This is a genomic window from Nonomuraea sp. C10, from assembly GCF_008017515.1.
Lineage (GTDB): Bacteria > Actinomycetota > Actinomycetes > Streptosporangiales > Streptosporangiaceae > Nonomuraea > Nonomuraea ferruginea.
Genome location: NZ_VPFF01000003.1, coordinates 517,056 through 572,422, shown reverse-complemented (window position 1 = coordinate 572,422; position 55,367 = coordinate 517,056). Strand labels below are relative to the sequence as shown.

Sequence of the window (55,367 nt, the reverse complement as noted above, 5' to 3'; positions counted from 1 at the left end):
TCTTCGGCATCGTGGCGTCACGGGTGATGCCGGCGTTGTTGACCATGACGTCCAGCGACCCGAAGGCGTTCTTGCACGCGTCGGCCAGCGCCTCGACGGCCGCCTCGTCGGTCACGTCGCACGGCACCGCGACCGCCTTCAGGCCCTGGGCCTCCAGGTCGGCGGCCGCCTGCTTGGCACCCTCCGCGTTGACGTCGCTGACCACCACGGACGCGCCGTTGCGGGCCAGGACCGTCGCGATCGCCAGGCCGATGCCCTGCGCCGAGCCGGTGACCACGGCCGCGCGGCCTTCGAGCAGGTTCATCTCCATACCCATCCTCTTCTCTCTTTCAGCCCAGCGGGTCGATCGTGCTCGTGCTTCACTCAGCCCAGCGGGGTTCGCGCTTCTCGACGAAGGCGAGGGGGCCCTCGCTCTGGTCATGATGCCCCCACATGCCCACGAGGTGCTGGGTGCCCACCTTGCAGGCGTCCGTCAGCCCCAGCTCCAGCGCCGCCCACAGGGCCTTCTTGGTGGCGGCCATCGCGGCGGGGGAGTTGCGTGCGACCTTCTCGGCCAGCTCCTGCGCGGCCTCGCGCAGTTGCTCCGGCGGGTCCACGACCTGGCTGACCAGGCCCAGTTCGAGGGCGCGCTGGGCGGACATCCGCTCGTGCGACCCGACCAGCGCCATCCGCATCACCGCCTCGAACGGGATCTTCTTGGCCAGCCCGATCATCTCGATGGCGGTCACCTGGCCGACGCTCACGTGCGGGTCGAAGAACGTGGCGTCGGACGCGGCGATCACGATGTCGGCGTCGGCCACGAAGTGCAGCCCGCCGCCGGCGCAGATGCCGTTCACGGCGGCGATGACCGGCTTGGAGACGTTCTGGTGCCAGGAGGTGAAGTGCAGGTCGAAGTTCATCAGGCTGTCCTGGTAGCGCTGCATGCCCACACCGTCACCGGCTATCTCCGCGAGGTCCGCCCCCGTCTGGAAGGCGCGGCCCTCGCCGGTGTGCACGATCACCCGGACCGACGGGTCCCGGTCCAGCTCCAGCCAGGCCTCGGCCAGCTCGTCGCGCATCGCGTTGTTCATCGCGTTCAGCACGCCGGGGCGGGCGTTGATGAGCCAGCCGACGCGGCCGTGCCGTTCCACCTTGATGGTCTCGTACGTCATGCTCGTGTCCCTCTCGTGTCAGACGACCTCGCGCTCGAGCATCCCGGCGAGCGCGGTCACGTGCTCGCCGGCCTCCCCGAGCAGGTGAGCGCTCGTACGCGCCCGCTTGAAGTAGAGGTGGGCGTCATGCTCCCAGGTGAAGCCGACGCCGCCGTGCAGCTGGATCGTCTGGGCGGTGACCCAGGACGCGGCCTTGCCCGCCATGAGCGCGGCCACCCGCGAGTCCCTTGCGAGCGCCGGGCCCTCCGAGCGGGTCGCCGTGTAGACGGCGGAGCGCGCGGACTCGACCTTGATCAGCGCGTCGGCGAGCCGCTCCTTGATGACCTGGAACGAGCCGATCGGGCGGGCGAACTGGATGCGCGTCTTCGCGTACTCGACCGTCATGTCCAGGCACCGCTGCGCGACCCCGGTCTGCTCGGCCGCGAGCAACGCCCGCGACACGTCGGCGGCCCCGGCCAGCTCGCTTGCGCACCCGACCGGTCCGACGAGCACGGCCGGCGTGCCGTCGAACTTCACCCGCGCCATCTTCCTGGTCAGATCCAGCGTGACCAGCGACTCCACGCCCACCCCCGGATGCGCGTCGCGCCCGTCCGGGCCCCCCGCTGGAGCCGTGGCGCGCTCGACCGCGAACACGGCTGGTCCGTCGGGTGTGTTCGCGACGACCAGCAGCAGGTCCGCCGTGGCGCCGTCGACGACGTGGGTCTTGGCGCCGTCGAGCCGCCAGCCGTCGCCGTCGCGGCGGGCGGTGGTGCGGATCGCCTCGACGTCCCAGCGGGCGCCGGCCTCGGCCAGCGCGACGGTGGCGGTCAGGTCGCCGCTCGCGATGCGCGGCCCGTACGCGTCGAGCGCGGCGTCGTCGCCGAGCGCGAGCAGCAGCGGCACGGCCAGCACCGACGTGCCGAACAGCGGCGAGCAGGCCAGCCAGGCGCCGCACTCCTCGGCGGCCACGGCGAACTCCGCCGCACCGAGCCCGCTGCCGCCACACCGCTCAGGCAGCATCAGACCGGGCAGGTCGAGCTGCACCAGGGCACGCCAGGTGGCCTCGTCGTGCCCGCTACCGGTCAGCATCGCCGCCCTGACCTGGGCCGAGGTGCTGACCTGCGACAGCGCGCCCCGCACGCTCTCGCGGAACTCCTCAAGGTCCTCTTCGGAGGTAACGGTCACGGCCTCTCCTCACTCGTCCGGACGGCGCCCTCGGCGCGCAGCTTCGCGATGGCCGCCGCGTCGTACCCCAGCTCCCGCAGCACCGCCTCGGTGTGCTCGCCCAGACCCGGGACCGGGCCGGCGGGGGGTTGCCAGGCCGCGGTCACCGGAGGGGGGAGCGGGGCGGAGACCGGGCCGGCGGGGGCGGGCACGGTCAGCCAGCGGTCGCGGGCCACGAGCTGGGGGTGGTCGACGACGGCGGCCAGGTCGTTGACGAGCCCGCAGCCGATCCCGGCCGCGTGCAGGGCGGCCACGGCGCGGTCGGCGTCCATGGCCCCGATGGCGTCCGCCACCAGCCCGTCGATGACGTCGCGGTGCGCGACGCGCGCCTGGTTGGTCGCGTACCGGGGGTCGTCTGCCAGCTCCGGCCGCCCCAGCACCGACGCGGCCAGCTTGGCCCACTCGCGGTCGTTCTGCACGCTCACCGTGACCAGCCGCCCGTCGGCCGCCCGGTAGGCGTCGTACGGCGCGATGGCCGGATGGCTCATCCCCGGGGCGAGGGCGGGTTGGGTGCCGTGCCTGCGCACCACCAGCGGGTACCCCATCCAGTCGGCCATCGCGTCCAGCATGGACACCTCCAGCACGCACCCCTCGCCGGTGGCGGAACGCCGCAGCAGCGCCGCCAGCACGCTGGAGAAGGCGAACATGCCCGCCGCGATGTCGGCCACCGAGATGCCCGGCTTGACCGGCTCCTCCGGGCTGCCGGTGATCGCCGTCAGCCCGGACTCCGCCTGTACCAGCAGGTCGTACGCCTTGCGCCCGTCATAGGGCCCGCCGGTGCCGTACCCGGAGATCTCACACACCACCAGCCGCGGGTGGACGGCGCGCAGCGACGCGCCGTCCAGCCCCAGCCGGGCGGCCGCCCCCGGCACCAGGTTGTGCGTGAACACGTCGGCCCTGGCCAGCAGCTCACCGACGACCCGCCGGCCCCCGGGCGTCTTGACGTCCAGGGCCAGCGACTCCTTGTTCCTGTTGGCCCAGGCGAAGTGCGCCCCGGTGCCGTTGGCGTGGGTGTCGAAGGCGCGGGCGAAGTCGCCGCCGTCGGGCCGCTCCACCTTGATCACCCGCGCGCCCAGGTCGGCGAGCTGGCGGGTGGCGTACGGGGCGGACACGGCCTGCTCCATCGAGACGACCAGCACGCCGTCGAGCGGCCTGGTCATGTCCGGGAGAAGTGCCGGATCGCGGCCTGCAGGGTGCCGTCGAGCGTGGTCGCGCCGCCCATCGGCTCGGGCAGGGCGACGGGGCCGTGCTCGCGGCTCGGCAGCAGGATGGTGGCGGTGGCCGGCGCGGTGACCTCGCCGCGCTGGTTGGTGGCGGCCAGCTCCAGGTCCACGGCCGGGTGGACGCCGTTGCCGTCCTCCATGAGGTGCTTGCGCACCACCTTGCCGGTGATCCACTGGGCGTCGCCGACGTAGTTGAACTTGCGGAACTCCACCCGGATCCGCCACAGCCAGGCGTCGTCGCCCATCCAGTCGGTGCAGGCGTGGATCATCCACGTCTCGCGCATCCGCCCGTAGTCGAAGGTGGTCGGGTTGCCGGAGCGCCGGGCGAACTCGGGGTCCCAGTGGACCCGCTGCATCGCGTCCCACACGCCCAGGTCGTCGCGGTGGTAGAAGCGCGGGATGCGCTGCCGGTTGCGGTGGCCCAGCCGCAGCGGCGCGACCCCGTACACGCCCATCCCCATGCCGGTGTGCCAGCAGACCATGTCCGTCACCGTCAGCGGGCCCTTGACCAGCGGGGCGATCTCCTCGCCCTCCTCGACGTCCTCGAACCAGCGCGGCTGCGCGCCGCGCGCCCGCTCGGCGGCGTACTGGGCGTCGATCTCGGCGATCTTCTCCTCGGTCCACGGCTCGATCGCGACGTCGTCGTACTTCTTGCGCTTGCGCGCCTCGTCACGCTCGGTACGGATCATCAGCCGGTACTGGCCGGCCAGCGGGGTGCCGTCGGCGGTGGCGAAGACGTTGGCGTTCCACTCGTGCACGGCGCGGCCGCTGAACTCGCTGGGCTTGTCGAGCACCCCCACGAGCGCGTTGCGCCGGTGCACGGCCCGGCCTTCGTAGAGCGGGTTCCACCACTCGCGCTCGCAGGCCGAGTAGAAGGCGTGCACGCCGCGCAGCGGGTCGCCCCTGACCTCGTCCTGCCGGGCCAGGTCGGCCTCGGTGAGCACGTCCTCGCCGATCAGGCTGTCGCCGCCGACCAGCGGGAACGGGGCGATGGGCTGCCCCCAGCGGGAGCGGGCGGCGTGGTCGGGGTCGCACCACAGCGGGTTGTCGTCGCCGTACGCGCGGGCCACGATCCGGAACGCGTCGGTGCCCGGACGCAGGTAGTGGGGCGGGACGGGGTTGGGCTGGGGGATGCCGATGCGTGCCCGCAGCGCCTCCACCCCCTCGTCCGTGATCCGGGGGCGGGTCTTCTCTTCCGTCGGAGCCATGTAACCTGTCCGCCTTCTCTCGCCTTTTCTTTGCTATCTTATATATAACTATGGCAGAGGGAACAGGGGGTCGGATGGCGTACGAGACGCTGGCGGTCGAGCGCCGCGGCCCGGTCGGCTGGCTGGAGTTCGACCGGCCGCGGGCGGGCAACGCCATGGACGCCGTGATGATGGCCGAGCTGCCGCTCGCCTGGCGCGAGCTGGACGCCGACGACGACGTACGCTGCATCGTCGTCACCGGCCGCGGCCGTGCCTTCCAGACGGGGCTCGACATGGCCGCGCTCGCCCGCGATCCCGCCAGCCTGCGCGAGTCGAGCCGCCGCACCCGTGCCGGGGAGCTGGAGCTGACCGGCTGGCATCTCGGCGTCCGCACCCCTGTGGTGGCCGCGGTCAACGGCGTCTGCGCGGGCGGCGGGCTGCACTTCGTGGTCGACGCCGACATCGTCCTGGCCTCCGCTTCCGCCACCTTCCTCGACCCGCACGTCAGCGTCGGCCAGGTCAGCGCCTGGGAGGCGATCGGCCTGGTGCGCCGGATCTCCGCCACGGCCGCCGCCCGGCTCGCGCTGATCGGCGTCCACGAGCGGCTCGACGCGGCGCGCGCGTACCAGCTCGGCCTGGTCGGCGAGGTCGTCGAGCCCGACGCCCTGCGCGACGCGGCCCAGCGGGTCGCCGAGACCGTGGCCGCCGCCGACCCCGCGCACGCCCGCGCGCTCAAGCAGGCCCTCTGGCGCGCCCAGGAACTCGGCCGCACCGCCGCCCGCACGGAGGCCCACGTGGAGGCCGCCCGCGCGGAGGCCCACGTGGAGGCCGCCCGCACGCAGGCTCGCCCGGAGGCCGCCCGCGCGGAGGCAGGGCCTTCTGACGCCATTCGCTCTCAGGGCGCGAGCCCTCACGCTGACGGGGAGATCCACCCATGACCGCACTGCCCACCGGCCCGGACGTCACCCCAGGCGAGGCCGTGGAGGCCGCCCGTGCCTGGATCGCGGCCCACCTGCCCACCGCCTGGCGCGAGGCCGGCGAGCAGGGCGGCCCGCGCGCCGTGCGCACTGTCCGGACGCGCGAGGAGTACCGCGCGTGGTACCCCGAGCTCGGCGCGTCCGGACTGGTCGCGGCCACCTGGGAGGTCGACTACGGCGGTCTCGGCTGGTCGCGCAGGGCCGCCGTGGCCGCCGACGAGGCGCTGCGCCCCTACCACCTGCCCCGGCTCAACCCGCTCGGCCTCAACCTGGCGGCCCCCGCCCTGTTCGCCCACGGCACGGAGGAACAAAGGCGGCGCTTCCTCAAGCCGATCACCAGGGCCGAGGAGATCTGGTGCCAGCTCTTCAGCGAGCCAGGCTCCGGCAGTGACCTCGCCTCCCTCTCCACCAGGGCCGAGCTCGACGGCGACACCTGGGTCGTGCACGGCCAGAAGGTGTGGACCACCTGGGCCGACCAGGCCGACTACGCGGTGCTGCTCGCCCGTACCGACCCCGACGCCCCCAAGCACCAGGGCATCACCTACTTCCTCCTGGCCATGCGCCAGCCCGGCGTCGAGGTGCGGCCGCTGCCGCACATCGGCGGCGAGGCCGAGTTCTTCGAGGTGTTCTTCGACGGCGCCCGCGTCCCCGACGCGCACCGGCTCGGCGACCCCGGCAACGGCTGGCGGGTCGCCCAGGCCACGCTCGCCGGCGAGCGCCAGATGGTGTCGGGCGGCGGCTCCGTCGGCGTCGACCGCATCGGCGGCGTCAGCGCCTCGCACCTCGTCCGCCTGGCCCGCCGCCGCACCGAGTCCGGTCTCCCGGGCGGCTGGGACGACCCGCTGGTCCGCGCCCGCATCGTCGAGCTGTGGTGCGAGGAACAGGTCCGCACCTGGACCAACCGCCGCGTCCGCGCCCGTCAGGCCGGCAACCTGCCCCCCGGCCCGGAGAGCTCGATCGGCAAGGTCCACGGCACCGACCTCAACCAGCGCATCCAGGAGACGGCCGCCACCCTGTCCGGCGAGGACGCCATCGCCTGGCCCGGCACGGCGTCGTCCCCCGCCGAGTACTGGGCCTCGATGCCCGCCGAGACCCGGGGGATGCTCCGCAGCCGCGCCAACACCATCGAGGGCGGCACCACCGAGGTCAACAAGAACGTCATCGCCGAACGCGTGCTCGGCCTCCCCAAGGACTTCGACCCGTACCGCGGCAAGCCCTGGCGCGACCTGCCCCGCAGCTGACCCGCGCCGCCCAGCCGACGGGAGTGGACATCCTGCCGCCCGGCAGGCTGAATGGTGGTCAGGGCAACGCATACGTGGCGAAAGGTGCGGGATGCGGCGCGAACAGGGAGCGGCGGCAACCGTCGAGCCGGTGCGGGCGCTGACCGCGCTGCTGGCCAAGGAGTTCCACTTCACCCAGGCCGACCTGGAGGAGAACCAGCTCGGCCGCCTGTCACGCCGGCAGCGCCGCCGCCTGGTCCGCCGGATCGTCTACCACGCCCTGGTGTGGACCGCCGGCGGACTGATCGCCCTGACCGTGTTCGCGCTGCCGACGGTGCTCTTCTTCGTCCGCCTGGTGCGTGGCGAGCTCGAGACGTCCACCATGGAGACGGAGGGAGGTCTGTTCCCTGGCGTGGTGTTCGCGGTGATCGTCCTCTTCATCCTGGCCGTGGGCCCGTTCGACAGCCGGATGGCGGAGTTCGTCCACGTGCTGCGCGACCCGGCCCCGGTGAAGCACGCGATCGGCGAGATGTCCCGTGAGGGCGAGAACACCCATGTCGTCAGCTTCTCGGCCGTGAACGACCGAGCTTGCAGTTCCTCGCCGTCGATGGCTTCGACGGTCCGGTCCGCGTCAGGCAGCGTGACTCACTGCCCAGCCCGTCTCACCGCGTGAGGCGATGTTCCGGGCTGCGTTGACGTCGGCATGCTCAGCGAAGCCGCACGACGTACATGAGAAGGTTTCCTGGTCGCGCCGGTTGTTCTTGTCCACGTGCCCGCAGGCCGAGCACTGCCGGCTGGTGTAGGACGGGTCGACGTGGATGACGGCGACCCCGGCCCGGGCCGCCTTGTAGGAGATGAAGCTCCCGAGTTGGTGGAAGCTCCACGCATGCAGCGTGACCCGCTGGGGCTTGCGAAGCCGTACCCGCTCGCGGATGCCCTGGAGGTCTTCCAGGGCGATCCCTTGTCCGGTGCGTTCTGCCTCGGTCACGATCTGCTTGGCGATGACATGATTGGTGTTGGCCGCGAACCGCGCCTCGGCCCGGCGCCGCTTTTTCAGCAGCCGCTTGGCCGATTTGGTGCCCTTGGCCTGCAACCGGCGTCGCAGCTCGCGCCGCCGGTGGCGGACCGCGTTCAGTCTCTTGCCGCAATGCCGGGTGCCGGTGCTGGTAGTGGCGATGTTGGCGATGCCCAGGTCCACCCCCAGAAAGCCGTCCGGCAGACTCACCGGCCGGTCGGGAAGGTCGCAGGTCGCGATCAGGAACCACACGCCGTCCCTGCAGACCAGGTCGGACTCGCCCTTCCGGTAGGCCGACAGGGTCTTGAGCTGCTCGGCGGAGGCAGTGAACGTCAGGTCTTTCAGCCTCCCGACAACCGTCCAGATCGACACCGTCCGCGCGTCGATCTGCCAGGACAAACATCGGTCATCGAAGGGCTGAGCGGCGTCGGGCCGGAAGGCGATCGGCTTGGATTCGGCTTTGAGGCGTCGCGCTGAGCCCGGCTTGCCCAGGTTCCCGGCCCGCAGGTTGGCGTGCAGGACGGCGTAGGCGTCGGCGACCTTTTTGATGACGTGCTGAGCGGCCTGGGCGGCCAGCCCGTAGTGGTCTTTGATGCTCGTGTAGGCGTGCTTGCGCAGGTCGTAGTTGCGGAAGACCCGCTGATCGTAGGCCAGCGTAGAGACCTGGCAGGCGGCTGCGTTGACCGCGCGCAGGGTCGCCTCCAGCGCCGCCGCCTGCTCGGGCGTCGGCAGGAGTCGCACCTGCACCACCAGCTTCATATCGAACACACTAACATTTGGTCTATGTCACCGCGATGGGAACCCAATCCCGATATCCGGCGTGGGCGCACAGTCGTCTACGCCCTGCATGCCCATTTGGTCTTCACACCCAAATATCGGCGTGGAGTGTTCACCGACGAACTTCTGCGCCGCTGTGAAGAAATCATGATCGAGGTATGCGACAGCTTCGGCGCCGAACTGGTCGAGTTCAACGGCGAGCATGACCATGTCCACTTGCTGGTTCACTACCCGCCCAAGGTCGCGCTCTCCACCTTGGTCAACTCTCTCAAAGGCGTCTCGGCCCGGCTGCTGCGGAAGGAGTACAGCGCTCATGTCCGCCGCTATCTCTGGGGCGGCCACTTCTGGTCGCCCAGCTACTTCGCCGCCTCCTGCGGAGGCGCACCCCTGTCGATCATCAAGGAGTACATCGAGAATCAGAAGCGACCGGGCTGAGCCGCTCACGCGAAGCCGGCCGTCACGGCACCGCTCGGGCCTGAGGGCCCTCCCGCGCTGTCGTTTCCTCCCAGGCGTAAACGCCCGGGGTTCCACGCCAGATCCTGCTGAATGGCTCAGGCGCAGCCGTCCACGATGACCCGCACCAGGTCGCGTACCAGATCTCTGTTGACGTTCTCGGGCGGTGCGGTGACGAGGGTGAACAGGGCGCCCCCGTAAAGGGCGATCATCGCGGGGATCTTCTCGCGCGGGATGGTGAGGCCGAGCCGGTCGTGCTGCCCGGCGGTGATCTGTGAGGCCGTGTCGTGAAGGCCGGTGAGCGCCTGGGCCAGGGCCGGTCGCCGGGCGGCCTCCAGCTGGAGCTCGAAGATCGCCAGGTAGCGGGTGCGCAGGGTGGTCGCCGCGGCGAACAGCGATTCGGTCAGGAGGTCGACCAGGGGAGCGGGCCGCCCGACGGCCCGGCCGGTGTCGGCGTGATGCAGCTCGGCGACGCGTTCGGCCGCGGCCACCAGCAGCGCCTCCCGGCTGCGGAAGTAGTTGGAGGCCGTGCCCGGCGGGAGATCCGCCGCCTTCTCCACCGCGCGATGGGTCAGCCCGTGCACCCCCGACGACGCGAGCAACTCGATGGCGGCATCGGTCAGGGCCCGGCGACGGGCCGGATTGGCGGGCGGCATGCGGCCATGTTACCAATAGTCGTACTAGTACGATCGTAGTGAATGGAGGGCGCGTGAGGATCGCGGTGGTCGGCGCGGGGCTGGGCGGGGTGGCGGTCGCGGTGGGGCTGCACCGTGCGGGACACGAGGTGACACTCCTCGAACGGGGCGCCGCACTGCGCGAGAAGGGCACCGGGATCGCGATCATGCCCAACGGGCTGCGCGCACTCGACGCGCTGGGGCTGGCCGAGGACGTCCGCGGGCGGCACACGGAAGCCTTCGCCGGAGGGCTGCGTGACTGGCGCGGCCGGCCGCTGCTCGTCACCGACGTGATCCAGGCACAGCAGGAGGTCGGCGCGGTCGTCATCGTCGAGCGGGCGGAGCTCCACCAGGCGCTGCGCGCCCCGCTGCCCGCCGACCTGGTGCGCACCGCGACCCCGGTCGACCGTCTGGAGATCGGCGACTCCGAGGTGGCCGTGATCAGCGGGGGCCGCGCCGTCGCCGAAGCGGACGTCGTGGTCGCGGCCGACGGCATCGCCGGCGAGCTGCGCGCCCAGCTGTTCCCCCGCCACCCCGGTCTGCGCCGCACCGGCCGGCTGGACCTGCGCGGCATGCTGCCCCGCCCCGGCGACCTCACGCCGGACCTGCTCGCCTGCCAGCTGGTCGACCGCCGCAGCGGGGCGATGTTCGGCCTGTTCCCCGTCGGCGAGGACCGGCTCTACTGGTTCACCGACACCGCTCTGCGCGGCGCGCCGCCCGGCCCTGAGGAGGCGCGCGGGCAGATGCTGTCCCTGATGGCCGACTGGCACCCGCTGGTCACCAGGCTGATCGAGGACACGCCGCCCTCGGACATCCACGTCGATCCGATCGCCGGCCTGGCCGAACCTCTGCCCTCGTACGTGTCCGGCAGGGTAGCGCTGCTCGGCGACGCCGCGCACGGCATGCCACCCGATCTCGGCCAGGGCGCAAGCCAGGCGTTCCAGGACGCCGCCGCGCTCACCCGCCACCTCACCGGCGCCGAGCCGGCGGACGCCGCCGAGCGGCTGCTGCGCTACGACGCCGAGCGCCGGCCCAGCGCCAACCGCGTCATGCGGGGCGCGTTCCGGCAGTCACGGCTGACCTCGCGGACGGGCGTCACCGCGTGGCTCCGCGACGCGCTCCTGCGCGCGATACCGTCCCGCCTGGCCACCCGGCAGCTCGCGGCCCTCTGGCACGCCGAGTGAGCGCTGATCCGCCCGCATCGCGGACGAGTCTGCTTAAATCCTGACTCGGACGGGATGCCGTTGTTCGAAGTCCTATCAACGGTCGGGCGGACGAGGGGATGACCATGCCGTTATGGCGCGCGGGCCGTAGGACCACGATCACGGCGAGCGCGCTGGCGGTCGTCGCGCTGCTGGCCGGGTGCGCCGCGCAGCCGCCTGCCAGCGCACCTGAGCCGTCGGCGCCGGCCGCGTCCCCGACCGCCCCCGAAGGGCCAGCCGCGCTGGCGACGCTGCGGGTCGGCGGCGAGGGGGACGGATCCGGTACGGGCCGGATCGACGTGGTCTCGCTGGAACGGACGACCCCCGACACGGTCACCGCACGGCTGCGGATCAGCGCCGAGCGCGGCGAGGTCGATCTGGGCCAGTTCGGTCCCCCGGCGATCGCCGGCACCGTGGCCTACAACTACACCGCGTCCTCGGCGGGATTCTTCCTCCTCGACGAGCCACGGTTGTCGGTGTATCTGGCGATGAAGCGCGACAAGGAGGAGATGGGCGCGGCCTGCCTCTGCACCCAGCTGTCGGGGAAGGTGACGGTGACCTCCGAGCCCGCCCAGGCCTGGATCGTCTACCGGGTGCCCGCGGAGACCACCAGCGTCGCGGTGGGCCTGCTCGCCGCCGGTGTCACGGCCCCGTTGCCGATCGGCCCGCGCGGACAGGCCGCCGCGCCGGACGAGCCCGGCCCCGCCGCCATCGCCGCGGCCTTCCCCAACACCCGAGGTCTGGCCACCCACCTCAGCGGCGCCGCCGAGAAGGTCTCCGAGACCTCCGACAGAGTGGAGATCGCCCTCGACACCGACGTGCTGTTCGCCTTCGACAAGGCGAGCCTGACCTCCGAGGCGCGGGCCACGCTGCGCGGCACCGCCGAACGGATCCGCAGCCAGGCCGCCGGGACCGTGCGGATCGTCGGGCACACCGACGACGTCGGCGACGACACGTACAACCTGGGGCTTTCGCGCCGCCGCGCCGAAGCGGTGGAGCGGGCGCTCCGCGCCTCGGGAGCCGACGGCGACCTGACCTTCGAGGTCGAGGGCAAGGGCGAGCGCGAGCCGAAGGAGCAGGGCGGCTCGGAGGCGGCACGCGCCGCCAACCGCCGGGTCGAGGTGAGCTATCCGCGATCGGCCCCCACCGCGCAGGCCACCCCGTCCGTCCCGAAGCCGGAGGAGGGCCCGTCCGTGCCGGCCACCACCGGGGCGACGGCCGCCGGGCTGCGGGGCATGGAGGGCGTCACCGCGGACCTGGTGGAGCTGCGCCGGCTGAGCCCCACCACTCTGATCGCCACGTTCGACTTCCGCAACGAGAGCTCGCGCGAGATCACGATGCAGGACGCCGCCATGGACGAGGACACCCGGAGGTCCACCGGCACCACCAACATCGCGGCCTTCGAGTTCTTCTGGCTCTCGCTCGCCGACACCGACGACAACCGCTATCACGTGCTGCGCACGTCCGGTCCGCCCGCTCACCACTGCCTGTGCAGCCAGCTCGGCAAGCTGCCGCAGGGCGGGCGGGTCAGGACGTTCGCCCTGATGACCTCGCCACCGCCGGACGTGCGGACGGTGGACATCGAGCTGTTCGCCTTCGAGCCGATGCGCGACGTCCCCATCACCTGAGGAGCCGCTGTCGGCGGGCACGTGGCTGGATCGCCGTGGGCGTTCTCCGTCAGCCGCCGTGGTACTGATACGCGGTCCTCGGCAGCCGCCGGACGAACTCGGCCGGGTCCTCGAAGTCCCACGCCTCGCCCTCGGGTTCCTCCTCGTAGCCGCAGAAGGGGAACCTCGGCTCGACCCCGCGATCCCGGAACCCTTCCATGTAGCTGTTGTCGGAGCCGCCGGCCTCGTCGTACGCCTGATGCGCCACGTACCCCAGAAGCTCGAACTCCGGCCACTCCTCGTCCGGCCATTTCTGCAGCCTCGTGCACGTCTGCCGGTCCAGCCGGAACCCTCCGTCCCGCGACCAGCTCGTCCGCTCGTGACTGTACGTCCGCGTCAACCACCGGAGCCGCTGGACGTGCGGCAACTCGACGATCTTGTCAGGACACTCGACGAGTTCCTCGTACGCGTCCCGCCCGAAACTGATCAGCCACTGGACGAAGTACTCGAACCCGTTGTACGACCCGAACCCGGTGATGGACGAGCACACCACGTACACGTCCCAGGTGCAGGCGCGGTTCTCCGCCCGGGTGTGCCAGGCGTCGTAGTCGAGGATCTCCTCCACCGATAACTCCGAGAGCCGCTCGACGAGCCACCCTGCCCGATCCTCCTTGGTACGGGTCTCGCGCCCCGAACGCTCGACCAGCCCCCAGTATTCGTCGACATCCATCACCGGATCATGGCAGACACGGCTGGGGCTTCCATGTCCTGTCCAGTCAATGTCCTCCCGCCGTCCTCGAACGGGATCCATGGCTCGGCGATGCTGTGCGAACGCGATCAGGACCGCCGGTCCCCTGGGCGTCACATGGTGGAGGTGAGTCCTTGCGCGATCTTCCTCAACTCGGTGTTGACGGCCTCGGCGCCGGAGAACTCCTCGGCGTACACGGGGCTGAAGTTGATCTCGGCCCACTGCCGGTCGCCCATCTTGAGGAAGAGGGTCGGGGTGCCCGCCATGCCGTCCTCGCCGACGTGCTGCACGACCAGATAGCCGCTCCGGTCGCCGATCATCACGCCCTCGCCGTCCTTCTCGTCGCGATAGCGCTGGATCCGTTCGGTGACCTCCCGGACGGCCTCCTCCTCGTACACGAGGAGTTGAACCTGATAGAAACCCTCGGCATCGCCCTTGTAGTTGTACGAGGTGGAGTACACGTCGCCGTAGTCGATCGACCGTGTGGACCAGCGCAGCCCTTCGGGCAGGTAACCGAGCTTGACGTGCCCGAACTCCAAACCGTCGCCCAGGTCCCCGAGGGTCTTCGGCTCGGTCCGCGCGGCTGGGGTGTCGTCGATGGCGGGCTCTTCCAGCGTCGCGGAGGTCGTGGCCTGCGTGCCGGGCGTGGCCCGCTGGGCGGCGGTGGCCAGGTAGACGGCGGGAGCGGCGACGACGGCCACGGACGCGAGCACGGACGCGGTCACCACCGCGGTCTTGACCCTGGCCCGCCGTGCCCGGCGCAGGCGCATCACCCGGTCGAGCAGGTCGGGAGCGGCCTGCAACCGCGCGGTCTCGCCTTCCATGAGCCGGCGGATCTCGTCCTCAAGCCTGGGCATTGTCGCACGCTCCTTCCATGATGTCCCGGCCGAGCGCCGTACGGAGCTTGGCCAGGGCCTTCGACGCCTGACTCTTGACCGTGCCGACGGCGCATCCGAGCACCTCGGCGGTCTGAGTCTCGGTGAGGTCCTCCCAGTAACGCAGGACGATCACCGCGCGCTGCCGGGGAGGCAGGGCACGCAGCGCGTTCATGAGCACGTGGACGAGGTCGGAGTCCTCCTCGCGGGCCGACGTCTCCGGCGGGCTGTGCATGGGGATGATGTTGAGGATCGCCCGGCGGCGGGCGCGGCTGATGGCCGCGTTGATGATGACGCGGCGCACGTAGGGCTCGGGACTGTCGTGGCGGACCCGGTGCCAGTTCCTGTAGGTACGCTCCAGCGCCGTCTGCAACAGGTCCTCGGCCTCCGTCTGGTCGCCGCAGGCGAGATAGGCGACCCGTAAGAGGCTGGTGGCGCGAGCGGCCACGAAGGAGCCGAAGTCATGCTCTGCTCCGTTCACGTCTGTCCGTTCGATTTCACGCCTTCTAATACGCCCCGGTCCCGGGAACCGTTGCCCGCCGGGCTCGTACGATCTCGCGGGCAACCGTTCGGGCGGCTCAGGCGTATGGATGGTCATGACCGCGTTTCCCCGCAGCAGATCGATGACCTTCACCGCCGCCCTGGCCTTGACCGCCACCGTCCTGAGCGCGCCCGCGGCCGTCGCGGCCGCTCCTCCCGAGGGCGCCTACTGGCACACCAGGTCGGTGACGACCTCCACCCACCCCTGGCGGTTCGGCACCAAGTCGCACCCCTATGCGCTCCTTGAGACAAGCGTCTCAGAGGAGTGGGCGACTCCCGCCGGCAAGGCCTGGAACGGATACCGGGAACTGGCGACGCGGCCGGAAAGCCCAGCAGACAAGAAGGCGTGGCGGCGTGACGGCTCCCCCACACAATGGGGCAAGACGATCGACGGCAAAATCGTGAAGCTGTCCGGCAAGCACTCCAAGGGCCATGTGGGTCTCCTCCTGCCGGATCGCGGCCAGTTCTGGGTCGCGGGGCAGTGGCTGACGTACGAGGAGGTCCAGCGCCTGCCCGCCGACCCGGAACGGTTGACGGACTGGCTCACGAGGGCGGCCCGCGTCGGCGGGCTCACTGAGTCCGTCGCGAACTGGCTCACCTCGGTCCTGCCGCAGCTCCTGCACCAGTTTCCCGCTCCGAGGGAGGTCCGCGCCGCGGCCTGGGAGGCTCTGCTGAAGTCTCCGAACGTCCGCATGGAAGGCACCGCGAAGGACAGCCTGGGCAGGTCCGGCACCGTCGTCGTGATCAACACAACGTATGGGACGGGCGAGAAGAGGAACGTGGTCGAGCGGAGGCTGATCGTCGACACCGGCAGGATGGTGCTGTTGTCGGACAGCCAGAAGTCCACACTCGGCGGCAAGCCGCTCCTTGAAGGGTCGTACGACAAGACGCTGATCGAGGTGGGCTGGACCGACTCCCCGCCCACCGTGCCCGCCTTGCCTTGAGCGCCGGGTTCAGCCCCGGGGGAGCCCCAGGACGCGCTGGGCGACGATCTGGCGCTGGATCTGCTGGGTGCCGCCGTAGATCGACTGGGCGCGGGACCACAGGTAGTCGCCGTACGGGGCGGGGTCGCCGAGGACGAACGACGTGCCCGCGAGGTCGCCGACCACGTGGTGCAGGTTCTGTTCGATCCGGGTGGTCAGCAGTTTGTCCACCGATCCCGCCGACCCGCCGGGGTCGCGGTCGGCCAGGGAGCGGGCCACGTGCCACTGCAGCACCCGCAGGTCCACCGACGCGGCGGCGAGGCGGCGGCGCAGCGGCTCGTCGGCGGGGAGGCGGCCCGAGCGGACGTCGTCGCGGGCGGCGGCCAGCACCCGGCCGAGCCGTCCGACCCAGCCCATGTCGGCCGGGCCTCGCTCGTACGAGAGCATGTGCATGGCGATCCGCCAGCCCTGGCCGCGCTCGCCGACCAGGTTGGCCGCGGGCACCTCGACGCCGTCGAAGAACACCTCGGCGAACTCGCGGCTGCCGCTGGCCAGGACGATCTCGCGCCGGTCGACGCCGGGCGACTCCATGTCCACGACCAGCATGGACAGGCCGCGGTGGCGGGGCTCGTCGCGTTCGGTACGGGCGAGCAGCAGGCACCAGCGTGACCACATGGCGCCGCTGGTCCAGATCTTCTGGCCGTCGACCACGAACCGGTCGCCGTCGGGGGCGGCGGTGGTGGTCAGCGAGGCCAGGTCGGATCCGGCGCCCGGCTCGCTGAAGCCCTGGCACCAGACCTCGGTGCAGCCGAGCAGGCCGGGCAGGACCCGGGTCTTGAGGTCCTCGCCGGCGAAGTCGGCGACGGCGTGCGCGATGTGGCCGATCGGCGGAGGCGGGGGCGCGCCGGCCGTGGCCAGCTCGTCGTTGAGCACCGCCTCGTACAGGTCGGGCAGCCCGTGCCCGCCGTAGGCGGCGGGGAGCGACAGGCCCACGTAGCCGGCGACGGCCAGGGCGCGATGCCAGCGCAGGGTCCGCTCGACGGATTCGGCCGACTCGTAGCCGGTGGCGTCGCGGTGCTCGTCGAGGTGGTCGCGGAGCCAGGCGCGCAGGCCGGCGCGGAACTCGGCCACCTCGGGGTCGTCGGAGTAGTCCACGGTCAGCTCCCGGAGAACTCGGTGGCGGCGATGACGGCTTCGTGGTGGTGCTCGTCGCCGAACGCGGCGCGGGCGGCGTGGGCGCGGCGCAGCCAGATGTGCGCGGGGGCCTCCCAGGTCATGCCGATGCCGCCGAAGACCTGGATCACGTTCTCGCACACCTCCACGGCCGAGCGGGAGGCGTACGCCTTGGCCACCCGGGCGGCGCGCAGCGCCTCCTCACCGGGGAGCGCGTCGACGGCCCAGGCCGCGTACCAGCAGGCGCTCCGCGACGCCTCGGTGAGCACGTGGCTGTCGGCGAGGAGCTGCTGCACGGCCTGGAACGCGCCGACGGGGCTGCCGAACTGCACGCGGGTCCTCGCGTGGTCGAGCGCCGCGTCGAGCGCGGCCTGCATGGTGCCGAGCAGGTCGGCCACCAGCAGGCTGAGCGCGAACGCGGAGGTCCGCGCGGCCGTCTCGCCGTCCGGCGCCGTCAGCTCGGGCAAGGTCCGCACGGGCTCACCCAGCGGCCGTACGGCGCGCGTCTGATCAGCGAACGGTACGGGCTCCCCGAGCGCATACGCGGTCCCCGTTGCCGGAACCACCGCGAACTCGGCCCCGGCGGCGTCCCACGCCAGCGACCCCGTGGCGTCGGCGAAGCCGGTCAGGTCAGGGGTGAGGGCGGGGGCGAGGCGGCGGGTGCCTTCGGCGATCTCCTCCAGGAGCCCGGACGCCGCGCCCCAGGACTGGATCTGCTCGGCCGCGATCACCGTGCCCAGGACGGGTGCGGCGACCGCGTGGTGGCCGAGCTGTTCGGCCAGGATCATCATGTCGACGGCGCCGGCCTCCGCCCCGCCGTTCTCCTCGCGCAGCCGCATGGCGAGCCAGCCGGCCTCGGCGACGCGCGACCAGGACGCCTCGTCGGGCGCGGACGGGCCGACGTCGTGGGGTCCGCGCCCGCGGTGCCAGCGGGACGCCAGGTGGGCGGCCAGCTTGCCGCAGGACTCGCGGAAGGCCCGCTGCTCGGCGGTGAGCTCGATCTCCATGCCACTCCGAGAACTATCTTTTTTATCATTAAGAGAATAGGGCCATTATAGAACCCACGCCGCCCGCGCGGCAACGAACCAGAGGAGGAAGCGATGGCGGACGACAGGACGGCCGTGCTCGTCGAGGTGGAGGACCACGTCGCGTGGATCACCCTGGACGACGTCCGGCGGCGCAACAGCCTGAACCCGGTGCTGGTGGGGCAGCTCGCCGAGGCGTGCGCCGGGCTCGGCAGGGACGTGCGGGCCGTGGTGCTGCGGGCCAACGGACCGGTCTTCTCCTCGGGCGGCGACATGGACGCGCTCGGCGCGCCCGCGGACGACCCGACGGCCGTCTACCAGGGCTTCGACGCCCTGGCCGCGCTGCCGGTCCCGGTGCTGGCCGCGGTGCACGCGCCGATGATCGGGGCCGGGGTGAGCTTCGCGCTGGCGTGCGACGTGGTGGTGGCCGCCAGGAGCGCCACGTTCGACCCGCGCTTCCTCGACCTCGCCATCCACCCAGGCGGCGGCCACCTGTGGCGGATGGAGCAGCGCGTCGGCCGGCAGGGCACGGCGGCGATGGTGCTCTTCGGCGACCGGCTGACCGCCGAGGAGGCGGAGCGGCGCGGCCTGATCTGGCGCTGCGTGGAGGACGGCGAGCTGATGGACACGGCACGCCGCATGGCGGCCCGGGTGGCGGGCCGCTCCCCGGACGCGGTGCGCCGCGCCAAGGCCACCATGCGGCTCAGCCGTTCCCTGACGGACCCCCGGATGGCCGCGGGCGTCGAGCAGATCGCCCAGGACTGGTCGATGCGCCAGCCCGCGTTCACCGACGCGGTCGCCGCCCTCCGCGAACGCGTCCGCCGCCGCTGAGAGCGGGCCCCGGACGAGGGTGGACAGCCATTGTCCCGTTCCAAAAACCGTGGCCGATCGCATTGACGCGGGTCGGCCCGGCATCGAGCATCGGGTGGGGGCCCACCGTCATCTGTCCGTCCCAGCGCATGGGACAAGGGGAGGAAGCATGTCGGTAATGTCGAACGATCCTGTGCTGCCCGCGGGTTGGCAGGAGTTCGTCGCCAAGCCCGACCCGACCACGGCCAAGGCGGTGGCGAGGGCGCTGACGCAGCTGGGCTCGCCCGCCGCGCTCGAATCCGTGAAGCTCATCGCCGAGACGCTGGCCGAGCGCTCGGCGGCCGAACGCAGCGAGAAGTCCCGGCTCATCGCGGCCCAGCTGAGGGGCGAGGTCGCCCACGCCTTCATGAAGGCGACCGCGGCGACCCGCCTGGCCCACCCCACGGTGCGGACGCCCGTGGAGAAGCCGGCGCCGCAGCACCAGGACGTGGCGCACTACCTCGACGTCCTGCCACCGAAGCAGCCCGGCGAGCGCCCCGAGACGACCCCGGGCGGCCACGACCCGCTGACGCTGGAGGCGCTCGACCTCGCCACGGCCGACCTGGCCGCGCTCGCTGACCGTGTCGCCGACGAGCGCGACGCCTCGTCCATGGGCCATCTCCGGAAGGCGGCGGAGCTCGTCGACTCCATCAACGCCAAGCCGACGACGTACTCACAGGAGCGCCGCGCCGAGCTCGCGGCGGCGGTGAAGGGCACGACGCAGGAGCACATCGTCGAGCAGATCGGCTTCCGGGCGGCGAAGACCCAGCGCGACAAGGAGCGGGGCCTGTCGGCCGAGAACGAGCTCGCGGCCAGTTACTGGCGCACCAACTACGTCGACACCCTCAAGGAGTTCCTGGCCAAGCTCGGCACCGTGCTGACGGCCCCGGAGGACATCCTCGTCAACAGCCCGCGCGTGCTGGAGAAGCTGGCGATGATGGTGGACCCGAAGGTGGTGGCCGGGCTCAGGATCAAACCGGTCGAAGGGCGGACGGGCATCAGCGTGCTGAGCGGCACCGCCGCCTTCAAGGACCAGAACATCGCCTGGAAGTCGATCCTTCAGGAGCTCGGCGCGACGCCGTCGGCCTACCAGCTCTACGAGCTCATGGACACGGGGAAGCCGGAGCCCCCGGCCGACTCCACCGTCAACACCTGGGCCGACCTCGTGGCGCTCATCACCGGCAGCCCGTTCGCCCGCCTGCAGGAGATCGCGCGGCAGAAGACCGAGCTGGCGCCGGTGTGCGCCATGGTCGAGCACCTCGTGCTGGGCCTCACCGACGAGGCCGGCCCGAAGCGCACCGACGCGCTGACCGCCAACGCGCTGCGCTCGCTGGGCCGGCTCCTCGACATCGTCGTGGCGAACCAGCACAACCCGACAGTGGCGCTGCGCGCGGTCGACCTCATGATGGACGAGATCGGCATCGTGGTCGCCGTGGCCGCGAACTACACGGGGGACGACTACCGGCGGGCCGTGCGGCGGGTCATGCTGGAACGCGCGCCGAGCATCGCGCCGCTGGTCGAGGGCGAGCAGGTCCACATGTACAGCTACCTCACGACCAGCGGCATGGAAGCGCTCGGGACGGCGCTGTGGATCGCGCTGTCCTGGCGGGGGCACGAGCAGGTCTCGCGCTCCACCGAGCCGATCGACTACTTCGAGACCGGCGAGCTGCTCAGAAGGCTCAGAGAGGGCGACACGTTGACGCCGCACCAGGACGTCCTGGTCGCGACGCTGAACCCGAGCGCGCCCTACTCCAAGCCGTCGCCGGAAGAGCTCGTGGTCTCGGTGCGCGAGGCCCTGGCGGCGCAGAAGAAGGGTGCGGCGCCGTGCGTGCTGATCATCGACACCACCATCCAGCTCGCGCCCGGGTCGACCGGCGGCAGGGGCCGGCTCGACGTCATCCTCGGCAGCCTGAAGGAGGACATCGCCGCCGGCAGGCTGGAGGTCTTCCTGTGCAAGAGCTACCAGAAGTACGCCTCGTTCGGCACCGGCAAGGTGGCCGCCGGCGATCTCACCCTGCTGTCCCAGAAGGGCAACCTCGAATCCGTGTTCGCGCGGGCCGAGGTGCTGCTGCAGGACATCCAGCTCGACCTCGCCCGGCACGACGAGGGACAGCTCGTGATCCACATGCTCCGGCACGGGCACCGTGACGAGCTGGCGCTGATCGACAGCGCCGCCCGGAACGCGAAGTTCGTGGACGAGTTCTGCTGGCCGATCGACCCGAAGAGCAAGCGCCAGGGCACCACCTACGTGGACGGGATCCCCCTGCTCCTGCGCGCGACGTCCACCGGCAAGATCGACACCCTCTTCGGCAAGCTCGTCCTGATCGACTGGCGCGACAGCTTCTCGTTCCTGCGGACGTCGTACGTCGGCAGGATCCCGGGGCCGTGGGGGGCGTCGCCGGCGGAGCAGAAGGAGGAGTGGTACGTCCGGATCAACCCCGGCCACGAGTCCAAGGAGACGATGGTCGAGTGCTTCTACGCCTTCGGCCACCTGGCGACCAGCACGCCTCCCGGCGCGGGGCAGCCGGGCCAGAAGCAGGTCGATCTCGGCCAGCTGCCGCTGGAGGCGGTGCTGGAGCACCTGAAAGCTCTGGACGAGGTCAAGGGTGACGCCGGCGTCGAACGGTACCGCAACAACATCGCGGCCTCGTACTGCGTGTTCGCCGTCCAGAACGTGGGTTTCGGCAAGGACGCCCTGGTGCCGCTGCTCGCCGGGTTCTTCGCGAAGCGGACGGGCGGCGTCACGATCGAGACCCAGCGCTATCTCGCCGGTGAGCTGTTCTCGCTGCTCAAGGAGAAGACCGTCGACGTGGTCCACGACACGGGCCCGGCCAAGCTGCCTCCGCCGCCGGCGTCGGGCAAGAAGAAGGTCCTCAGCGTGGACCTCACCACGGTCGCGGGGCTGTGCCGCGCGGCGGCGGTCCTTCCCGCCTGGCGGTTCACGGCGCTGGCCAAGGAGTTCGAGCTGGGCCAGATCGGCGTTTCCGCCGAGGAGAAGCGGCTGAGCGCCCTGGTCGCCAAGGCCGTCAAGGGCTAGGCGGCGGTCAGTCCGGCCGGCGGAGCAGGTCCACGGCGAGCTCCTGGAGGCGCGGTTTGGCGATCTTGCCGACCGCGCCGCGCGGGAGCTCGTCGAGGATCCAGACGCGCCGGGGCACCTTGAAGTTCGCCAGCCGCTCGCGGCACCAGGCGAGGAGTTCGCTCTCGTCCAGCTCTCCGGAGACGACCACGAAGGCCGCCGTCACCTCGCCTAGGCGGTCGTCGGGCACGCCGACGACCGCCGCGTCCGTCACCGACGGATGGTCGGCGAGAACGTGCTCGACCTCCGCCGGGTAGACGTTGAACCCGCCCACGATGACCATGTCCCTGGTCCGCCCGGCGATGCGCACGTAGCCGTCCTCGCCGATCCAGCCCAGATCGCCCGTACGGAGCCAGCCGTCGCGCATCACCTCGGCCGTGGCGGCGGGGTCGTCGAGATAGCCGGCCATGACGTTGGAGCCGGTCACCTCGATCTCGCCCACCACGGGGCTGCCCGTCGCGTCCGGCGCCCAGACGCGCGCCCGGACGCCGTCGATGGGCCGGCCGATCGTGTCGCACACCAGGTCGAGCGGGTCGCCGGGGCGCGTCATGGTGCACACCCCGGTCGCCTCGGTCAGCCCGTAGCCGATGACCACGTCGCCGACCCCCAGCTCCTGCTTGAGGTCCCGTACGAGAGCGGGCGGCACGATCGCGGACCCGATGACCGCCACGCGGATGGCCGGCTCGCCGGGGATGTCGCCGTTCCGGCGGGCCGCGACCACGTACCGCTGCGCGGCGGGCGGCGCGTTGAGCACCGCGACCGGCAGCGTGCGGACGACCTCGGCGATCGACTCCGCCGACACCACGGGGATCAGCACCGCGGTCGCCCGCACCTGGAACGGCGAGATGAGACCGGTCTTGAACCCGCCGATGTGCGCGAGCGGATAGGTCACCGGGTAGACGTCGCCCCGGCCGAGCCCGACGACCTCGGCCCAGGTGCGGGCGGTGGTGAGGAACGGCTCCTGCCGGAGCACCGCGCCCTTGGGCCGCCCGGTGGTGCCCGACGTGAACTGGATCGCGATGATCTCGCCCGGCTCGACCCGTGCCGCCGCACCCGCGCCGGCGCGGAACTCGTCCCATCCCACCGCGCCCTCGGGCACGTCGGGGCCGAGGGCGATCACGTGGGCGCCGCCCGCGATAGGGAGCGCCTCGGCCGCCAGCCGCCGCCCCGCGAGCAGGCCGGGCGCGACCAGGAAGGGGGCGGAGACCCGGGGCAGGATCGCGGCCACCTCGGCGCTCGTGTAGCGCGGGTTGAGCGGGACGAGCACGCCCCCGGCCACGATGGCCGAGAGCATGGCGACGGTGCAGTCGATCGTGTTCGCGGCCCAGCAGGCCATCCGGTCGCCGGGGCGCAGGCCGTGCGCGATCCAGGCGGCGGCGCCCTCGCGCACGCGCGCGTGCAGCTCGGCGTACGTCACCGACTCTCCCTCGCACATCAGCGCGGGGACGTCCGCGGCGTCTCCGGCCGCGGCTGCCAGCAGCGTCTCGATCGTCGTCGTCATGGTGAGTGGCCCTCCCGAGTAGAGGACATCATTGCCGAATCACGCACGAAAGGTCATCCCGCCCGGCTCGTCCGGCTGCTGATGCGCCAGCCCTCCGGCGTACGGACGAGCTCGTCGGTGTAGACCCCGAAGACCCGCACCGCGGGGGTGCCGGTGGTGTCGCCGAAGAACAGGAAGTACGAGACCGCGGTGGCTGTGTCGCCCGTCACGGTCACGTGCAACGGGACCACCAGGTGGCGGGTGTTCGTGCCGGGCCCGCTGACGCCTTCGGTGCGGCGCTGCCGGGTGGCGGCGACGATCTCGTCCGCCCCGTGCTGGGTGCTGCCGCCGAAGCTCCAGGTGGCGTCGGAGGTGTAGAGCGCGCGGTAGTCGTCCGGCTCGCCCTCGTCGGCGAGGTGGGCGGCGAGCCCGATGAGGGAGCGGATGAGGACCTCGTCCTCAGCGTGGCTGGTGTCGACCATTGCCGCAATCTATCATTTTAATGATGTAAATCATAAGAGGAGAGTGCTCATGATCACGGTGTCCGAGCCCCGGCCGCGCGTCCGTCTCGTCACACTCGACCGTCCCGCCCGCCGCAACGCGCTGGACCTGGCGGGCTTCCGCGACCTGGCCGCCGCCTGGCGGGAGGTGGCGGCCTCCGGCGCGGGGGCCGTCGTGGTGACGGGCGGGAGCGACTTCTCCTCCGGCGCCGACCTCGCGACGTTCTCCGCCGACGTCGCCGCGGCGATCCGCGGTGGCGAGCCCGCCGCGGCGGTGTGGGCCGACGTGCATCACGCGCTCCTGCGTGACGTGGTGCTGGAGCTTCCGGTCGTGGCCGCGATCGAGGGCATCTGCTTCGGCGCCGGGATGGAGCTGGCGGGCGCGACCGACATCCGGATCGCCGGGGAGTCGGCGCTGTTCTCGCTGCCGGAGGTGCGGCACGGGTTCATCGCGAGCGGCGGGTCGGTGGCCCGGCTGCCCCGGCAGATCGGCTACCCGGCGGCGATGCAGGTGATGCTCACGGGTGAGCGCTTCGGCGCGGAGCGGATGCGCGCGTGGGGGTTCGTCGGCGAGGTGGTGCCGGACGGCGCCGCGCTCGGTCGCGCCCTCGACCTGGCCGAGCTGATCGCCGGCCACCCGGCCGCCGCCGTGCGCGGGATCAAGCGCGCCGTGGGCGAGGGCGTGCGCGGCACGCTCGCGGACGCGTACGCCGTCGAGTCGCGGGTGTCGGACGAGGTGCTGGGCGCGTGACGAGCCGCGGACCGGGTGTCGGGGCGAGGTGCTGGGCGGGTGAGCGGCCGTGGGTCCAGAAGGTTACGGGTTGGCCTTAACCGGGGCAACGGCCTTGTCGCTGACCCATGCTTTGCGTATCTTATCAATGATTGAGTATTAGATCAGTGCTGATGGCAGCGCTCAGAAAGGCGTTCGCATGCCGCCCACACAGCCCGTGAAGATCGCCGTGCGCAAGCTCGGCAAGGTCTTCTCCAGCGGCGCCGGCTCCGTCCGCGCGCTGGACGAGATCGTGCTGGACGTCCACGACGGCGAGTTCCTGTGCCTGCTCGGCCCCTCGGGCTGCGGCAAGACCACCCTGCTCAGGGTCATGGCCGGGCTGGAGCGGCCGTCCAGCGGCACGATCGACATGCGGCACGACGACCCGTCCCGATCCCTGTCGGCCGTGGTCTTCCAGGACTACTCCGTCTTCCCGTGGAAGACGATCAGGGAGAACGTCATCTTCCCGCTGCTCCAGACCGGAGTCCGGAGGGCGCGGGCCAAGGAGATCGCCGATCACTGGCTCGCCCAGCTCGACCTGTCCGGCTTCGAGAACGCGTACCCGGACACCGTCTCCGGCGGCATGAAGCAGCGGGTCGCGATCGCCAGGGCGCTCGCCGTGGAACCCGAGACGCTGCTCATGGACGAGCCGCTGGCCGCGCTCGACGCCCAGCTCCGCCTGCTGCTCCAGGAGAAGCTGCTGGACCTGTGGCAGGCCAACCAGAACACGGTCGTCTTCGTCACCCACTCGATCGACGAGGCGCTGCTGCTCGGCGACCGGATCGCGGTGATGAGCGCGCGGCCCGGCCGGATCGCCACCGTGATCGACGTGCCCTTCGACCGGCCGCGGCACCCTGACGAGATCCGCGCCTCGCCCGACTTCGCCGCCCTGCGCGACGAGATCTGGCACCGACTGCGAAGGGAACTCCAGCCCGCATGAGCCCCGTCACCCGCGACCAGGAGGCCGTCGAGAGCACCGGCACCTGGCGGACGATCGCCCCAGGACCGGCCGAGCTCGACCCGCGCGGCTACGCCCGCCGCCGCACGCTCATGGAGCGCGGCCTGGCGATCCTCGTGCCGGTCGCGCTCATCAGCCTGTGGCAGCTCCTTGCCGGGGCCGGGGTGCTGGAGAGCAACTACTTCCCCCCGCCCAGCGACATCGCGGCCTCCTGGGCCGACCTCCTGGCCAGCGGCGTCTACCAGGAGTCGGTGCTGGCCAGCCTGAGCCGCATCGTCTCCGGCTACCTGCTCGGCACGTCCTGCGCGGTCGCGCTCGGCATGGTGATCGGCTCCGTACGGCTGCTCAGGGTGGCGCTCGAACCCACGATCTCGGCGCTCTACACGGTGCCGAAGCTGGCGATCCTGCCGCTGCTGCTGCTCATCTTCGGCCTCGGCGAGACCAGCAAGATCCTCCTGGTCGCGCTGACCTGCTTCTTCGTCGTGCTCATCAACACGATCGACGCGGTCAGCAGCGTCTCCCCCCGCTACCACGACGTGGGGCGCTCGTGCGGCGCCTCGCGCTGGTCCACGCTCGTGCACATCACGCTGCCGGCGGCGCTGCCGCAGACCCTCACCGGAATGCGCATCGCCTCCGGCCTCGCCGTCATCGTCATCGTCGGCGCCGAGTTCGTCGCCGCCGACGCCGGCCTGGGATTCCTCGTGTGGAACTCGTGGAACCTCGGCGTCCCCGAGCACATGTACGTGGGCATCGTCTCGATCTCGCTGATCGGCGTGATCGTCGGCCTGGTGCTCCGGGGCGTCGAATGGCTGCTCACCCCCTGGAACCGGTGACTTCCCCCCACCGGCCGATCGAAAGGAACGACCCGTGACCGCACGGCTCTCGTTGAGCAGGCGCGTCATGGCCGCGCTCGCCCTCCCCATCCTCGCCCTCGGCGCGCTGACCGCCTGCGGCGCCGAGGAGGAGACCGGCACGCCCGCCAGTGACACCACCCGCACGCTCAAAGTCGGCTACATCTCCGGCACCTCGCTGGGCCCGGCCTTCGTCGCCGACGCCCTCGGGTGCTACCGCGACGAGGGCCTGACCATCGAGTTCGAGCCCATCAAGAACCCGGCCGACGCGATCGCCTTCCTCGCCACCGACAAGCTCGACGCCTACGTCGGCTCGCCGTCGGCCGGCATGTTCAACCAGGTCGCGAAGGGCGCCGAGCTCAAGATGGTCGCCTCGCTCGGCTCGGTGAACACGCCGGAGGGCGAGGCCGCGCCGAGCGGCCTGTTCGGCGCCAAGTCGATCAAGTCGGTGGAGGAGCTCAAGGGCAAGCGGGTGGCCCTGCTCGGCTCCGTCGGCTCGGCCACCTCCTACCTGCTGGGCAAGTCGCTCGAAGCCGGCGGGCTGAGCTTCGGCGACGTCGAGCTGGTCACCCTCGGCGGCTCCGACATGGTGCCCGCGCTCAAGAACGGCGGCGTGGAGGCCGCGCTGCTGTTCGCGCCCGAGACCCAGAAGGCCATCGACCAGGACGTGGCGCACGCCCTGGTCGACTCGAAGAAGGCGTACGGATCGAGCACCACGGCCGGCATCATCTTCGGCACCAAGCTGCTGAAGACCGAGCGGGCCACCGGGGTGAGCTTCCTGAAGGCCAACGCCTGCGCGGCCAAGCGGTTCGAGGGTGACTGGCGCAAGGACGCCGAGATCGTCAAGATGCTGGCCGACTTCATGAAGGTGCCGGAGAACACCATCAGCGGCGGCGGTCTCTACGCCTTCGACAGCAGCCTGGCCATCAACGAGGGCACGCTGACCGAGATGCAGGAGATGTTCGTGAAGGTCGAGGGCATCCTCACCTACACCGACCTGCTCCCGGCCGACAAGCTCGTGGACGACACGCTCAGGGCCGAGGCCGTGGGCGCGGCCTGACCCGTACGGACGAGAAACGGCCGCCGGGAGACCGGCGGCCGTTTCCGTGTGAGGTCAGCGCGTGCCGTAGTCGATGTTGTCGAGCAGGTCGGTGTTGACCAGGTCGTTCTGCGAGGCGCCCAGGCTGGAGCTCCGCGTCGCGTCCAGGTGGGCGGTGGCCAGCTTGACGGCGCGGGCGCCGTCGCCGGCCTCGATCGCGTCGACGATCTTCTCGTGGTCGCGCAGCGCCGCCCTGAGCGACTTGCGCGCCATGGGGGAGTCGGTGTCGTCGCCCGCCGGGACGTCACCCCACACCGTGGACTCGTGGGCGGTCCAGATGAGCTCCAGCGAGCCGATGATGACGATCATCGTCTCGTTGCCGCACGTCTCGACGATCTTCTCGTGGAAGCGCCGGGCCAGCAGCGGGAACTGCTCCGCGTCGTCGAACGCCGCCTGCTGCTCCGCGATGACCTTGCGGAGCTCGGGCACGGTGGTCTCGGCCCGGTCGGGGCGGGCGGCGCAGAGCGCGACACAGGTCGGCTCCAGGCTCAGCAGCGCCCCGCTCACGTCGGACATCGTGGTGCGGCGGGTCTGCAGCACCATGCTGATCGTGCGGGCGATGCGCTGCGGAGTGGGCAGGTGGACGACGGCGCCGCCGACGTTGCCGCGGCGCACCGACACCAGCCCTTCGGTCTCCAGGATGCGCATCGCCTCGCGCACGGCCGGCAGGCTGACCCGGAACTCCGTGAAGAGATGCTCCTGCCTGGGCAGGCTGTCTCCTTCGGTGAGCCGGCCCGAGAGGATGTCGTCGCGCAGCTTCGCGGCGACGATCTCGGCGAGACGCGGCTGTCGTAGCTGTCGCACGCGTGCCTCTTCTCTCCTATGGTTTCCGGGAGCGGGCGAGGCGCCGGACAGGCGCTCGCAACACCGCTGTCAATCTTACAATCTTTATGACTACAGCATAACTTCCTTGGGCGGGGCGCTTGTCCGCAACTGGCGGCGCAGCACCTTGCCCACGTCGTTGCGCGGCATGGCGTCGACGGCGACGAAGGACACCGGCACCTTGTAGGGCGCCAGGTGCTCCCGGCACCACGCGGTCAGCCGCCCTTCGTCCACCTCGCCGTCGACCGGCACGATCCACGCGCAGGGCACCTCGCCGAGCCGGCGGTCGGGCACGCCCGCGACGGCCGCGTCGCGCACCGAGGGGTGGCGCCGCAGCACCTCCTCCACCTCGTCGGGGAAGACCTTGAGGCCGCCCCGGTTGATCATGTCGCTGACCCTGCCCTCGATCCACAGGAACCCGTCGGCGTCGAGCCGGCCGACGTCGCCGGTGCGCAGGAACCCGTCGAGCATCCGGTCGGCGTCCTCGTCGCCCGCGACCGCGTACCCGCGCATGCGGTAGGGGGAGCGGACGTGGATGTGGCCCGGCTCGCCCGCCGGCAGGTCCTGGTCGTGCTCGTCGAGTATCCGGACGTCCACGTCGTCGTAGGGGCGGCCGACCGCGCCGAGCTTCTCCGTGCCGTAGGTGCGGATGTCCTCGATCGTCCAGCCGACGACCTCGCCGCCGAGCTCGGTCTGCCCGTACGAGTTGAGCACGAGCACGCCGTACCGGTCGTGGAAGCGCTGGGCGACGGCGGGGGAGAGCGGCGCGGTGATGGAGCGCACGATCTGCAGCGGCTCCAGGGTGTCGACCTCGTCCGCCTCGCTGAGCATGGTGATCATGGCGGGCGCGAGCACCGTCGAGGTCAGCTCGTGCTCGCGCACCGCACTGGCGAACTCCTCCGGCGTGAACCGGTCGAGCAGCACCACGCCGAACCCGGCGCGGAACGAGAAGAGCGTGTTGAAGATCCCCGCCCACAGCGCCAGGGACAGGGGGATCAGGTTGGCCCGCAGCTCCGCCCGGGGCTCGCGCGGCCCCGAGGTCCGCCGGCGCAGCTTGCGCAGGCTCGCGTCCAGCGCGTCCAGCGTGCCGTCGTGGCGCAGCAGGACCGCCTTGGGCTTGCCGGTCGTCCCCGACGTGCGCAGCACCAGGGCGATGTCGTCGTCGTACGTGGTCGCGTCCGCCGGCACGGGCCTGCGGGTGCGGGCGCTCCAGGTGGTCTCGTCGAGCTCCACGACGCCGATGCCGGCGTCCCGCCCCTCAAGGTCCCCGGTGGTGCCCAGGAGCAGGCACACGGGGGTGTCGTCGATGAGCGCCGCCACCTCGTGGCCCGTCATGCGGTGGTTGACCGGCATATAGACGGCCCCGGCCCGCCAGGCCGCGAACATCGCCACCACGCCGGAGGCGCCGGACCCGACCAGCGCCCCGACCGGATGACCCGGCCGGACCCCGGCCCTCGTCAGCTCGCCGGCCACCCGGGACACGGCGGCGCGCAGCTCTGCCAGGGTCAGGGTGCTGCTGGTCGAATGCACGACGGTGGCCTCGTCGAGCGCGGGCAGCTCGTCGAGGAGCTCCGTCAGCGATCGCCCGGCCGGCCCGGTGGCCTGCCCGTCCCCCCGTGGAACGCTCGTGCTCATCCGCGTCCTCTCCATGAAACGCAATCATTACAAAGATAGTAACATCTACACGTAGGAGTGACGGGATCAAAGAGTGCATCTTTATAATGCTTGCATGTATAGCGAGTATCCCGCTGTGGAAGGCCTGGTCACAGGGCTTTCCGAAGGCGTGCTCTCCCTGCGCCTGGCCGACCCGCGCCGGCGCAACGCGCTCAACGACCGCTCCCTGCGCGCCGTCATCGACGCCCTGGAGCTGGCCCAGAACGACGAACGGGTACGCGCCGTACTCCTGTCGGGCGAGGGCGGCGACTTCTGCAGCGGCTTCGACATCGTGGCGCGCAACGCGGGCTCCGGCGGCCGGCCCAGGCCGGGCGCGATCCAGCGGCGGCTGCCGTCGCAGGCCCACCGGCTGATCCCCCAGCTGTGCGAGCTGCAGGTGCCGGTGGTGTGCGCCGTCACGGGGTACGCGGTCGGGATCGGGTTCCAGCTCGCCCTGGCCTCGGACTTCGTGGTCGCCGACACCACGGCGACCTTCTGGCAGCCGTTCATCACCCGGGGCATGACGCCGGACAGCGGCGCCACCTGGCTGACCGCCCGCGCGGTCGGCCCGCTGCGCGCCCGCCGCCTGCTCATGCTCGGCGAACGCCTCGACGCCGACACCGCGAGCGCGTGGGGCGTCGTGCACGAGGTCGTCGAGCCGGGCCGGGCGGACGAGGCGGCGGGCGCGCTCGCCGCCCGGCTGGCGGCCGGGCCGACGGTGGCGCTCGGCCTCACCAAGGCCCTGATCAACCAGGCCGCCGACGCCGCGCTCCGCGAGCAGCTGCCGGCCGAGGCGTTCGCGCTGGAGGTCTCCTCCCGCGCCCAGGACTTCCGCGAGGGCCTGAGCGCCTTCGTGGAGAAGCGCGAGCCGAAGTTCACCGGGAAATAGGAGGCCTTGATGGACACGGAGCGGACCGTTCCGCGCATGCTGATGGCCGGGGTCGAACGGTTCGGCGACCGGCCGGCGGTCATCGACGGCGAGACCGAGCTGACGTACCGGGAGCTGCTGGCCGCGGCGCTGGAGGTGACGCGCGGCGCCATCGCGCTCGGCGTCCGGCCGGGCGACCGGGTGGGCATCTGGGCGCCCAACACCCACCGCTGGATCGTCGCCTCGCTGGGCCTGCACTGCGCCGGCGCCACCGTGGTCCCGCTCAACACCCGCTACCGCGGCCGCGAGGCCCGGGAGATCCTGGGCCGGGTCCGGGCGAAGGCGGTCTTCCTGGACAACGGTTTCCTCGGCTACGACTACGCGGCGGCGCTGCGGGAGCGTGACGAGGACGAGCCCGCGCTCGGCGAGCTCGCCGTGGTCGACATGCTCGACGGCGGGAGCTGGGGCGACTTCCTGGCGGGCGGCGCGGCGGTGAGCCAGGAGACCGCGAGGGAGACGGCGCTGGCCGTGGACCCCGCCGACCTGAGCGAGGTCATCTTCACCTCCGGCACCACCGGCCGGGCCAAGGGCGTGACGATCCCGCACGGCACCTGCCTGGACCTGTACGCGGCGTACGGCCGGATCTGGGGGCTGCGGCCCGGCGACCGCTACCTGGTGTCGCTGCCGTTCTTCCACACCGGCGGCAACAAGGCGGGCATCATCACGAGCCTGATGAACGGGCTGACGATCGTGCCGCTCGCCGTGTTCGACCCGGTGGAGGTCATGCGGATCATCGAGTCCGCCCGGATCTCGGTGATGAACGGGCCGCCCACCATCTACTACTCGCTGCTGGAGAGCCCCGGCCGGGAGTCCTTCGACCTCGGGTCGCTGCGCGTGGCCGCCACCGGGGCGGCCGTCGTGCCGGTGGCGCTGGTCGAGCGGGCCCGCTCCGAGCTGCCGTTCGAGCACTTCATCACCGCGTACGGGATGAGCGAGTGCTTCGGCACCGCGACGATGTGCCGCGCGGGCGACTCCGCCGACGTGATCGCCCGCACCAACGGGCGCGCGCTGCCGGGCGTCGAGCTGCGGGTCGTGGACGCCGAGGGCCGCGACCTGCCGCCGGGCGAGCCGGGCGAGGTGCTGATCCGCGGCGCCAACGTCACCCCCGGCTACTGGGAGGACCCCGCCGCCACGGCGGAGGCGATCGACGCGGAGGGCTGGCTGCACTCGGGCGACGTCGGCACGCTCGACGCCGACGGCAACCTCAAGATCACCGACCGGATCAAGGACCTCTTCTTCGTCGGCGGGTTCAACGTCTCGCCCGCCGAGGTCGAGCAGGCGCTCGCGCGCCACCCGGCGGTCTCCGAGGTGGCGGTGGTCGGCGTGCCGGACGCCCGGCTCGGCGAGGTGGCCAGGGCGTACGTGGTGCGCCGGCGCGACGCCGAGGCCACCGGCGAGGAGATCATCTCCTGGGCGCGGGAGCGGCTGGCCAACTTCAAGGTCCCCCGTACGGTCGAGTTCGTCGAGGAGCTGCCCCGCAACGCCAGCGGCAAGGTGCTGAGGCGCGACCTGCGCGCGGCGCTCTGACCTTTTCACCGTCGCCCCATTGCCAAGGAGAGGCCCTTGTGCCAGCCTTCTCTTACTAGGATTCAATCATAGATAAGATTGGATTGATTCAATGAAGGGCCACCGGGCGAGGTGGGCGGTCCTGGCGGCCGCCCTGCTCGCGCTCCCGGCATGCGGCGCCGCCGCAGAGGAAGCCGGGACAGCGGGCGCGGACGACGCCCCCTACGTGATCATGGTGAGCGCCGGCAGCGATGCCGGGCCCGTCACCGACCAGCTCATCACCGGCGTGAACTCGGTCAAGGCCGGCGTCGCGACGGTCAACGAGTCCGGTGGCGTCAACGGGCGGCAGATCAAGCTCATCGAGTCGCCGGACAACGCCAACCCCACCAAGGCGGTGTCCGGCCTGCGCGCGCAGCTCGCCAAGGAGAAGCCCGACGCCTACATCGTGACGGCCGGCACCCAGGTCAGCTCGGCGGTCGCGCCGATCCTGAACCAGAACAAGATCCTGTTCATGAACTCGGCCAACATCGACGACACGGCCGACCCCAAGCAGCACCCGCTGGCCTTCAACCTGGCCGCCTCCCCCCGCGTGGTGGTCGAGGACTACCTGCCGGTGTTCGAGTCCAACGGCTACAAGAAGATCGGCATCCTGCACGGCAACTCCCCGTACGCCAAGAACTTCGGCGAGCTGTCCGAGACCGTGTTCAAGGAGAACGGCTACGAGGTCGTGGGCAAGGTCGAGTACGACTCCGCCGCGCTCGACATGACCGCCCAGATCTCCGCGCTCCGCGACGCCGACCCCGACGTGGTCGTCTTCAACGCCTACGGCGCCCCCACCGGGTACGTGCTCAAGGGCATCACCAAGCTGGGCTGGGACGTCCCGCTGCTCGGTGAGACGTCGGTCGCCTCGACCCCGCTGGTCACCCAGGAGCCCCCCGAGGGCCTGCTGGGCTCGGCCGAGGTGAAGAACCTCAAGATCGAGGTGAACGCGGCCACGGTCTACGACCCGGCGGCGGAGGCCACGAACAAGGCCGTCGCGAAGATGAAGGAGCTCGGCGGCATCAAGGGCGCGATGGTCAACGTCCTCGGCTACGACGGCGTCCTGCTCATCGCCGCCGGGGCCAAGGACGCCGGCAGCACCGACGCCGCGGCCATCGCCAAGTCGCTGGAGAAGCCGGAGGTCAACGGCAACGCGGGCACCGCGGTCTACACGAGCTACCCGTACTCGGCGGAGTCGCACGAGCCGAAGCTGGCGCGCGGCACCCACACGTTCGTGGACCCCGCCCCGATCGTCAACGGCCAGATGGGCGCGTCCAAGTGACGCTCGTCTACGCAGGGCTGTCGCTGGGAGCCGTGTACGCGCTCGTGGCCATCGGTTACAACATCGTCTACGTGGCCTCGCGGTCGTTCAACTTCGCGCAGGCCCAGCTGATGATGATCGGCGCCTTCGTCGCCTACGCCGGCCACGTCACGTTCGGGCTCCCGGCGCCGGCCGTCATCCTCCTGACGATGGCCGTGGTCATGCTCATCGCCGCCGTCCTGGAGCGCGTCGCCGTCCGGCCCGTCGCGGACCACCAGACCCAGCTGATCACCACGCTCGGGTTCGGCACGGTCCTGACGGGCCTGGCCCAGCTCATCTGGGGCACCCAGCCGCTGGAGGTGCCGTTCATCGGCTCCAAGGAGGCGATCACGCTCGCCGGCGGCCGGGTGTACACCTTCGAGCTCGGCCTGATCGCCATGGCCGTGCTGCTCGTGGTGGGCATCCACCTCTACACCCGCAGGCGGCTCAACGGCCTCGCCGTGGTGGCCATGTCGCAGGACGCCGAGGCGGCCGTGCTGCGCGGGGTCAACGTGCGCACGCTGGCCTTCGCCGCGTTCGCCGTCACCGGGCTGCTCGCCGGGCTGATGGGCTTCTTCATCGGCCCCAAGACGTTCGCCGTCGCGACGCTCGGCTCGGCGCTGGCCCTGAAGGGCTTCGTGGCGCTGGCGATCGGCGGCTTCGGCAGCTTCTACGGCGGGCTGGCCGGCGGCTTCACCGTCGGGCTGGTGGAGGAGCACGCGGCCCGCTACCTCGGCTCGGAGTTCAGCAACCTGAGCGTCTTCGCGATCCTCCTGCTGGTGCTGATGATCCGGCCCACGGGTCTGTTCGGCAAGGTCCAGGAACGGGTGGTTTGACATCCTCCCCTGCGAAGGCAGGGGATTCCAACGCGTCTCACACGGAGAGGAGGACAGGTTGAGGTTCGCGGTGCTCCGGCCCGGCATCCCGTGGCCCTTCCCGCGCAGACACGGCATGCCCTGCCGCGTGTGCGATGTTCCTGGCCGCGTTCACATCAGCGTTGCAGGCGTATCCACACGACCGGCACCGGTAACGCGCTTGGCTCTCACGCGCTACCCGGTCCACGATCCCGCACGCCGAGCACCGCTGACTCGTGTACACGGGGCTGACCTTCACCACCCGCCCGGGCGCCTTGTCCTCCAGGCGTCGGACGAGACCGCCCCATCCGGCGGCGAGAATGCCCCGGTTCAGCCCCGCCTTGGCACGCACCTTCCGGCCCGGCGCCTCGACGGTGCCACGTGCCGACCGGGTCATGGCGCGGATCCGCAGGTCTTCGACGGCGATCACGTCGAACCGCTGGGCGAGGTCAGTACTGATCTTCTCCACCCAGTCCTTGCGCCGGTCGCTCTCGCGCGCCTTCAGCCGGGCTATGGCGGCCTTGACCTCGGCACGCCGGTTCGATCCGCGCGTGGCCCTGGCGAGCTTGCGCAACAGCCGCCGCAGTCGCGCCTTCTCCGTGTCGTGCAGCCCTGGGGCGTGCAGCATCTCGCCGGTGGACAGGGCCGCCGAGACGGCGACGCCACGGTCGACACCGACCACCTCGCCCAGGTCCGGCGCAAGGACGGGTTCGGGTATCGCGACGAACGCGACATGCCAGCGCCCGGCTCGGTCGCGGGTGACGCGGTACGACTTCACCCCCTCGGGGACGGCGCGGGACCAGCGGAACCGCACCCAGCCCACCTTCGGGACCCTCACCTCGCCCACGTGCCGCGACAGGCGGCGCACGTCACCCGCCTTGGCGGCGACGATCCGGAACCCCTCACCCCGCCCTTGCTTGCGCCACGCCGGACGACGGTGGCTGCCGCCGAAGAAGGTGCTCATGGCCTGCGCGAAGTCCTTGAGCGCCTGCTGCTGGACGATGACCGACCCCGCCCGCAACCACGCGGACTCCGCCCGCGCCTAGGTCAACTGACGGCACTGCTCGGCGAACCCCGGCGCACTCTTACGGCCCGGCTTCCAGCAAGCGTGCTGCTCAACCGCGAGATTCCACACATACCGGGCGTGCCCGCAGTGCTCCAGCAGCGCCTGCTCCTGGGCGGGCGAAGGCTGGAGCCGGTAGCGGGACACGCCGATCAAACTACCGATCAGCACCGACAGAATTCCGGGAGACAGAAGTGTCCGACCGTTCCGCGTTTCCTCCCCGCCCTGCGGGATGGGGCGTCCACGCTGTGAGTGCGTGGTGACGAGATGAAGGCGTGGGCAGCCCTCCGGGCGGTGCCGTCGTGGGTGTACCCGGCGCTGCTGGGCGCTCTGCTGCTGGCGCTGCCGTTCCTGGGCGCGGACTACGGGCTCACCCGGCAGGTGGAGCTGACGCTCATCATGGCGCTCATCGTCAGCGGCCTGAACCTGTCGCTCGGGTACGCGGGCCAGCTCGCCATCGGTCAGGTGGCCATGTACGCGGCCGGCGCCTACACGGCGGCGATCATCTCCAAGGCCGGGACCACCGACCTGCTGGTCCACCTGCTCGTGGCGGGGCTGGCGGCGCTGGTCGTCGGCATCCTCACCGGCATCCCCGGGCTCCGGCTGGGCTCCTGGTCGCTGGCCATGACCTCGTTCTTCCTGGTGCTGCTGGTGCCCGACGTGGTGACGATCCTGGAGGAGCACACCGGCGGCGCGCACGGCCTCTCCGGCATCCCGCCCGCCACGCTGTTCGGCTACCAGCTCGGGCCCGAGCAGTTCTACTTCTGCGTGGTCGCGGTCACGATCCTGTGGTTCGCGGCGTTCCGCAACATCGTGGCCTCCCGGCACGGGATCGCCTTCCAGGTGCTCAAGCAGAGCCCGGTGCTGGCGTCGTCGGTCGGCATGTCCGTCTTCCGCACCAAGCTGGCCGGGTACGCGATCGGCGCCGTCCCGGCCGGGCTCGCGGGCGCGCTCTTCGCCAACCTGGACCTGTTCGTCTCGCTGGACGCCTTCAGCTTCCACGTCGCGACCGGCGCGCTGGCCGCCTCCATCCTGGGCGGCTCGGTCAGCGTGTACGGGGCGCTGCTCGGCGCGGGAGTCGTGGAGTACGGCAACTCCCAGTCGAGCAGCTTCCAGGAGTACTCGCTGGTGTTCTTCGGCCTGTTCCTCCTGATCGGCGGCGTGCTGATGAGCGGCGGCGTGGCCGGCGCGGCACGCAAACTGGCCGCCCGCCTCGACCGGGCCGCCGGCGTGCTGCCCGGCGCCAAGGGCGGCACGGAGACGGAGATCGCGCCCATCACCGGCGGCACGATGGAGGTCACCGGCGTGGCCAAGGCCTTCGGCGGCAACCAGGCGCTCACGAACGCGGCGCTGCGTGCCGAACCCGGCCGGGTCACGGCCCTGATCGGCCCCAACGGCTCCGGCAAGACCACGCTGCTCAACCTCGTCTGCGGCTACTACCGCAGGGACGCGGGCACGATCACGCTGGACGGCAAGGAGATCGGCACGGCGGCGACGCACGCCATCGCCAGGCTGGGCGTGGCGCGGACGTTCCAGACCCCGCTGATCCCGCCCGGCATCACCGTCAGGGACGTCGTGGCCTCCGGCCGCTACACCGCCGAGCCCGCCTCGTTCGGCGGCGCGATCCTGCGCACCCGGCGCTTCCGCCGGGTCCAGCGGCGCGACCGTGAGCAGGCCGGCCAGGCCCTCGCGCTCGTCGGGCTGGACCACCTGGCCGACACCGAGGCGGCCACGCTGCCGCTCGGCATGCGCAGGCTGCTGGAGGTCGCGCGGGCGCTGGTCGCCGAGCCCAAGGTGCTGCTGCTCGACGAGGTGGCCTCCGGGCTGGACGAGGCCGAGGTGGAGACCCTGGCCGCGCTCATCCGCCGGATCCGCGACGCGGGCTGCACGGTCATCCTGGTCGAGCACAACTTCGGCCTGGTGCTGTCGCTGGCCGACGAGATCGTGGTGCTGGCCCGCGGCTCCGTGCTCGCCTCCGGCACCCCGGCCGAGATCGAGGCCGACCCTCGGGTGCGCGACGAGTACCTCGGCGTGACCGACGACTCGGTCACCACCGGCAAGGAGGGACACGCATGAGCGACGCCCTGCTGACCGTGGCCGGCCTCGCCACCGGCTACGGCGACCTGCGCGCGGTCTGGGACGTCTCGTTCGAGGCCAGGCCCGGCCAGGTCACCGCGCTGCTCGGCCGCAACGGCTCGGGCAAGACCACCACGCTGCGCGCCGTCGCCGGGCTCAACCCGGTGCACGGCGGCGAGCTGGTCTACGACGGCCGCCCGCTGGCCTCCGTCCCCGCGCACGCCCGGGTCAAGCTCGGGATCAGCTACGTCCAGGAGGGCAAGCGGGTCTTCCGGGAGCAGTCCGTACAGGAGAACCTGCTCCTCGGCGGTTACAGCCTCGGCCTGCGCCGCAGGGCGCTGGAAGGCGAGCTGAACCGGATCCACGAGCTGTTCCCGATCCTGCGCGAGAAGCGCGACTCCCCGGCGGGCGCGCTGTCCGGCGGCCAGCAGCAGATGGTGGCGATCGGGCAGGCCCTGATGGCCAGGCCGCGCCTGCTCATGCTCGACGAGCCGTCCGGCGGCCTGGCGCCGTCGGTGGTGGCCGAGGTGATGGCCAGGGTTTCGGAGCTGAAGGCGTCGGGGCTGGCGATCGTGCTGGTGGAGCAGGCGGTCGAGGCCGCGGTCGAGGTCGCCGACCACGTGACGGTGATCGACGTCGGCAAGGTCGTGGTGAGCTCCCCGGTGGCCGAGATCGACGACCTGGAGCGGATCAAGGACGCCTGCATGGGCAGGTGACGTGAGAAAGGAAGACGACACATGGACAGCGGGGACTTCGCCGCCGTTCTGAGCACCGTACGGGAGTTCGTACGCGAGGTCGTGGTGCCCGCGGAGGACGTGATCGAGGAGACCGACGAGATCCCCGAGCGGATCCGCGGCGCCGCCGCCGGGATGGGCCTGTTCGGCTACACCGTCCCCGAGGAGTACGGCGGGCTCGGCTGCGACGCCGAGCAGGACGCCCGCCTGGCCATGGAGCTGGGTTACACCACCCCGTCGTTCCGCTCGATGTTCGGCACCAACAACGGCATCGCCGGGCAGGTGCTGGTCAACTTCGGCACCGAGCGGCAGAAGGCGGAGTTCCTGCCGCGGATGGCGGCGGGGGAGTGCGTGGCCTCGTTCGCGCTGACGGAGCCGGAGGCCGGGTCCGACCCGAGCGGCCTGCGCACCCGCGCCGTGCGCGACGGCGACGACTACGTCATCGACGGCCACAAGCGCTTCATCACCAACGCCGACCGGTCGGACGTCCTCATGGTGTTCGCCCGTACCGGGGAGGCCGGCCCGAAGGGCATCTCGGTCTTCGCCGTGGACACGCGCACGCCGGGCGTGACCGTGGGCCCCAGGGACAAGAAGATGGGGCAGCGCGGCTCCCACACCAGCGAGATCCACTTCGACGGCGTCCGGGTGCCCGCCTCGCGGCTGATCGGCGAGGTGGAGAACGAGGGGTTCGCCGCCGCCATGCGCTCGCTGGCCAAGGGCCGGCTGCACATCGCGGCCTGCTGCGTCGGCCTGGCGCAGCGGCTGGTCGACGAGAGCGTACGGTACGCCGCGTCGGCGAAGCAGGGCGGCACCGTGATCGGCACCTTCCAGCAGGTGCAGGCGATGATCGCGGACTCGCAGACCGAGCTGATGGCCGGTCGCGCGCTCGTGCTTTCCGCCGCCCGCGCCTACGACGACGGCACCGATCGGCGGATCGGGCCGTCCAGTGCGAAGCTGTTCTGCAGCGAGATGGCCGGCCGGGTCGCCGACCGCGCCGTGCAGATCCACGGCGGCAGCGGCTACATGCACGGAGTGCCGGTCGAGCGCCTCTACCGCGACGCCCGGCTCTACCGCATCTACGAGGGGACCAGCGAGGTGCAGAAGTTGATCATCGCCAGGAATCTGATGCGTGAGGTGGCCACCCGATGACCGGCTCCCGTGACGCCGTGATCTGCGAGCCGGTGCGGACCCCGATCGGCCGTTACGGCGGCTCGCTCAAGGCGCTCCCCGCTCCCGAGCTGGGCGCCCAGGCGCTGCGCGGGCTGCTCGCCCGCACCGGGCTCCAGCCCGAGGCGATCGACGACGTCGTGCTCGGCCACTGCTACCCGACGAGCGAGGCCCCGGCCATCGGCCGCGTCGTCGCGCTGGACGCGGGGCTGCCCGTCACCGTGCCGGGGCTCACCGTCGACCGGCGCTGCGGCTCCGGCCTGCAGGCGATCCTGTACGCGGCCAGGGAGGTCGTGACCGGGAACGCCGAGGTGGTCGTCGCCGGCGGCGTCGAGAGCATGAGCAACGCCGCCCACTTCTCCTTCGACCTCCGGTGGGGCGCCCGGCAGGGCGGGGTCCAGTTGCACGACAGCCTGGAACGCGGCCGGGTCACCGCGGGCGGCCGCCACCACCCGGTGCCCGGCGGGATGCTGGAGACGGCGGAGAACCTGCGCCGCGAGTACGCCATCCCCCGCGAGGAGCAGGACGAGCTCGCGCTGCTGTCGCACCGGCGGGCCGTCGAGGCGCAGCGCGACGGCAGGAGCGCCGAGGAGATCATCCCGGTCACGGTCCCCGTCAGGGGCGGCGAGACGACCGTGGACCGTGACGAGCACCCGCGCGCCGACACCACGCTGGATTCGCTGGCCCGGCTGCGCCCCATCCGCGCCGCCGCCGACCCCGAGTCGACGGTCACCGCGGGCAACGCCAGCGGCCAGAACGACGCCGCCGCGCTCTGCGTCGTCACCACCCTCGACCGGGCCGCGGCGCTCGGCCTGCGCCCGCTGGTGCGGCTCGTGTCGTCGGGGATCGGCGCGGTCGAGCCGCACCGGATGGGCATCGGGCCGGTCCCGGCCACCCGCGTCGCCCTTGACCGGGCCGGGCTGCGGCTGGCCGACATGGACCTCATCGAGCTCAACGAGGCGTTCGCGGCCCAGGCCCTCGCGGTCATGCGCGAGTGGCGGTTCGGCGAGAAGGACCTGGAGCGTACGAACCCGCGCGGCTCCGGCATCTCGCTCGGCCATCCGGTCGGCGCCACCGGCACCCGCATGGTCGGCGCCCTCGCCCGCGAACTGCACCGCCGCGAGCAACGCTACGGCCTCGCCACCCTCTGCATCGGCGGCGGCCAGGGCATCGCCGCCGTCTTCGAGCGGATCACCTGACGATCACGAGCCGGATGCCAGGAGTGCCTTCAGGCGCTCCTGGCTCACCTTCAATGACGGCGTACGAGGGAGCGCGTCCAGCGGGACGAAGCGGACCGGCACCTGGTAAGGCGTCAGCCGGGCGCGCGCCCAGGTCTCCAGCTCGGCCGGGTCGAAGGCGGCGTCGGCCATCTCGACGGCCGCGACCGGCACCTCGCCGAGCCGCTGGTCGGGCAGGCCCACCACGGCGGCGTCGCGTACCGAGGGATGCTCCTTGAGCACCTCGGCCACCGCGCCGGCCGACACCTTGAAACCGCCGCGGATGATCACGTCGTCGGTCCGGCCGACGACCCACAGGAAGCCGTCCTCGTCGACCCGCGCCAGGTCGGTGGTCTCCTGCCAGCGGTCGGGGTCCGTCGACTGCGGCGTGCGCACGTCCAGCCGGCCGACCTCGCCCGGCGGCACCGGCTCGCCGGTCTCGGGGTCGCGCACCCGTACGTCCACGCCGGGATGCACCCGGCCCACGCTGCCGCGCTTGTCGTCGCGGTGGCGTTCCCAGTCCTTCATGGTCCAGCCCGCGATCCCGCCGGCGAACTCGGTCGCCCCGTACATGACCAGGACCGCGACGTCGTAGGCGTCCTCGAACCGGCGCGCCAGCTCCGGCCGGAGCGGCGCGGTGCCGCACACGACGGCGCGGACCCCGGCGAACACCTGAGGGTCCACCCCGGCGTCCAGGACCATCCGCAGCGAGGTGGGCGTGAGCGCCAGCACCCGCGCGTCGTACGAGGTCACCAGCCGCACCAGGCCGTCCACCGTGAACCGCTCCAGCATCGCCACGCTCCGGCCTTCGAGCAGGTTGAGCAGGAGGCGGAACAGCCCGCTGGTGTGCAGGATGGGCGCGACCAGGATGGCCACCCCGGAGCGGAGCCGGGGCTGCCACGGCCTGCCCGACTCGTAGTGCGCGGTGCCCGCGAAGCTGGCCGCCAGGTTGCGGTAGCCGATGGGGACACGCTTGGGCGGGCCGGTGGTGCCGCTCGTCAGCATGCTCACCGCGACCCCGGGCAGCGCCCGCGCCGCGACCTGCCCGGCGTCCAGCGCGCACCCGGTGACCACCGTGACCGTGCCCGGCTCGTACGCGGGCACGGACAGCCCGAGGACCCCGGCCGACCGGGCGGCCGCCACCAGGCTCTCCGACTCCCAGTCGGCCGCGTCGGCGACCACCGCCACCAGATCCAGGTCGCCGACGTCCTTCGCCAGCGCGTCCGCCGGCTGCACGGGGCTGAGCGAGACGACGCAGTAACGCCCGGCCAGCGACCCGAGCACCGCCCCGACGACGCCGGGCCGGTTGCGCATCACCACGCCCACCCGCGCACCCTCCGGCGCCCCGACCGCCCGCAGCCGCTCGTCCAGCGCGCTGGCGCCCGCGGCCAGGTCGCCCCACGTGCACCACCGGCCGTCCAGCTCCAGCGCCCGCGCGTCCGGGTCCACGTCGAGGACCGCTTCCAGCCGCTCCGGCAGACCTGTCATGTCATCACGCTTCCTGGTCGGTCCTGGGAGTGAGTCGTCCGGCGGGCGTCGTCGAGAGGCCCCAGCCCGCGAACACCCCGTCCAGCGCGGCCACGAACGGCAGCGGCTGGTCGAGCATGACGTGGTGGCCGCAGTCGGCGATCTCGATGACCGGCAGCGAGACGCCCAGCCGCCGGTGCATGGCGGCGGTCATCTCCGGCGGCGGCAGCCCGTCACCGGCCCTCATGAGCGCGACCGGGCAGTCCGGCGGGAACAGCTCTTCCATAGTGAGCCTGGGCTGGCCGAACAGGAGCGGGTCGAACTTCCACGTCCAGCCGCCCTCGACGGCCCTGACGGAGGTCTCGGCGAGATGGTCGACGACGAACCGGTGCGCCCGCCCGACCTCCGGGATCGGATGGAAACGCGCCACCGCCTCCTCCCTGGTCGGGTAGAGGCGCGGCCGCCGCAGCGCCTCCTGCCGCCGCGCCACGTGCGCCGGGGTGTCGGCCTCCTCGCGCAGGACCGAGTCCACGCTGACCACGCCGCCGAGTTCGGGCCCGTACGAGAGAGCCGCGCGGAGGCAGACCAGCCCGCCCATGCTGTGCCCGACCAGCACCGGCGCGCCCGTGATCCCGGCGTCGGCCGCGACCGCCAGCACCTGTTCGGCCCAGGTGTCGTGGCCGTAGCGCGGGGCGTGGCCGCTGTCGCCGTGCCCGGACAGGTCGAGGGCGACGGCCCGGTGGCCGCCGGCGTACAGCGGCGCGATGTGGTCCCACCACCTGCTGTGGGCCGCGCCGCCGTGCACGAACACGATGCCGGGGCGCCCCGCCGCGCCCCAGGCCCGGTAGCGGATGGGCACGCCGGCGACGGTCACCTCGCCGGTGTCGACCGGATGGGCGAGCGCGTCGCGGAACCAGGAGGGGATCACGGGCTCAGTATCCGCGCGCCAGGTCGACCGGGTTGACCACCGGTTCGCCCCGCTCGACCCGTTCCAGGTTGCGGGCGAACAGCTCGACCACCTGCCTGCCGTAGCCGGGGGAGCTCCACGAGACGTGCGGGGTGAGGATGGCGCCGGGCGCGTCCCACAGCGGGCTGACGGGCGGCAGCGGCTCCTTCTCGAACACGTCGAGCGCGGCGCCGCCGATCGAGCCCGCGCGCAGCCGGGCGGCCAGCTCGCGCTCGTCCACCACCTCGCCGCGCGACACGTTGACGATCAGGCACGACGGCCGGCACCGGTCCAGGACCTTCCCGTCCAGCAGGTGGCGGGTCAGCGGGGTCGCCGGGACGGCCAGGACGATGGCGTCGGCCCGCCCGGCCAGCTCGGCGAAGCGCCCGGCGGGATGCGTCTCGTCGAACTCCGGCACCGGGTCCGGGCCGTTGCGCACCCCGATCACGTCCATGCCCAGCGCCTTGGCGCGGCGGGCCACCTCGCGCCCCACCGGCCCCGCCCCCGCCACCAGGAGGGTCCCTCCCGACAGGACGACGGGATGATGCGGCTCCCACGCCCGCGACCGCTGGCTGGCCAGCACCTCGGGCAGCCGCTTGGCCAGCGCGAGGAGCATGGCCACGGCGAACTCGGCCATCGCCGGCGCGGACAGCCCCTTGGCGGCGGCCACCCGCACGTCCGGCGACAGTCCGGCCGCCGGGAGGATGCTGTCGGCCCCCGAGCCCACGAGGTGGATCAGCCGCAGCCGGCGGGCCACGGACCAGTCGGGCACCCGCATCCCCAGCCCCAGCACGGCTTCCACCCGGTCGAGCTCGGCGAGGAAGGTCTCCGGCGTGCGGCAGGCCACCACCTCACGGTCCCCGAGCACGGCTCCCGCCCGGGACACGGCGTCCACGGCGAACCTGCCGTAGCAGTGCACCGTGCCGATCCTGCCCGCCCGCATACCACTCCTAACGTCGAATCATTACTATAATAAAAGAAAAGACCCGACCCTTGGAAGAGGGCCGGGCCGTGCGGGTGGTCACTTGCGGTTGTAGAGCCTCATGGTCAGGGCGCCGAAGACGGCGACGAAGAGGGCGGAGGCCACCAGCACCCCGGTGACGGCGCCCGTGTCGGGGGCGCCGCCCATCAGGGAGCGGACCGCCGAGACCAGCAGGGTGATCGGGTTGACGTTCACGAAGGACTGCAGCCAGCCCGGCATCGTCGACGGGTCCACGTACACGTTGCTGAGGAACGTGAGCGGGAACAGCACCAGCATGCTGACCCCCATCACCGACTTCTCGCTGCGCAGCAGCAGCCCGAACATCGTCCACACCCACGAGAACGCGAACGAGAAGACGAGCAGCAGCGCGATCCCGGCGATCACCCCCACGAAACCGCCCTCCGGACGGAAGCCCATGACCAGGCCGACGCAGAGGATGACCACCGAGGCCATGACGTAGCGCAGCATGTCGCCCAGCAGGTAGCCGACCATGGTCGACGGCCGCCAGATCGGCAGGGTGCGGAACCTGTCGAAGACGCCCTTCTCGATGTCCTTGTTCACCTCGACACCGGTGTACATGGTGATCATCACGACGCTCGTCACCATGATGCCCGGCAGCAGGAACTGCAGATACTCGGTCGGCGAGCCGGCCAGCGCCCCGCCGAACAGGTACGTGAACATCAGCGTCATCATGATCGGGAACGCGGTCACGTCGAAGAGCTGCTCGGGCACGTGCTTGATCTTCAGCATCGCCCGCCAGCCGAACGTGACCGACGCCGACAGCGCGCTCGGCCGGGGCGGCCTGGTCGCCGGCGCCAGGACCGAGGAGAGCATGCCGGGGGTGGGAACGTAGGCGGTGGTCTCCGCGGTGGTGGTCATGCCGCTGCCTCCTCGGTGGCGGGGTGGTCGGTGAGTGCCAGGAAGACCTCGTCCAGACTGGGCTGGCCGAGGGAGAAGTCGTCGACGACGATGCCCGCCCCGGCGAGCCGGGCCAGCGCGGCCGAGGCCTGCGCCGCGGCGACCTCGTCCCGGCCGTCGCCGATGCGCGCGGTCAGCGCGACCGGGTCGGCCTCCAGGTGGACGGGCGCGTCCAGGGCCTCGGCGAGCAGCCGCTCGGCCTCCGGACGGTCGGCGGCCTCGCGCAGCCGCACGTGCACGGAGCCCGCGCCGACGGACGACTTCAGCTCGCCCGGGGTGCCTTCCGCGATCAACCGGCCGTGGTCGATGACCGCGATCCTGGACGCGAGCCGGTCGGCCTCCTCCAGATACTGGGTGGTGAGCAGCACCGTGGTGCCGTGCGCGACGACGACGCGCACGATGTCCCACACCTGGTTGCGGCTGCGCGGGTCGAGCCCGGTGGTGGGCTCGTCGAGGACGAGCAGGTCCGGGGTGCTGAGGATGCTGGCGGCGATGTCGAGCCGCCGCCGCATGCCGCCGGAGTACGTCTTGACCTGCCGCCCGGCGGCGTCCGTCAGCCCGAACGCCTCCAGCAGCTCGGCCGCCCTGTCCCTGGCCGCGGGCTTGCGGTGGCCGAGCAGCCGGGACAGCAGGATGAGGTTCTCCGCCCCGGTCATCTCCTCGTCGACCGACGCGTACTGTCCGGTCAGGCTGACGCGGGAACGGACCGCGTCGGCCTCGCGCACCACGTCGTGCCCGAACACGGTGGCCTCGCCGCCGTCGGGCCGCAGCAGCGTGGCGATCATGCGTACGGCGGTGGTCTTGCCGGCCCCGTTGGGTCCGAGTACCCCGTACACGGCGCCGGCCGGCACCTCCAGGTCGAGTCCGTCCACGGCGCGGGTCTCGCCGAAGACCTTCACCAGTTTCGATAGTCGAATCGCCGGCTCGTTCATGGGCTTCCTCTCAAGAGACGTACGGATGGGCGAGGCGCGCGTCCCGCAGCGCGCGGCCCCACCAGGTCAGCTGGTCGAGCATGGTGGCGACGGCGCGGAGCCTGCCGTCGGTGTCGCGGGGGCGCCCGTCACCGTCGGCGTCGGCGAGCAGGTCGAGCCCGACCCAGTCGCGGACGGTGACGGCGTGCAGGGCGCCGAAGACGGTGCGGAGCTGCTCGACGGCGTAGAAACCGGTCGAGCCGCAGCCGTAGGAGACGAAGCCCACCGGCTTGGCGTGCCACTCGTCGTAGGCGTAGTCGATCGCCTGCTTGAGCGGGGCGGGGAAGCTGCGGTGGTACTCCGGGGTGACGACCACGAACGCGTCCGCGCTCCCCACCGCCGCGGTGAACTCCCGCATGGCAGGGGTCGCCGTTCCTGGATAGCTGCCGGGGAACGCGTACCCGGCCAGGTCGAGCACCTCGACCGCGACATCGGCGCGCCGGCGGGCCCGCTCGGCGAACCACCGGCCGACCGTGTCGCAGGCGCGGCCGTCCCGGGTGCTGCCCAGGATCACCGAGACGCCCAGCATCGCCTTCTCCTCTCTCGCCGCCGTCACCTGTCAGGCGCGAGAAACCCGCTAGATCGGATCTAGCGGGGGAACTCGTCCGGGTTTGCCGGACAGTACGGCGTATGGATGTGATGCGGACCCGCATACGGGACGGCGATCAACAAGCGTTCGAGGAGCTTTTCGACCAGTACGCCAGAAGCGTCTACAACCACGCCTGGCGGCTGACCGGCGACTGGTCGGTGGCCGAGGACGTGGTGTCGCTGACCTTCCTGGAGGCGTGGCGGTCACGGGAGCGGCTCACACCGGACGGGGGCTCACTGCGGCCCTGGCTGCTCGGGGTGGCCACCCACGTGACGCGCAACCTGCGGCGAACCAGGCGGCGCCACGAGGACGTCATGGCCAGGATGCCCCGTGCCGACGCCGTCCCCGATTTCGCCGACGAGCTGGTCGGTCAGCTCGCCGACCAGGAGCGGCTGGCCGAGGTGCGCGAGGCGATCGGCCGCCTGCGCACGCACGAGCAGGATGTGCTGCTGCTGTGCGCCGGGGCCGGGCTCGACTACGCCGAGGCGGCCGAGGCGCTGGGCATCCCGATCGGCACGGTCAGATCCCGGTTGTCCCGGGCCAGGAAAAAGCTGGAACTGGCCCTGCCCCGACGACAGATGAACGGTGACCGCGGCACCGCGGTCCGGCCCGTCAAGGAGAGCACCCGATGAACATCTTCCCGCAGGAACGGGACCTTCCCGAGGGCCGTCACCAACTGCTCAAGGAGTTCGTGATGACCTCTCTTCAGGACCAGCCGAAGGCGCGTCGCAAGCTGCCGCGCGCCGGCGTGCTAGCCCCCGCGCTGGGTCTCGCCGCCGCGGCCGCGGTGGCGCTCCCGCTGCTGTTCGGCAGTGCCCCCGCGTACGCGGTGGCCGAGAACCCCGACGGCACCGTGACCATCACCATCAACGAGGCCAAGGACCCTGAGGCCCTGGAGGCCGAGCTGAGGGGGATGGGCCACGACATCGTCGTCGACTACCTGCCCGCCGGCAAGAAGTGCGCCACCCGTCCGCGCGGCCAGAACTGGCTGCCGAAGGAGGAGGCCCCGCTCGCCGTCTTCCCGCCCACCATCGAGACGCACGGCTTCCAGATCGACCCGTCACAGATCAAGCCCGGCCAGACCGGCGTGCTGGAGTTCGCGGTGAACGACAACCCCGAGGCGGGCGGCGTCGTGGCGGCGATCTGGGCGCGGGTCTCCGACGGCCCGGTGGCGCCGTGCGACCTGGTCGACGGCGACGCACCGCTCGGCGACTCCTAGCGGAGCCCTCGCTCAGGTGTACGTGACCTCCAGCATGACGCTGGTGCCGTCGCCGTCGCTGTGGATGCTGAGCCGGCTGGCGCCGTGCCTGGCCAGCAGCAGGCCCCGGCCGTTGGCGCTGGTGGACGGCGGCGGCTGCGCCCGCTCCCGGCCGGGGGGCAGGCCGCGGCCCCGGTCGGTGACCTCGCAGTAGAGCCGGTCGGCGCCCTTCCACAGGGTCAGCCGGCCGTGCCCGCCGCCGTGCCGTACGGAGTTGGTGGTGATCTCGTTGACCGCCACCACGAACCGGTACAGCGCCAGCCCGGTCAGCCCTTCCTCCTCGCTACGCCGTTCCACCTCCCGGCGCAGGCTGATCAGGGACTCCAGATCGAAGTCGCGGCTGAGCAGCGTCTCCAGTTCCTCAGCCATGGGCGCCTTCCGGGGAGAGGGGCAGCCGGCGGGCGGCGAGCACACAGGTGTCGTCTTCCGGGTTGGCGTCGGGAAGCTGGGCTATCACGTCGGCGACCGGCTGCCGGCTGCGCCGGGCGAAGGTCCTGTCGAGGGTCTCGATCACGGGGGCGAGCCCCTCGCGCAGCGTCTTGTCCCGCCGCTCGACCATGCCGTCGGTGTAGAGCAGCAACAGGTCGCCCGGCGCGATGGTGACGGCGGCGGTGCCGTAGGCGGCGGTGGGCACGGCGCCGAGCACCGAGCCGTCCGGGCGGTCCAGCTCGATGGTGTGCCCGCCCCGGCTGTGCAGCGGCGGCGGGTGCCCGGCCTGCGCCCAGCGCAGCTCGCCGGTCTCCGGCAGGTAGCGGGCCACCACCGCGGTGGCCGTGCTCGTCCCGGTGCCGCCCATGTACAGCAGGCGGTTGAGGTGGCCGAGCAGCTCGGCCGGTTCGCTCGTGGTGGTGACGGCCAGCGCCGCCAGCGCGTGCCGGAGCTGCGCCATGCAGGCCGCCGCGCGCACCCCGTGACCCGCGACGTCGCCGATGGCGAGCACCACGCTGCCGTCGCCCGCCTGCGCCGCGTGATACCAGTCGCCGCCGACCCGCTCGGCCTGCACGGCGGGCAGGTAGCGGACCGCCACCCGCAGCCGCGGCAGGTCGATCGGCTCGGTCGGGATAGGCAGCACGATCTGCTGGAGGGTGACGGCGAGCCGGTGCTCGGCCTCCAGGTTCCGCTGGTGCTCGCGCAGCTCCTGCTCGACCTTGGACAGCTTGGCCCGGGTGGTCTCGCGCGCGGTGACGTCCTGGATGACGCCGAAGATCTTGGCCGGCCGGCCTTCGGCGTCGCGCACCGCGTCGGCGACCATGCGCAGGTGTTTGACCCGGCCGCCGATCCTGACCCGGTAGGTGAGGTCGATGGTCTTGCCCCGGCTGAAGTCCTCGGCCGCCTGCGCCCGCAGCGGCATGTCCTCCTCGACCGTGAGGGTGTCGAGCACGTCGCGGGGCAGCGGACCGCTCGCGGGGTCGCGCTCGTACACGCGGTAGAGGCCAGGCGACCAGTCCACCTCGCCGGTGACCAGGTCCCACTCGCCCCACCCGAGGTTGCCCAGCCGCTCGGTCTGCGCCGCGCGCTCCTCCAGCCGGCTCTGCACGTCGTGCCTGACCCAGCTGTTGATCACACCGGGGCCCACCGGCCTGATCTGCACCGAGATGGTCATCTCGGCCGGCGCCCGCGCCGCCACGCTCACGTACGGGATGGGGCCGACCTGGCGCGGCATCCCGTCGGCGAGACACCGCTCCCACGCGTCCCACACGGGGCCGCCCACGAGCGTCGGGTAGACCTCGCTGAGCCGCAGGCCGACGATCTCCGAGCCGCGCCGTCCCGAGATGTCCACCAGCTCCGGGCCCGCCGCCATGAACAGGTAGTCCTCGACGCTCCCGTCCTCGGCGCGTACCGGCATCAGCACCGTGTGGTTGCCGGCCACGCCGTCCAGGACCTGCTGGGCGATGCGCGCCCAGTCGCCCGTCTGCGGCGGCTGCCGCAGCGGCCGCAGCGCCGACGCCACGGTGGCGCGCAGCCGCTCGGGCCCCTCCTCGGAGTGCCCCTCCAACGCCGCCACCACCTCGGCGGCCAGCTCGGACACGTCGCGCCCCTGGTCGGCGGCGAGCTCACGCAGGTACGCGTGCGCCTCGGCGATGCGGCACGAGGTACGCCCGGCGAGGATCCCGGCGGCCCGTTCCAGCGCCAACGCGTGATCGCCGCGAACCCGCCCCAGCCGCGCGTCGAGGTCGGCCAGGCGGTCGAAGTAGTTCTGCGAGGGCTCCATCGGTTGTTCAGGACCGTCCATGTCACGGCCACCTGACCCGGCCGGACGGCGGCCTGCTCCTTTGTCCCGGCATATCGCTGTCTATCACCCGTAAGAAGGGGCCGCCAGCGTATCGGGGCTCTTCGAAGTTAAGCGGGGTTGAGGCAGCCGCGGCTTTTTCGTGTGGTGGCGCAGCGAGTGCGCAGTCGTTGTGATTCGGGGTTGCGGAAACCGTAGGCGTCACGGGCGACGGTCTTGATCACGCGGTTGGTCCCCTCGGAGCCCGCGTTGGTGATGCCGGTCCGGATGAAGGCGAGGATCTGTGGCCACCAGGTCTCAATGGTGCTCGCCAGCCGTTCGAGTTCGGGCAGGCCGGAGGCTGCGCACCGATCGTAGAAACGGAACAGCCGGTCGGCGATCACGGTCCGGTCGGGGTGGGCGCGCGCCAGCGCGAGCACATCCAGCAGATCTTCCTTGGCATTCCACGCAGCCAGAATCGGCGCTCCGAGCCGTCTGGGCAGGGCCATCAGATCGTCCAGCATCGGGTCGAGCTGCGAGCCGTGCATCCGGGCGGCCGAGCGCGTCAGCCGGTTGCGTAGCTCCCACTCCCGGTTGCCCTTACGGCCACGCCGCCCGCGCACCTGCACGGTCAGGCGCCGCCGGACCTCGGTGACAGCGGCGTTGGCCAACTGCACCACATGGAAGTGATCGACGACCAGGACCGCGTGCGGCAGCGCGGCCCGCACGGCCGCCTTGAAGATCGTGCACATGTCGATCGCGACGTGCGCCACCTGCTCCTTCCACTCCTGGCCACGTGCCTCCAGCCAGTCGACGACCGCCTGCGTGGTGCGGCCCTCGACCTGGCCGAGCAGGCCCTGACCGTGGGACAGGTCCACGAACCCGACATGCCAGCGGTCCACCACCGCCTTCCACGCCTGCGCCGCCTCGTCATAGACCCAGCGGGGACGGCCACGGCGCGTCTCATCGATCCCCAGCACGGCGACCGGCTCCGGCTCGGCCGGCAGCACCCGCCCGGCATGGACGGTGAACGCCGCCGAGGCCACCGGCCAGGACACCCTGTGATCCCGTGCCGACTGCACGATCGTGCGACCGCCGTCGGCCACCGCCGCACCACTGGACCGGCGTAACCGCTGGGTCAGCCTCGCCCGTGCCGGGATCTGCGGCACCTGCTCGGTGAACGTCTTGCGCGGACAGTCAGCCGAACAGATCCAGCGCCTCTTGCGCCACAGCAGCTGGCAGTGGCGGCCGGCGATCGGCAGATCGCGCGGCTGGGTGGTCACCCACTCCTTCATCCGGGTGGCCATCACCCCGCAGCCGGGGCACACCCGCGCCCGCTCGTCCATCGTCGCCAACCAGACGATCGGCCCCTCACCAGCGTGTTCATCTCTTGCGATGACCTCGACGACGGCCAGGCCATCCAGGCCCAGCAACCGCGTCGTATCGTTGACCATGCTCGCGGCTCTTCTGTTGTGATCTTCTGCGTAGACAACAGAAATGATCGACGAGAGCCGCGAGCTCCCTCAAGAGGCGATCTCACCCCAGCCACGCGACCGGGGGCGGCAGGCAGACCTCAACCCCGATCAAGTTCGAAGAGCCCGTATCGGCCGCCTCAGTCCTGTCACAGGGACCGGCGACGACGGCTTGTAGCATGACACGCCGAACAGAGACCCACCTCCTTGGAGTGCCGATGCGGCGGCCGGTCCAGCTCGTGATCGTCCTGACGGTCTTCATCGACCTGCTGGGGTTCACGGTGATCCTGCCGTCGCTGCCGTTCTTCGCCGCCGACCTGGGCGCCACCGGCATCCTTTACGGGTTCACGGTGACGGCCTACTCGGTCGCGCAGTTCCTGGCGGCGCCCCTGCTCGGCCGGCTCTCCGACCTGTACGGGCGGCGCCCCGTCCTGCTGCTGGCCCTCGCCGGCTCCGCCCTGTCGCTGGCCCTGTCCGGCGCGGCCACGTCGCTGGGCTGGCTCATCGCCGCCAGGGCGCTGGCCGGGGCCTTCGGCGGCAGCATCTCGGTCGCCCAGGCGTACCTCGCCGACGCCGTGCCGGAGGAACGCCGCACGGCCGCGATGGCGCGGCTCGGCATGGCCATCGGCACCGCGTTCGTGGCCGGCCCCGCGCTGGGGGCGGTGCTCGCCCCGTGGGGCTTCCAGGCCTCCGCGTACGCCGCCGCGGCGCTCGCCGCCGCCAACCTGGTCGCGGCCTGGTTCCTGCTCCCCGAGCCGCCCGGACGCCTTGCCGCCCCCGGCCGCACCGGCCCGCCGGGGACCGGCGTGCTGCTCCTGTCCGGGACGGGCTTCCTGACCATGGCGGCGTTCGTCGGCATGGAGACCACGCTCGCCTTCCTCGGCAGGGACAGGTACGGCTGGGGGCCCGAGGCGATCGGCCTGGCCATGGCCGCCGCCGGCCTCTCCATGGCGGCCGTCCAGGCGGGGCCGGTCACGCTGCTGGCCAGACGGTGGGGCGACGCCAGGGTGGCGGCGGCCGGGGCGGTGGTGATGGCGGCCTGCCTGCCGGTCGTCCCCGCGGGCCCCGCCTGGCTGTGCGTGCTGGCCGTGTGCGTCCTGTCGGCCGGGAACGGCCTGGTCACCCCCACTGTGGCCAGCCTCCTCGCGGCGGCGGGCCCACCGGACCGCCGCGGCGCCCGCCTGGGCGCCGGCCAGTCGGCGAGCGCCTTCGCCAGGATCGTGGGACCGGCGGGCGCGGGGGTGCTGTTCGACGCGGGAGTGGCGCTGCCTTACGTGGCGGGGGCGGGGCTGGCGGGGCTGGCGGCGGTTACGGTGCTGGCGGCTGGGAACTCGAAGGCGGTTTCCGTGGGGAACGAGAAGGCGTGATTGCTTTTCGTAAGTACCACCATGCGGTCGAGACGGTGATTCGGTCGCGATAGGCTGACCCACCCGGCGTGGAATATCTGGGTTGAGAGGTCGTGCGCTAATGGCCAAATCATGGCAAACCAGACATAGAACCACGCCGCATGAGGAAGTGTTATTACGACGTCAAGCGATGGCAGTAAGGGGTGAATGCCGTACGCCACGCACCGCGTTCACTTTGTCGCAAACTTGAGTCTAAGAGGCGATGGAGGACACGGAGGTGACCGAGGAGACTTACGTTGGCAGGTGGCGGCGGGTGGAAACGTGACTTCTCGCTGCTCTGGGCCGGTTCAGCGGTTGCCCAGCTGGGCAACACGACCACCATCCTGACAGCGCCTCTCCTCGCGCTCTCGCTGACGGGCTCGACGATTTTCGCGGGCTGGGTCACTGCAGCTGCCACGCTACCGAGGATCCTGCTGCTTCTGCCGGTCGGGGTTCTGGTCGATCGCTGGGACCGGTTCCGCGTGATGTCCGTCAGCACGCTTATGAGGGTCTTCCTCGCGGGCTCACTGGTGGCGGCACTGTTCCTGCTTGATGGCGTAGCGGCTATTTTGTTGGTAATCGTGCTTTTCCAAGGCGTTTGTGTCGTATTCTTCAGTACGGCAGAGACGGCGGTCGTTCCCCGGTTGGTGCCGAATTCCGAGCTCCATACCGCTATGGGGCGAAACGAGGGCCGCACCCATGTGGCCACGCTGCTGGGCCGCCCCCTTGGTCTCTACCTTTTCGAGCTGCACCGCAGTCTGCCCTTCATCGTGGAGTTCGTGACCTCGGCCCTCGCGATGATGCTCCTGCGCGGTATCCGGAAGCGGAAACGGCAGGTCCCGAGGCAGAAGCAGGCGATGAGCAGAGCCGTCTTCGCCCGTGATCTGGGAGAAGGCTTCGCCTTCGTCCGTAAGGACCGTTTTCTGGCCACGACATTGGTCGTCTGCGCGCTGGCCAACTTCTTCTTCCAGACGCTGGCCCTGGTTCTCGTCCTGCTGGCATACGAGCGGCGGCTGTCCAACCTCGTCATCTACCTGCTGGTCGCCGCGTCAGGGCTGGGCGGTGTCCTCGGTTCGGCGCTCGCCTCTCGTATCCTGCGCTGGCGCAATCGTCCGCAGCTGATGATCATCGTCAGCGTGTGGTGCTGGCTGGGCGCGACCCTGGTCCTCCCGTTCGCCGAGGGCAACCCGATGATGTCCATCGCGGTGATGCTTCCCCTGGCTCAGGGGGGAATCGGCTTCTTCGGGGCGCAGCTCAACGTCGCTCTCGCTCTCTACCAAGCGTCCAACGTGCCCGAGAAGTTGCTCGGCAGAGTGACCGGCATCGGTCGGTTCCTCTCCGGTGGGGCGGTCCCCCTGGGCGCGCTGGCCAGCGGGTATGTCATCGCAGGTCTGGGCATCCGGGACGCGCTGATCACCGTGGCGGCGGTGGTCGCGATCCTGGCCATGGGGTTCACCCTGATGTGGTCACTCCCGAAGGTGACCGTCGCGCGAGAGGTCGTCACCCAACGCGCGAAGGCGCTCCTGAAGGGCCTTCTCCACTTCTGTCGCCGTTACTTGCTGCTGCGAGACACCGCGCGCGTACCCGAAGGCTGTGCTGACCTCGTCGCTCAGCATGCGCAGGTTGTCGTGGCTGGAGGGCGGGCACAGCGGCCAGAGTCGCTCGATCGCCACCGTGGCGGCCAGATATTCGGCCCGGACCAGCCGCAGCTGGGTGGGGAGATCTTCGCCGTCCAGCCGGGCGTTGCTGGACGCCCGCATGTCCAGCGAGATGCCGACGGACAGTCCCAGCCCCAGTACGGCCGCCTGAGTCTTGTAGTAGGCGTCCCAGGTCTCGCGGGCGCGAGCGTCCCGCCGTTCCACGTCGCGCTGCTCCTCAGCGGCCCTTCTCGCGTGCTTGGCCTTGGCTCTCTCGGTCACCACCGACCAGCCCGCGCCGGTGAACGCGGCCAGGACTGCGCTCGCACCCGTGATCAGCGCGACAAGAGCGGTATCGGTCGCCGCCGCGAACACGACTTACCTCCCGGACGTACAGGGCCAGGACGAGACAAGGGGGGACGGCTCACCCCTTCTCGAGATCGGCGAGGATCGCGTGCCGGAGCCGGCGGGCGCCCGGCACGTCCGCCTCCCGGTCGACGACGCCGCTGAGCACGGACAGAGCGGCCCGGGGCTGGCCCGCCTTCCAGAGGACCTCGCCCAGACTCGTGTGGACGGTGAGATCGTGCGGGGCACGGCTCACCGCCGCGCGGAGCTCTTC

Annotated in this window: 52 protein-coding genes and 1 pseudogene (2 of these 53 cut by a window edge); 25 read left to right on the top strand and 28 right to left on the bottom strand. The window is 71.6% G+C overall.

Annotated elements, in window-relative coordinates; genetic code table 11:
• The 5 genes in view from fabG to FR742_RS34165 are tightly spaced (at most 43 nt apart) and all read right to left on the bottom strand, a layout consistent with a single transcriptional unit that may run on beyond the window.
• A protein-coding gene (gene fabG / locus FR742_RS34185; protein ID WP_246639052.1) for a 3-oxoacyl-ACP reductase FabG crosses the window boundary here: on the bottom strand, positions 1 to 316 show its beginning. It extends 440 nt beyond the left edge of the window; only the first 316 of its 756 coding nucleotides appear in the window; it begins with the start codon at positions 314 to 316; its stop codon lies off the left edge, out of view.
• A 43-nt stretch (positions 317 to 359) separates the two neighbouring features.
• Entirely contained in the window at positions 360 to 1,151 is a 792-nt protein-coding gene (locus FR742_RS34180; RefSeq protein ID WP_148035432.1) for an enoyl-CoA hydratase/isomerase family protein, read from the bottom strand.
• A gap of 18 nt (positions 1,152 to 1,169) precedes the next feature.
• The gene (locus tag FR742_RS34175; protein WP_148035431.1) at positions 1,170 to 2,315 is read right to left on the bottom strand and encodes an acyl-CoA dehydrogenase family protein; all 1,146 of its coding nucleotides are present in this window, start codon (positions 2,313 to 2,315) and stop codon (positions 1,170 to 1,172) included.
• The gene (locus FR742_RS34170) at positions 2,312 to 3,514 is read right to left on the bottom strand and encodes a CaiB/BaiF CoA-transferase family protein (RefSeq protein WP_148035430.1); all 1,203 of its coding nucleotides are present in this window, start codon (positions 3,512 to 3,514) and stop codon (positions 2,312 to 2,314) included. The genes FR742_RS34175 and FR742_RS34170 overlap by 4 nt, the downstream gene beginning before the upstream one ends.
• Positions 3,511 to 4,785, bottom strand: coding sequence for a hypothetical protein (locus FR742_RS34165; protein ID WP_148035429.1), 1,275 nt, complete (start codon positions 4,783 to 4,785; stop codon positions 3,511 to 3,513). The genes FR742_RS34170 and FR742_RS34165 overlap by 4 nt, the downstream gene beginning before the upstream one ends.
• 74 nt (positions 4,786 to 4,859) lie before the next feature.
• Between FR742_RS34165 and FR742_RS34160 the strand changes: the two genes are divergently transcribed.
• From FR742_RS34160 to FR742_RS34150, 3 genes are all read left to right on the top strand, one after another.
• Positions 4,860 to 5,702 (top strand): enoyl-CoA hydratase/isomerase family protein, encoded by an 843-nt coding sequence (locus FR742_RS34160; protein WP_148035428.1) that lies wholly within the window; start codon positions 4,860 to 4,862, stop codon positions 5,700 to 5,702.
• On the top strand, positions 5,699 to 6,982 hold the full coding sequence (locus tag FR742_RS34155; RefSeq protein WP_148035427.1) for an acyl-CoA dehydrogenase family protein: 1,284 nt from the start codon (positions 5,699 to 5,701) through the stop codon (positions 6,980 to 6,982). The genes FR742_RS34160 and FR742_RS34155 overlap by 4 nt, the downstream gene beginning before the upstream one ends.
• A gap of 91 nt (positions 6,983 to 7,073) precedes the next feature.
• Positions 7,074 to 7,634: a hypothetical protein gene (locus tag FR742_RS34150; RefSeq protein WP_148035426.1), complete on the top strand. Its 561-nt coding sequence runs from the start codon at positions 7,074 to 7,076 to the stop codon at positions 7,632 to 7,634.
• Here the strand turns inward: FR742_RS34150 and FR742_RS34145 are convergent.
• Positions 7,593 to 8,735 carry an RNA-guided endonuclease TnpB family protein gene (locus FR742_RS34145; protein ID WP_148035425.1) on the bottom strand — a complete coding sequence of 381 codons (1,143 nt, stop codon included), beginning with the start codon at positions 8,733 to 8,735 and terminating at the stop codon, positions 7,593 to 7,595. The two genes, FR742_RS34150 and FR742_RS34145, sit on opposite strands and share 42 nt — an antisense overlap.
• A 24-nt stretch (positions 8,736 to 8,759) precedes the next feature.
• Between FR742_RS34145 and tnpA the strand changes: the two genes are divergently transcribed.
• On the top strand, positions 8,760 to 9,188 hold the full coding sequence (tnpA, locus tag FR742_RS34140; RefSeq protein WP_148029126.1) for an IS200/IS605 family transposase: 429 nt from the start codon (positions 8,760 to 8,762) through the stop codon (positions 9,186 to 9,188).
• 116 nt (positions 9,189 to 9,304) lie between these two features.
• Here the strand turns inward: tnpA and FR742_RS34135 are convergent, their stop codons facing one another.
• Positions 9,305 to 9,862 (bottom strand): TetR/AcrR family transcriptional regulator, encoded by a 558-nt coding sequence (locus FR742_RS34135; protein ID WP_148035424.1) that lies wholly within the window; start codon positions 9,860 to 9,862, stop codon positions 9,305 to 9,307.
• Positions 9,863 to 9,915: 53 nt separating this feature from the next.
• On the opposite strand from FR742_RS34135, the gene FR742_RS34130 reads away from it, so the two are divergent.
• Complete coding sequence (locus FR742_RS34130) at positions 9,916 to 11,064, top strand: FAD-dependent monooxygenase (RefSeq protein ID WP_187281499.1); 1,149 nt, start codon at positions 9,916 to 9,918, stop codon at positions 11,062 to 11,064.
• Between the two features lie 98 nt (positions 11,065 to 11,162).
• Entirely contained in the window at positions 11,163 to 12,710 is a 1,548-nt protein-coding gene (locus FR742_RS34125; protein WP_148035422.1) for an OmpA family protein, read from the top strand.
• Between the two features lie 49 nt (positions 12,711 to 12,759).
• On the opposite strand, the gene FR742_RS34120 is transcribed toward FR742_RS34125, so the two are convergent.
• From FR742_RS34120 to FR742_RS34110, 3 genes are all read right to left on the bottom strand, one after another.
• Positions 12,760 to 13,419 (bottom strand): DUF4240 domain-containing protein, encoded by a 660-nt coding sequence (locus tag FR742_RS34120; protein ID WP_187281498.1) that lies wholly within the window; start codon positions 13,417 to 13,419, stop codon positions 12,760 to 12,762.
• A gap of 131 nt (positions 13,420 to 13,550) precedes the next feature.
• Positions 13,551 to 14,294 carry a hypothetical protein gene (locus FR742_RS34115; protein ID WP_148035420.1) on the bottom strand — a complete coding sequence of 248 codons (744 nt, stop codon included), beginning with the start codon at positions 14,292 to 14,294 and terminating at the stop codon, positions 13,551 to 13,553.
• Positions 14,281 to 14,793, bottom strand: a complete 513-nt coding sequence (locus FR742_RS34110; protein WP_261808943.1) for a SigE family RNA polymerase sigma factor — start codon at positions 14,791 to 14,793, stop codon at positions 14,281 to 14,283. The genes FR742_RS34115 and FR742_RS34110 overlap by 14 nt, the downstream gene beginning before the upstream one ends.
• Positions 14,794 to 14,908: 115 nt before the next feature.
• Between FR742_RS34110 and FR742_RS34105 the strand changes: the two genes are divergently transcribed.
• The gene (locus FR742_RS34105) at positions 14,909 to 15,796 is read left to right on the top strand and encodes a hypothetical protein (RefSeq protein WP_187281665.1); all 888 of its coding nucleotides are present in this window, start codon (positions 14,909 to 14,911) and stop codon (positions 15,794 to 15,796) included.
• A gap of 9 nt (positions 15,797 to 15,805) precedes the next feature.
• Here the strand turns inward: FR742_RS34105 and FR742_RS34100 are convergent, their stop codons facing one another.
• Positions 15,806 to 16,930: an acyl-CoA dehydrogenase family protein gene (locus tag FR742_RS34100; protein WP_148035418.1), complete on the bottom strand. Its 1,125-nt coding sequence runs from the start codon at positions 16,928 to 16,930 to the stop codon at positions 15,806 to 15,808.
• A gap of 2 nt (positions 16,931 to 16,932) precedes the next feature.
• A complete protein-coding gene (locus tag FR742_RS34095) occupies positions 16,933 to 17,955 on the bottom strand; it encodes an acyl-CoA dehydrogenase family protein (protein ID WP_148035417.1) in 1,023 nt (340 codons plus the stop codon).
• 93 nt (positions 17,956 to 18,048) lie between these two features.
• On the opposite strand from FR742_RS34095, the gene FR742_RS34090 reads away from it, so the two are divergent.
• Together FR742_RS34090 and FR742_RS34085 are read left to right on the top strand one after the other, a co-directional pair.
• Positions 18,049 to 18,804, top strand: a complete 756-nt coding sequence (locus FR742_RS34090) for an enoyl-CoA hydratase-related protein (protein WP_148035416.1) — start codon at positions 18,049 to 18,051, stop codon at positions 18,802 to 18,804.
• Between the two features lie 157 nt (positions 18,805 to 18,961).
• Positions 18,962 to 21,859: a hypothetical protein gene (locus FR742_RS34085; RefSeq protein ID WP_148035415.1), complete on the top strand. Its 2,898-nt coding sequence runs from the start codon at positions 18,962 to 18,964 to the stop codon at positions 21,857 to 21,859.
• Positions 21,860 to 21,866: 7 nt separating this feature from the next.
• On the opposite strand, the gene FR742_RS34080 is transcribed toward FR742_RS34085, so the two are convergent.
• Both FR742_RS34080 and FR742_RS34075 read right to left on the bottom strand, forming a co-directional pair.
• Positions 21,867 to 23,399 (bottom strand): AMP-binding protein, encoded by a 1,533-nt coding sequence (locus FR742_RS34080; RefSeq protein WP_148035414.1) that lies wholly within the window; start codon positions 23,397 to 23,399, stop codon positions 21,867 to 21,869.
• A 53-nt stretch (positions 23,400 to 23,452) separates the two neighbouring features.
• Entirely contained in the window at positions 23,453 to 23,860 is a 408-nt protein-coding gene (locus FR742_RS34075; RefSeq protein ID WP_148035413.1) for a nuclear transport factor 2 family protein, read from the bottom strand.
• A gap of 49 nt (positions 23,861 to 23,909) precedes the next feature.
• Here FR742_RS34075 and FR742_RS34070 point away from each other — a divergent pair, with 49 nt between their 5' ends.
• From FR742_RS34070 to FR742_RS34055, 4 genes are all read left to right on the top strand, one after another.
• Positions 23,910 to 24,629, top strand: coding sequence for an enoyl-CoA hydratase/isomerase family protein (locus FR742_RS34070; protein ID WP_187281497.1), 720 nt, complete (start codon positions 23,910 to 23,912; stop codon positions 24,627 to 24,629).
• A gap of 178 nt (positions 24,630 to 24,807) precedes the next feature.
• Complete coding sequence (locus FR742_RS34065) at positions 24,808 to 25,587, top strand: ABC transporter ATP-binding protein (protein ID WP_148035411.1); 780 nt, start codon at positions 24,808 to 24,810, stop codon at positions 25,585 to 25,587.
• Complete coding sequence (locus tag FR742_RS34060; RefSeq protein ID WP_148035410.1) at positions 25,584 to 26,438, top strand: ABC transporter permease; 855 nt, start codon at positions 25,584 to 25,586, stop codon at positions 26,436 to 26,438. The genes FR742_RS34065 and FR742_RS34060 overlap by 4 nt, the downstream gene beginning before the upstream one ends.
• 34 nt (positions 26,439 to 26,472) lie before the next feature.
• Positions 26,473 to 27,516 carry an ABC transporter substrate-binding protein gene (locus FR742_RS34055; protein WP_148035409.1) on the top strand — a complete coding sequence of 348 codons (1,044 nt, stop codon included), beginning with the start codon at positions 26,473 to 26,475 and terminating at the stop codon, positions 27,514 to 27,516.
• Positions 27,517 to 27,570: 54 nt separating this feature from the next.
• Here FR742_RS34055 and FR742_RS34050 read toward each other — a convergent pair whose 3' ends face one another.
• Both FR742_RS34050 and FR742_RS34045 read right to left on the bottom strand, forming a co-directional pair.
• Positions 27,571 to 28,359, bottom strand: a complete 789-nt coding sequence (locus FR742_RS34050) for a FadR/GntR family transcriptional regulator (protein ID WP_148035408.1) — start codon at positions 28,357 to 28,359, stop codon at positions 27,571 to 27,573.
• A gap of 90 nt (positions 28,360 to 28,449) precedes the next feature.
• Complete coding sequence (locus FR742_RS34045; RefSeq protein ID WP_148035407.1) at positions 28,450 to 30,012, bottom strand: class I adenylate-forming enzyme family protein; 1,563 nt, start codon at positions 30,010 to 30,012, stop codon at positions 28,450 to 28,452.
• Positions 30,013 to 30,106: 94 nt separating this feature from the next.
• Between FR742_RS34045 and FR742_RS34040 the strand changes: the two genes are divergently transcribed.
• The 4 genes from FR742_RS34040 to FR742_RS34025 all read left to right on the top strand — a co-directional run bounded on the left by FR742_RS34040 (position 30,107) and on the right by FR742_RS34025 (position 34,639).
• The gene (locus FR742_RS34040; protein WP_148035406.1) at positions 30,107 to 30,919 is read left to right on the top strand and encodes an enoyl-CoA hydratase-related protein; all 813 of its coding nucleotides are present in this window, start codon (positions 30,107 to 30,109) and stop codon (positions 30,917 to 30,919) included.
• 9 nt (positions 30,920 to 30,928) lie between these two features.
• Positions 30,929 to 32,485 (top strand): FadD3 family acyl-CoA ligase, encoded by a 1,557-nt coding sequence (locus tag FR742_RS34035; protein ID WP_148035405.1) that lies wholly within the window; start codon positions 30,929 to 30,931, stop codon positions 32,483 to 32,485.
• A gap of 91 nt (positions 32,486 to 32,576) precedes the next feature.
• Positions 32,577 to 33,785, top strand: a complete 1,209-nt coding sequence (locus FR742_RS34030; protein WP_148035404.1) for an ABC transporter substrate-binding protein — start codon at positions 32,577 to 32,579, stop codon at positions 33,783 to 33,785.
• Positions 33,782 to 34,639 carry a branched-chain amino acid ABC transporter permease gene (locus FR742_RS34025; RefSeq protein WP_148035403.1) on the top strand — a complete coding sequence of 286 codons (858 nt, stop codon included), beginning with the start codon at positions 33,782 to 33,784 and terminating at the stop codon, positions 34,637 to 34,639. Before FR742_RS34030 ends, FR742_RS34025 begins: the two co-directional genes overlap by 4 nt.
• Positions 34,640 to 34,676: 37 nt before the next feature.
• Here the strand turns inward: FR742_RS34025 and FR742_RS34020 are convergent.
• Positions 34,677 to 35,681 (bottom strand): annotated as a pseudogene (locus tag FR742_RS34020) (RNA-guided endonuclease InsQ/TnpB family protein); the annotation flags it as partial.
• An 18-nt stretch (positions 35,682 to 35,699) separates the two neighbouring features.
• On the bottom strand, positions 35,700 to 35,891 hold the full coding sequence (locus FR742_RS45430; protein WP_222709228.1) for a helix-turn-helix domain-containing protein: 192 nt from the start codon (positions 35,889 to 35,891) through the stop codon (positions 35,700 to 35,702).
• Positions 35,892 to 35,987: 96 nt separating this feature from the next.
• Here FR742_RS45430 and FR742_RS34015 point away from each other — a divergent pair, with 96 nt between their 5' ends.
• Genes FR742_RS34015 through FR742_RS34000 form a run of 4 tightly spaced genes read left to right on the top strand, consistent with a single transcriptional unit; the run spans position 35,988 to position 40,896 of the window.
• Positions 35,988 to 37,796, top strand: coding sequence for an ATP-binding cassette domain-containing protein (locus FR742_RS34015; protein WP_148035402.1), 1,809 nt, complete (start codon positions 35,988 to 35,990; stop codon positions 37,794 to 37,796).
• On the top strand, positions 37,793 to 38,512 hold the full coding sequence (locus FR742_RS34010; RefSeq protein ID WP_148035401.1) for an ABC transporter ATP-binding protein: 720 nt from the start codon (positions 37,793 to 37,795) through the stop codon (positions 38,510 to 38,512). Before FR742_RS34015 ends, FR742_RS34010 begins: the two co-directional genes overlap by 4 nt.
• A 21-nt stretch (positions 38,513 to 38,533) precedes the next feature.
• Positions 38,534 to 39,679 (top strand): acyl-CoA dehydrogenase family protein, encoded by a 1,146-nt coding sequence (locus tag FR742_RS34005; protein ID WP_148035400.1) that lies wholly within the window; start codon positions 38,534 to 38,536, stop codon positions 39,677 to 39,679.
• On the top strand, positions 39,676 to 40,896 hold the full coding sequence (locus FR742_RS34000; protein ID WP_148035399.1) for an acetyl-CoA C-acetyltransferase: 1,221 nt from the start codon (positions 39,676 to 39,678) through the stop codon (positions 40,894 to 40,896). The genes FR742_RS34005 and FR742_RS34000 overlap by 4 nt, the downstream gene beginning before the upstream one ends.
• Positions 40,897 to 40,899: 3 nt before the next feature.
• Here FR742_RS34000 and FR742_RS33995 read toward each other — a convergent pair whose 3' ends face one another.
• The 6 genes from FR742_RS33995 to FR742_RS33970 form a co-directional block, all read right to left on the bottom strand.
• The gene (locus tag FR742_RS33995) at positions 40,900 to 42,402 is read right to left on the bottom strand and encodes a class I adenylate-forming enzyme family protein (RefSeq protein WP_148035398.1); all 1,503 of its coding nucleotides are present in this window, start codon (positions 42,400 to 42,402) and stop codon (positions 40,900 to 40,902) included.
• 4 nt (positions 42,403 to 42,406) lie between these two features.
• A complete protein-coding gene (locus FR742_RS33990; protein ID WP_148035397.1) occupies positions 42,407 to 43,309 on the bottom strand; it encodes an alpha/beta fold hydrolase in 903 nt (300 codons plus the stop codon).
• 4 nt (positions 43,310 to 43,313) lie between these two features.
• Positions 43,314 to 44,270: a D-2-hydroxyacid dehydrogenase gene (locus tag FR742_RS33985; protein ID WP_148035396.1), complete on the bottom strand. Its 957-nt coding sequence runs from the start codon at positions 44,268 to 44,270 to the stop codon at positions 43,314 to 43,316.
• A gap of 78 nt (positions 44,271 to 44,348) precedes the next feature.
• Positions 44,349 to 45,188, bottom strand: coding sequence for an ABC transporter permease (locus FR742_RS33980; protein WP_148035395.1), 840 nt, complete (start codon positions 45,186 to 45,188; stop codon positions 44,349 to 44,351).
• Positions 45,185 to 46,159 (bottom strand): ATP-binding cassette domain-containing protein, encoded by a 975-nt coding sequence (locus FR742_RS33975; RefSeq protein ID WP_148035394.1) that lies wholly within the window; start codon positions 46,157 to 46,159, stop codon positions 45,185 to 45,187. The genes FR742_RS33980 and FR742_RS33975 overlap by 4 nt, the downstream gene beginning before the upstream one ends.
• Positions 46,160 to 46,169: 10 nt before the next feature.
• On the bottom strand, positions 46,170 to 46,727 hold the full coding sequence (locus tag FR742_RS33970; RefSeq protein WP_148035393.1) for an NADPH-dependent FMN reductase: 558 nt from the start codon (positions 46,725 to 46,727) through the stop codon (positions 46,170 to 46,172).
• Between the two features lie 101 nt (positions 46,728 to 46,828).
• Here FR742_RS33970 and FR742_RS33965 point away from each other — a divergent pair, with 101 nt between their 5' ends.
• Entirely contained in the window at positions 46,829 to 47,419 is a 591-nt protein-coding gene (locus tag FR742_RS33965; RefSeq protein WP_148035392.1) for an RNA polymerase sigma factor, read from the top strand.
• Entirely contained in the window at positions 47,416 to 48,006 is a 591-nt protein-coding gene (locus FR742_RS33960; RefSeq protein ID WP_148035391.1) for a hypothetical protein, read from the top strand. The genes FR742_RS33965 and FR742_RS33960 overlap by 4 nt, the downstream gene beginning before the upstream one ends.
• A gap of 12 nt (positions 48,007 to 48,018) precedes the next feature.
• On the opposite strand, the gene FR742_RS33955 is transcribed toward FR742_RS33960, so the two are convergent.
• From FR742_RS33955 to FR742_RS33945, 3 genes are all read right to left on the bottom strand, one after another.
• Positions 48,019 to 48,414: an ATP-binding protein gene (locus FR742_RS33955; protein ID WP_148035390.1), complete on the bottom strand. Its 396-nt coding sequence runs from the start codon at positions 48,412 to 48,414 to the stop codon at positions 48,019 to 48,021.
• Complete coding sequence (locus FR742_RS33950) at positions 48,407 to 50,278, bottom strand: SpoIIE family protein phosphatase (RefSeq protein WP_261808942.1); 1,872 nt, start codon at positions 50,276 to 50,278, stop codon at positions 48,407 to 48,409. The genes FR742_RS33955 and FR742_RS33950 overlap by 8 nt, the downstream gene beginning before the upstream one ends.
• A gap of 107 nt (positions 50,279 to 50,385) precedes the next feature.
• Complete coding sequence (locus tag FR742_RS33945) at positions 50,386 to 51,708, bottom strand: ISL3 family transposase (RefSeq protein ID WP_148033658.1); 1,323 nt, start codon at positions 51,706 to 51,708, stop codon at positions 50,386 to 50,388.
• 197 nt (positions 51,709 to 51,905) lie between these two features.
• Between FR742_RS33945 and FR742_RS33940 the strand changes: the two genes are divergently transcribed.
• The gene (locus tag FR742_RS33940) at positions 51,906 to 53,093 is read left to right on the top strand and encodes an MFS transporter (RefSeq protein ID WP_148035389.1); all 1,188 of its coding nucleotides are present in this window, start codon (positions 51,906 to 51,908) and stop codon (positions 53,091 to 53,093) included.
• 275 nt (positions 53,094 to 53,368) lie between these two features.
• Positions 53,369 to 55,258 carry an MFS transporter gene (locus FR742_RS33935; RefSeq protein WP_148035388.1) on the top strand — a complete coding sequence of 630 codons (1,890 nt, stop codon included), beginning with the start codon at positions 53,369 to 53,371 and terminating at the stop codon, positions 55,256 to 55,258.
• Here FR742_RS33935 and FR742_RS33930 read toward each other — a convergent pair.
• Positions 55,173 to 55,367 carry the 3' portion of a lipopolysaccharide assembly protein LapB gene (locus tag FR742_RS33930; protein ID WP_148035387.1) on the bottom strand. It continues 1,410 nt past the right edge of the window, so 195 of the gene's 1,605 nt are visible here — the last part of the coding sequence; its start codon lies off the right edge, out of view; it ends in the stop codon at positions 55,173 to 55,175. The two genes, FR742_RS33935 and FR742_RS33930, sit on opposite strands and share 86 nt — an antisense overlap.

What these genes read in the sequence shown, in the direction of transcription:
- FR742_RS33970 (WP_148035393.1), bottom strand. Translation starts at nt 46,727, where the DNA reads ATGCTGGGCGTCTCGGTGATCCTGGGCAGCACCCGGGACGGCCGCGCC.
- FR742_RS34045 (WP_148035407.1), bottom strand. Translation starts at nt 30,012, where the DNA reads ATGAGCACGAGCGTTCCACGGGGGGACGGGCAGGCCACCGGGCCGGCC.
- FR742_RS34135 (WP_148035424.1), bottom strand. Translation starts at nt 9,862, where the DNA reads ATGCCGCCCGCCAATCCGGCCCGTCGCCGGGCCCTGACCGATGCCGCC.
- FR742_RS34040 (WP_148035406.1), top strand. Translation starts at nt 30,107, where the DNA reads ATGTATAGCGAGTATCCCGCTGTGGAAGGCCTGGTCACAGGGCTTTCC.
- FR742_RS34145 (WP_148035425.1), bottom strand. Translation starts at nt 8,735, where the DNA reads ATGAAGCTGGTGGTGCAGGTGCGACTCCTGCCGACGCCCGAGCAGGCG.
- FR742_RS34120 (WP_187281498.1), bottom strand. Translation starts at nt 13,419, where the DNA reads ATGGATGTCGACGAATACTGGGGGCTGGTCGAGCGTTCGGGGCGCGAG.
- FR742_RS34090 (WP_148035416.1), top strand. Translation starts at nt 18,049, where the DNA reads ATGGCGGACGACAGGACGGCCGTGCTCGTCGAGGTGGAGGACCACGTC.
- FR742_RS33955 (WP_148035390.1), bottom strand. Translation starts at nt 48,414, where the DNA reads ATGGCTGAGGAACTGGAGACGCTGCTCAGCCGCGACTTCGATCTGGAG.
- FR742_RS34080 (WP_148035414.1), bottom strand. Translation starts at nt 23,399, where the DNA reads ATGACGACGACGATCGAGACGCTGCTGGCAGCCGCGGCCGGAGACGCC.
- FR742_RS34180 (WP_148035432.1), bottom strand. Translation starts at nt 1,151, where the DNA reads ATGACGTACGAGACCATCAAGGTGGAACGGCACGGCCGCGTCGGCTGG.
- FR742_RS34035 (WP_148035405.1), top strand. Translation starts at nt 30,929, where the DNA reads ATGGACACGGAGCGGACCGTTCCGCGCATGCTGATGGCCGGGGTCGAA.
- FR742_RS34000 (WP_148035399.1), top strand. Translation starts at nt 39,676, where the DNA reads ATGACCGGCTCCCGTGACGCCGTGATCTGCGAGCCGGTGCGGACCCCG.
- FR742_RS34005 (WP_148035400.1), top strand. Translation starts at nt 38,534, where the DNA reads ATGGACAGCGGGGACTTCGCCGCCGTTCTGAGCACCGTACGGGAGTTC.
- FR742_RS34095 (WP_148035417.1), bottom strand. Translation starts at nt 17,955, where the DNA reads ATGGAGATCGAGCTCACCGCCGAGCAGCGGGCCTTCCGCGAGTCCTGC.
- FR742_RS34160 (WP_148035428.1), top strand. Translation starts at nt 4,860, where the DNA reads ATGGCGTACGAGACGCTGGCGGTCGAGCGCCGCGGCCCGGTCGGCTGG.
- FR742_RS34010 (WP_148035401.1), top strand. Translation starts at nt 37,793, where the DNA reads ATGAGCGACGCCCTGCTGACCGTGGCCGGCCTCGCCACCGGCTACGGC.
- FR742_RS33995 (WP_148035398.1), bottom strand. Translation starts at nt 42,402, where the DNA reads ATGACAGGTCTGCCGGAGCGGCTGGAAGCGGTCCTCGACGTGGACCCG.
- FR742_RS34105 (WP_187281665.1), top strand. Translation starts at nt 14,909, where the DNA reads ATGACCGCGTTTCCCCGCAGCAGATCGATGACCTTCACCGCCGCCCTG.
- FR742_RS34065 (WP_148035411.1), top strand. Translation starts at nt 24,808, where the DNA reads ATGCCGCCCACACAGCCCGTGAAGATCGCCGTGCGCAAGCTCGGCAAG.
- FR742_RS33960 (WP_148035391.1), top strand. Translation starts at nt 47,416, where the DNA reads ATGAACATCTTCCCGCAGGAACGGGACCTTCCCGAGGGCCGTCACCAA.
- FR742_RS34060 (WP_148035410.1), top strand. Translation starts at nt 25,584, where the DNA reads ATGAGCCCCGTCACCCGCGACCAGGAGGCCGTCGAGAGCACCGGCACC.
- FR742_RS33980 (WP_148035395.1), bottom strand. Translation starts at nt 45,188, where the DNA reads ATGACCACCACCGCGGAGACCACCGCCTACGTTCCCACCCCCGGCATG.
- FR742_RS34070 (WP_187281497.1), top strand. Translation starts at nt 23,910, where the DNA reads ATGATCACGGTGTCCGAGCCCCGGCCGCGCGTCCGTCTCGTCACACTC.
- FR742_RS33940 (WP_148035389.1), top strand. Translation starts at nt 51,906, where the DNA reads ATGACACGCCGAACAGAGACCCACCTCCTTGGAGTGCCGATGCGGCGG.
- FR742_RS34165 (WP_148035429.1), bottom strand. Translation starts at nt 4,785, where the DNA reads ATGGCTCCGACGGAAGAGAAGACCCGCCCCCGGATCACGGACGAGGGG.
- FR742_RS34125 (WP_148035422.1), top strand. Translation starts at nt 11,163, where the DNA reads ATGACCATGCCGTTATGGCGCGCGGGCCGTAGGACCACGATCACGGCG.
- FR742_RS33945 (WP_148033658.1), bottom strand. Translation starts at nt 51,708, where the DNA reads ATGGTCAACGATACGACGCGGTTGCTGGGCCTGGATGGCCTGGCCGTC.
- tnpA (WP_148029126.1), top strand. Translation starts at nt 8,760, where the DNA reads ATGTCACCGCGATGGGAACCCAATCCCGATATCCGGCGTGGGCGCACA.
- FR742_RS33950 (WP_261808942.1), bottom strand. Translation starts at nt 50,278, where the DNA reads ATGGACGGTCCTGAACAACCGATGGAGCCCTCGCAGAACTACTTCGAC.
- FR742_RS33975 (WP_148035394.1), bottom strand. Translation starts at nt 46,159, where the DNA reads ATGAACGAGCCGGCGATTCGACTATCGAAACTGGTGAAGGTCTTCGGC.
- FR742_RS34115 (WP_148035420.1), bottom strand. Translation starts at nt 14,294, where the DNA reads ATGCCCAGGCTTGAGGACGAGATCCGCCGGCTCATGGAAGGCGAGACC.
- FR742_RS34015 (WP_148035402.1), top strand. Translation starts at nt 35,988, where the DNA reads ATGAAGGCGTGGGCAGCCCTCCGGGCGGTGCCGTCGTGGGTGTACCCG.
- FR742_RS34170 (WP_148035430.1), bottom strand. Translation starts at nt 3,514, where the DNA reads ATGACCAGGCCGCTCGACGGCGTGCTGGTCGTCTCGATGGAGCAGGCC.
- FR742_RS33965 (WP_148035392.1), top strand. Translation starts at nt 46,829, where the DNA reads ATGGATGTGATGCGGACCCGCATACGGGACGGCGATCAACAAGCGTTC.
- FR742_RS34085 (WP_148035415.1), top strand. Translation starts at nt 18,962, where the DNA reads ATGTCGAACGATCCTGTGCTGCCCGCGGGTTGGCAGGAGTTCGTCGCC.
- FR742_RS34030 (WP_148035404.1), top strand. Translation starts at nt 32,577, where the DNA reads ATGAAGGGCCACCGGGCGAGGTGGGCGGTCCTGGCGGCCGCCCTGCTC.
- FR742_RS34155 (WP_148035427.1), top strand. Translation starts at nt 5,699, where the DNA reads ATGACCGCACTGCCCACCGGCCCGGACGTCACCCCAGGCGAGGCCGTG.
- FR742_RS34150 (WP_148035426.1), top strand. Translation starts at nt 7,074, where the DNA reads ATGCGGCGCGAACAGGGAGCGGCGGCAACCGTCGAGCCGGTGCGGGCG.
- FR742_RS33985 (WP_148035396.1), bottom strand. Translation starts at nt 44,270, where the DNA reads ATGCGGGCGGGCAGGATCGGCACGGTGCACTGCTACGGCAGGTTCGCC.
- FR742_RS34075 (WP_148035413.1), bottom strand. Translation starts at nt 23,860, where the DNA reads ATGGTCGACACCAGCCACGCTGAGGACGAGGTCCTCATCCGCTCCCTC.